The organism is Mycobacterium sp. 852002-51971_SCH5477799-a, assembly GCF_001667145.1.
GTDB lineage: Bacteria > Actinomycetota > Actinomycetes > Mycobacteriales > Mycobacteriaceae > Mycobacterium.
On record NZ_LZIF01000086.1, the window covers coordinates 115344 to 172261 of the forward strand.

The 56918-nt window shown below is 66.1% G+C and carries 54 protein-coding genes and 1 tRNA gene (2 of these 55 cut by a window edge); 31 read left to right on the forward strand and 24 right to left on the reverse strand.

Translation table 11 applies throughout. The features are described 5' to 3' along the window. A protein-coding gene (gene glgP, locus A5753_RS12165) for an alpha-glucan family phosphorylase (RefSeq protein WP_067127723.1) crosses the window boundary here: on the forward strand, positions 1–928 show its 3' end. Its footprint begins 1721 nt before the window's first position; the window shows 928 of its 2649 coding nt (coding positions 1722–2649); its start codon lies beyond the left edge, outside the window; its stop codon occupies positions 926–928. A gap of 9 nt (positions 929–937) precedes the next feature. Here the strand turns inward: glgP and A5753_RS12170 are convergent, their stop codons facing one another. Both A5753_RS12170 and A5753_RS12175 read right to left on the reverse strand, forming a co-directional pair. Beyond that, a complete protein-coding gene (locus A5753_RS12170; RefSeq protein ID WP_156656074.1) occupies positions 938–2971 on the reverse strand; it encodes an ATP-dependent DNA helicase in 2034 nt (677 codons plus the stop codon). A 33-nt stretch (positions 2972–3004) separates the two neighbouring features. After that, the gene (locus A5753_RS12175; RefSeq protein ID WP_067127729.1) at positions 3005–4321 is read right to left on the reverse strand and encodes a nicotinate phosphoribosyltransferase; all 1317 of its coding nucleotides are present in this window, start codon (positions 4319–4321) and stop codon (positions 3005–3007) included. 66 nt (positions 4322–4387) lie between these two features. Here A5753_RS12175 and clpS point away from each other — a divergent pair, with 66 nt between their 5' ends. From clpS to rdgB, 8 genes are all read left to right on the forward strand, one after another. Then, positions 4388–4693: an ATP-dependent Clp protease adapter ClpS gene (clpS, locus tag A5753_RS12180; protein WP_067127731.1), complete on the forward strand. Its 306-nt coding sequence runs from the start codon at positions 4388–4390 to the stop codon at positions 4691–4693. A 24-nt stretch (positions 4694–4717) separates the two neighbouring features. Then, a complete protein-coding gene (locus A5753_RS12185) occupies positions 4718–5305 on the forward strand; it encodes a DUF2017 domain-containing protein (protein WP_067127735.1) in 588 nt (195 codons plus the stop codon). Further along, on the forward strand, positions 5302–6351 hold the full coding sequence (locus A5753_RS12190; RefSeq protein WP_067127738.1) for a P1 family peptidase: 1050 nt from the start codon (positions 5302–5304) through the stop codon (positions 6349–6351). Before A5753_RS12185 ends, A5753_RS12190 begins: the two co-directional genes overlap by 4 nt. A gap of 90 nt (positions 6352–6441) precedes the next feature. Then, positions 6442–7149 carry a rhomboid family intramembrane serine protease gene (locus tag A5753_RS12195; RefSeq protein ID WP_156656075.1) on the forward strand — a complete coding sequence of 236 codons (708 nt, stop codon included), beginning with the start codon at positions 6442–6444 and terminating at the stop codon, positions 7147–7149. Then, on the forward strand, positions 7146–7961 hold the full coding sequence (gene murI / locus A5753_RS12200) for a glutamate racemase (protein ID WP_067127744.1): 816 nt from the start codon (positions 7146–7148) through the stop codon (positions 7959–7961). The genes A5753_RS12195 and murI overlap by 4 nt, the downstream gene beginning before the upstream one ends. A 72-nt stretch (positions 7962–8033) precedes the next feature. Further along, positions 8034–8816 carry a cyclic nucleotide-degrading phosphodiesterase gene (locus A5753_RS12205; protein WP_067127747.1) on the forward strand — a complete coding sequence of 261 codons (783 nt, stop codon included), beginning with the start codon at positions 8034–8036 and terminating at the stop codon, positions 8814–8816. Between the two features lie 42 nt (positions 8817–8858). Then, positions 8859–9638 (forward strand): ribonuclease PH, encoded by a 780-nt coding sequence (gene rph, locus A5753_RS12210; RefSeq protein WP_067127750.1) that lies wholly within the window; start codon positions 8859–8861, stop codon positions 9636–9638. Beyond that, positions 9635–10267, forward strand: coding sequence for an RdgB/HAM1 family non-canonical purine NTP pyrophosphatase (gene rdgB, locus A5753_RS12215; RefSeq protein WP_067128043.1), 633 nt, complete (start codon positions 9635–9637; stop codon positions 10265–10267). Before rph ends, rdgB begins: the two co-directional genes overlap by 4 nt. Before the next feature lie 107 nt (positions 10268–10374). Here rdgB and A5753_RS12220 read toward each other — a convergent pair whose 3' ends face one another. Beyond that, entirely contained in the window at positions 10375–10725 is a 351-nt protein-coding gene (locus A5753_RS12220; RefSeq protein ID WP_067127753.1) for a DUF3817 domain-containing protein, read from the reverse strand. Then, positions 10722–11102, reverse strand: coding sequence for a hypothetical protein (locus A5753_RS12225; RefSeq protein ID WP_067127756.1), 381 nt, complete (start codon positions 11100–11102; stop codon positions 10722–10724). The genes A5753_RS12220 and A5753_RS12225 overlap by 4 nt, the downstream gene beginning before the upstream one ends. 196 nt (positions 11103–11298) lie before the next feature. On the opposite strand from A5753_RS12225, the gene A5753_RS12230 reads away from it, so the two are divergent. Beyond that, a tRNA-Leu gene (locus tag A5753_RS12230) sits at positions 11299–11383 on the forward strand. A gap of 14 nt (positions 11384–11397) precedes the next feature. On the opposite strand, the gene A5753_RS24845 is transcribed toward A5753_RS12230, so the two are convergent. Both A5753_RS24845 and A5753_RS12240 read right to left on the reverse strand, forming a co-directional pair. Next, entirely contained in the window at positions 11398–11658 is a 261-nt protein-coding gene (locus A5753_RS24845) for a hypothetical protein (RefSeq protein ID WP_067127759.1), read from the reverse strand. 347 nt (positions 11659–12005) lie between these two features. Then, on the reverse strand, positions 12006–12728 hold the full coding sequence (locus tag A5753_RS12240; RefSeq protein WP_067127762.1) for a ubiquinone/menaquinone biosynthesis methyltransferase: 723 nt from the start codon (positions 12726–12728) through the stop codon (positions 12006–12008). Between the two features lie 357 nt (positions 12729–13085). Here A5753_RS12240 and A5753_RS25065 point away from each other — a divergent pair, with 357 nt between their 5' ends. Next, a complete protein-coding gene (locus A5753_RS25065) occupies positions 13086–13220 on the forward strand; it encodes a hypothetical protein (RefSeq protein ID WP_255361362.1) in 135 nt (44 codons plus the stop codon). Between the two features lie 496 nt (positions 13221–13716). Then, positions 13717–14076, forward strand: coding sequence for a hypothetical protein (locus tag A5753_RS12245; RefSeq protein WP_197694677.1), 360 nt, complete (start codon positions 13717–13719; stop codon positions 14074–14076). Between the two features lie 7 nt (positions 14077–14083). On the opposite strand, the gene A5753_RS12250 is transcribed toward A5753_RS12245, so the two are convergent. Then, on the reverse strand, positions 14084–14509 hold the full coding sequence (locus tag A5753_RS12250; protein WP_067127767.1) for a thiol-disulfide oxidoreductase DCC family protein: 426 nt from the start codon (positions 14507–14509) through the stop codon (positions 14084–14086). A 193-nt stretch (positions 14510–14702) separates the two neighbouring features. Here A5753_RS12250 and A5753_RS12255 point away from each other — a divergent pair, with 193 nt between their 5' ends. The 3 genes from A5753_RS12255 (at position 14703) to A5753_RS12265 (ending at position 20206) form a co-directional block, all read left to right on the forward strand. Next, positions 14703–17312, forward strand: coding sequence for an ABC transporter ATP-binding protein/permease (locus A5753_RS12255; protein ID WP_067127770.1), 2610 nt, complete (start codon positions 14703–14705; stop codon positions 17310–17312). After that, the gene (locus A5753_RS12260) at positions 17309–19045 is read left to right on the forward strand and encodes an ABC transporter ATP-binding protein (protein ID WP_067127773.1); all 1737 of its coding nucleotides are present in this window, start codon (positions 17309–17311) and stop codon (positions 19043–19045) included. Before A5753_RS12255 ends, A5753_RS12260 begins: the two co-directional genes overlap by 4 nt. A gap of 81 nt (positions 19046–19126) precedes the next feature. Beyond that, positions 19127–20206, forward strand: coding sequence for a phosphotransferase family protein (locus A5753_RS12265; protein WP_067127776.1), 1080 nt, complete (start codon positions 19127–19129; stop codon positions 20204–20206). Here the strand turns inward: A5753_RS12265 and A5753_RS12270 are convergent. The 4 genes from A5753_RS12270 to A5753_RS12285 all read right to left on the reverse strand — a co-directional run bounded on the left by A5753_RS12270 (position 20192) and on the right by A5753_RS12285 (position 26081). Continuing rightward, positions 20192–23518 carry a LuxR C-terminal-related transcriptional regulator gene (locus A5753_RS12270; RefSeq protein ID WP_231990065.1) on the reverse strand — a complete coding sequence of 1109 codons (3327 nt, stop codon included), beginning with the start codon at positions 23516–23518 and terminating at the stop codon, positions 20192–20194. The genes A5753_RS12265 and A5753_RS12270 overlap by 15 nt on opposite strands. Positions 23519–23581: 63 nt before the next feature. Beyond that, positions 23582–24010: a pyridoxamine 5'-phosphate oxidase family protein gene (locus A5753_RS12275; protein WP_067127779.1), complete on the reverse strand. Its 429-nt coding sequence runs from the start codon at positions 24008–24010 to the stop codon at positions 23582–23584. 48 nt (positions 24011–24058) lie between these two features. Then, positions 24059–24880: a mycofactocin-coupled SDR family oxidoreductase gene (locus A5753_RS12280; RefSeq protein WP_067127782.1), complete on the reverse strand. Its 822-nt coding sequence runs from the start codon at positions 24878–24880 to the stop codon at positions 24059–24061. Between the two features lie 28 nt (positions 24881–24908). Next, positions 24909–26081 carry an acyl-CoA dehydrogenase family protein gene (locus A5753_RS12285; protein WP_067127785.1) on the reverse strand — a complete coding sequence of 391 codons (1173 nt, stop codon included), beginning with the start codon at positions 26079–26081 and terminating at the stop codon, positions 24909–24911. 128 nt (positions 26082–26209) lie between these two features. Between A5753_RS12285 and fabG the strand changes: the two genes are divergently transcribed. The 5 genes from fabG to A5753_RS12310 are packed head-to-tail and all read left to right on the forward strand — an operon-like array spanning position 26210 to position 31271. Then, positions 26210–26944: a 3-oxoacyl-ACP reductase FabG gene (gene fabG / locus A5753_RS12290; RefSeq protein WP_067128049.1), complete on the forward strand. Its 735-nt coding sequence runs from the start codon at positions 26210–26212 to the stop codon at positions 26942–26944. Continuing rightward, positions 26941–28161 (forward strand): acetyl-CoA C-acetyltransferase, encoded by a 1221-nt coding sequence (locus A5753_RS12295; protein ID WP_067127788.1) that lies wholly within the window; start codon positions 26941–26943, stop codon positions 28159–28161. Before fabG ends, A5753_RS12295 begins: the two co-directional genes overlap by 4 nt. After that, positions 28158–29357, forward strand: coding sequence for a CoA transferase (locus tag A5753_RS12300; RefSeq protein ID WP_067127792.1), 1200 nt, complete (start codon positions 28158–28160; stop codon positions 29355–29357). Before A5753_RS12295 ends, A5753_RS12300 begins: the two co-directional genes overlap by 4 nt. Before the next feature lie 23 nt (positions 29358–29380). Beyond that, complete coding sequence (locus tag A5753_RS12305) at positions 29381–30574, forward strand: acyl-CoA dehydrogenase family protein (RefSeq protein ID WP_067127795.1); 1194 nt, start codon at positions 29381–29383, stop codon at positions 30572–30574. A 4-nt stretch (positions 30575–30578) separates the two neighbouring features. After that, positions 30579–31271 carry a GntR family transcriptional regulator gene (locus A5753_RS12310; RefSeq protein ID WP_067127798.1) on the forward strand — a complete coding sequence of 231 codons (693 nt, stop codon included), beginning with the start codon at positions 30579–30581 and terminating at the stop codon, positions 31269–31271. 95 nt (positions 31272–31366) lie between these two features. Here A5753_RS12310 and A5753_RS12315 read toward each other — a convergent pair whose 3' ends face one another. The 6 genes from A5753_RS12315 to A5753_RS12340 all read right to left on the reverse strand — a co-directional run bounded on the left by A5753_RS12315 (position 31367) and on the right by A5753_RS12340 (position 38472). Next, entirely contained in the window at positions 31367–32908 is a 1542-nt protein-coding gene (locus A5753_RS12315; RefSeq protein WP_067127801.1) for a class I adenylate-forming enzyme family protein, read from the reverse strand. Continuing rightward, positions 32901–34475 carry a class I adenylate-forming enzyme family protein gene (locus A5753_RS12320; protein WP_067127804.1) on the reverse strand — a complete coding sequence of 525 codons (1575 nt, stop codon included), beginning with the start codon at positions 34473–34475 and terminating at the stop codon, positions 32901–32903. Before A5753_RS12320 ends, A5753_RS12315 begins: the two co-directional genes overlap by 8 nt. Further along, on the reverse strand, positions 34465–35934 hold the full coding sequence (locus tag A5753_RS12325) for a class I adenylate-forming enzyme family protein (RefSeq protein WP_067127807.1): 1470 nt from the start codon (positions 35932–35934) through the stop codon (positions 34465–34467). Before A5753_RS12325 ends, A5753_RS12320 begins: the two co-directional genes overlap by 11 nt. Further along, complete coding sequence (locus A5753_RS12330; protein WP_067127810.1) at positions 35934–36728, reverse strand: enoyl-CoA hydratase/isomerase family protein; 795 nt, start codon at positions 36726–36728, stop codon at positions 35934–35936. Before A5753_RS12330 ends, A5753_RS12325 begins: the two co-directional genes overlap by 1 nt. After that, the gene (locus A5753_RS12335; protein WP_067127813.1) at positions 36719–37531 is read right to left on the reverse strand and encodes an enoyl-CoA hydratase/isomerase family protein; all 813 of its coding nucleotides are present in this window, start codon (positions 37529–37531) and stop codon (positions 36719–36721) included. Before A5753_RS12335 ends, A5753_RS12330 begins: the two co-directional genes overlap by 10 nt. 119 nt (positions 37532–37650) lie before the next feature. Continuing rightward, positions 37651–38472: an enoyl-CoA hydratase/isomerase family protein gene (locus A5753_RS12340; protein WP_067127816.1), complete on the reverse strand. Its 822-nt coding sequence runs from the start codon at positions 38470–38472 to the stop codon at positions 37651–37653. A gap of 122 nt (positions 38473–38594) precedes the next feature. On the opposite strand from A5753_RS12340, the gene A5753_RS12345 reads away from it, so the two are divergent. Continuing rightward, complete coding sequence (locus tag A5753_RS12345) at positions 38595–39290, forward strand: hypothetical protein (protein ID WP_067127819.1); 696 nt, start codon at positions 38595–38597, stop codon at positions 39288–39290. Further along, positions 39287–40195 (forward strand): enoyl-CoA hydratase/isomerase family protein, encoded by a 909-nt coding sequence (locus tag A5753_RS12350; protein WP_067127822.1) that lies wholly within the window; start codon positions 39287–39289, stop codon positions 40193–40195. Before A5753_RS12345 ends, A5753_RS12350 begins: the two co-directional genes overlap by 4 nt. A gap of 19 nt (positions 40196–40214) precedes the next feature. On the opposite strand, the gene A5753_RS12355 is transcribed toward A5753_RS12350, so the two are convergent. After that, the gene (locus A5753_RS12355; RefSeq protein WP_067127824.1) at positions 40215–41027 is read right to left on the reverse strand and encodes a TetR/AcrR family transcriptional regulator; all 813 of its coding nucleotides are present in this window, start codon (positions 41025–41027) and stop codon (positions 40215–40217) included. 192 nt (positions 41028–41219) lie between these two features. Here A5753_RS12355 and A5753_RS12360 point away from each other — a divergent pair, with 192 nt between their 5' ends. Continuing rightward, a complete protein-coding gene (locus tag A5753_RS12360; protein WP_067127827.1) occupies positions 41220–42017 on the forward strand; it encodes an SDR family NAD(P)-dependent oxidoreductase in 798 nt (265 codons plus the stop codon). A gap of 42 nt (positions 42018–42059) precedes the next feature. After that, positions 42060–43076 (forward strand): dihydrodipicolinate synthase family protein, encoded by a 1017-nt coding sequence (locus tag A5753_RS12365; RefSeq protein WP_067127829.1) that lies wholly within the window; start codon positions 42060–42062, stop codon positions 43074–43076. A gap of 61 nt (positions 43077–43137) precedes the next feature. On the opposite strand, the gene A5753_RS12370 is transcribed toward A5753_RS12365, so the two are convergent. Further along, the gene (locus A5753_RS12370) at positions 43138–43377 is read right to left on the reverse strand and encodes a CsbD family protein (RefSeq protein WP_064952326.1); all 240 of its coding nucleotides are present in this window, start codon (positions 43375–43377) and stop codon (positions 43138–43140) included. Between the two features lie 357 nt (positions 43378–43734). Here A5753_RS12370 and A5753_RS12375 point away from each other — a divergent pair, with 357 nt between their 5' ends. From A5753_RS12375 to A5753_RS12400, 6 genes are read left to right on the forward strand one after another with little or no spacing between them, the layout of a single operon-like run. Continuing rightward, positions 43735–44580: an enoyl-CoA hydratase gene (locus A5753_RS12375; RefSeq protein ID WP_067127832.1), complete on the forward strand. Its 846-nt coding sequence runs from the start codon at positions 43735–43737 to the stop codon at positions 44578–44580. Between the two features lie 30 nt (positions 44581–44610). After that, positions 44611–45813 (forward strand): amidohydrolase family protein, encoded by a 1203-nt coding sequence (locus tag A5753_RS12380; RefSeq protein ID WP_067128052.1) that lies wholly within the window; start codon positions 44611–44613, stop codon positions 45811–45813. 23 nt (positions 45814–45836) lie between these two features. After that, positions 45837–47462, forward strand: coding sequence for an acyl-CoA synthetase (locus A5753_RS12385; RefSeq protein ID WP_067127836.1), 1626 nt, complete (start codon positions 45837–45839; stop codon positions 47460–47462). Beyond that, positions 47459–48289: an amidohydrolase family protein gene (locus A5753_RS12390; protein ID WP_067127839.1), complete on the forward strand. Its 831-nt coding sequence runs from the start codon at positions 47459–47461 to the stop codon at positions 48287–48289. The genes A5753_RS12385 and A5753_RS12390 overlap by 4 nt, the downstream gene beginning before the upstream one ends. Before the next feature lie 2 nt (positions 48290–48291). Then, entirely contained in the window at positions 48292–49338 is a 1047-nt protein-coding gene (locus A5753_RS12395; RefSeq protein WP_067127842.1) for an acyl-CoA dehydrogenase family protein, read from the forward strand. Continuing rightward, entirely contained in the window at positions 49339–50538 is a 1200-nt protein-coding gene (locus tag A5753_RS12400; protein ID WP_067127844.1) for an acyl-CoA dehydrogenase family protein, read from the forward strand. A gap of 79 nt (positions 50539–50617) precedes the next feature. Here the strand turns inward: A5753_RS12400 and A5753_RS12405 are convergent, their stop codons facing one another. From A5753_RS12405 to A5753_RS12415, 3 genes are read right to left on the reverse strand one after another with little or no spacing between them, the layout of a single operon-like run. Then, the gene (locus A5753_RS12405; protein WP_067127848.1) at positions 50618–51772 is read right to left on the reverse strand and encodes a thiolase family protein; all 1155 of its coding nucleotides are present in this window, start codon (positions 51770–51772) and stop codon (positions 50618–50620) included. Beyond that, positions 51769–52983 carry a CaiB/BaiF CoA-transferase family protein gene (locus tag A5753_RS12410; RefSeq protein WP_067128055.1) on the reverse strand — a complete coding sequence of 405 codons (1215 nt, stop codon included), beginning with the start codon at positions 52981–52983 and terminating at the stop codon, positions 51769–51771. The genes A5753_RS12405 and A5753_RS12410 overlap by 4 nt, the downstream gene beginning before the upstream one ends. A gap of 21 nt (positions 52984–53004) precedes the next feature. Then, a complete protein-coding gene (locus A5753_RS12415) occupies positions 53005–54213 on the reverse strand; it encodes a cytochrome P450 (protein ID WP_067127851.1) in 1209 nt (402 codons plus the stop codon). Between the two features lie 131 nt (positions 54214–54344). Between A5753_RS12415 and A5753_RS12420 the strand changes: the two genes are divergently transcribed. Further along, entirely contained in the window at positions 54345–55853 is a 1509-nt protein-coding gene (locus A5753_RS12420) for a coniferyl aldehyde dehydrogenase (RefSeq protein ID WP_082971292.1), read from the forward strand. On the opposite strand, the gene A5753_RS12425 is transcribed toward A5753_RS12420, so the two are convergent. After that, positions 55822–56646 (reverse strand): SDR family oxidoreductase, encoded by an 825-nt coding sequence (locus tag A5753_RS12425; protein WP_067127854.1) that lies wholly within the window; start codon positions 56644–56646, stop codon positions 55822–55824. The two genes, A5753_RS12420 and A5753_RS12425, sit on opposite strands and share 32 nt — an antisense overlap. A gap of 40 nt (positions 56647–56686) precedes the next feature. Then, on the reverse strand, positions 56687–56918 hold the final stretch of the coding sequence (locus A5753_RS12430) for an acyl-CoA synthetase (protein WP_067127856.1). 1421 nt of this gene lie beyond the right edge of the window; only the last 232 of its 1653 coding nucleotides appear in the window; the start codon falls outside the window, past its right edge; it ends in the stop codon at positions 56687–56689.

A 56918-nucleotide genomic window follows, 5' to 3' on the forward strand; every position in this document is an offset into this window, starting at 1 on the left:
GGTGCGCTTTGCCGATCGGCCCGAGGTGCGCCACCGCATCGCATTTCTGCCCGACTACGACATGTCCATGGCGCGGCTGCTGTATTGGGGCTGTGACGTCTGGTTGAACAATCCGCTGCGACCGTTGGAGGCTTGCGGCACTTCGGGAATGAAGAGCGCGCTCAACGGCGGGCTGAACCTGTCCATCCGCGATGGCTGGTGGGACGAATGGTACGACGGCGAAAACGGTTGGGCCATACCGTCCGCCGACGGCGTGGCCGACGAAAACCGGCGCGACGACCTGGAGTCCAGTGGGCTCTACACACTGCTGGAAGAAGCCGTCGCACCGAAGTTCTACGAGCGTGACGAACACGGCGTGCCGCCGCGCTGGATCGAGATGGTGCGCCACACCGTGCAGACTCTCGGACCAAAAGTGTTGGCGTCCCGCATGGTTCGCGACTATGTCGAGCAGTACTACACGCCGGCAGCCCAGTCGCTGCGCAGGACGGTCGCGCCCGCCGAGGGCGCCGAAGACGCGGCGGGCGGCAGTGAGTTCGGCGCGGCTCGTGAGCTGGCCGCCTACCGCGGGCGCGCCCAGGAGGCCTGGCCCAAGATCGTCATCACCGACGTCGACAGCACCGGCCTGCCGGACAGTCCGGTGCTCGGCTCGAAGCTGACCCTGACCGCCACCGTCCAGCTGGCCGGGCTGGGAGCCGACGAGGTCACGGTCCAGGCGCTGGTGGGCCGCGTCGACGGGAGCGATGCGTTGCTGGAGCCGATCACCATCGAGATGTCCTACACCGGCACCGCCGAGGGCGGCAACCAGGTCTTCTCGACGACGACGCCGCTGCCGCTGGCGGGGTCCGTCGGCTATACCGTGCGTGTGCTGCCCCACAATTCGATGCTGGCGGCCAGCAACGAGCTCGGCCTGGTCACGCTGGCGCGATAGCCGGAGCGGTCAGGCCGACAGGCCCTCTTCCGGCGAGGCCGCGCTGCGCAGTCGCTGCAGCGCTTGGCGCACCTGGTCGCCGTTGGTGGTCTGCCAGAACGGCGGCAACGAGGCCCGCAGGTAGCCGCCGTAGCCGGCGGTGACCATGCGGGAGTCGAGCACAGCAACCACGCCGCGATCGCTGACGCGGCGCAACAGCCGGCCCGATCCCTGAGCCAACAGCAGTGCCGCGTGGTTGGCCGCGACGGCCATAAAGCCGTTGCCGCCGCGCGCGGCGACCGCACGCTGCCGCGCGCCCAGCAGGGGATCGTCGGGCCGGGGAAACGGGATGCGGTCGATCAGCACCAGTGACAGCGACGGCCCGGGCACATCGACGCCCTGCCACAGCGACAGCGTGCCGAACAGCGACGTCTCGGGGTCGGCGCTGAACTGCTCGACGAGCGCCGAGGTGCTGTCATCGCCCTGGCACAGCACCGGCGTCGACAGCCGCCCGCGCATCGCCTCGGCCGCCGCTCGGGCCGCCCGCATCGACGAGAACAACCCCAGGGTGCGCCCGTCGGCAGCGGCGATGAGTTCGGCGATTTCGTTGAGCTGCTCGGCCGAGCCGGTGCCGTCGCGTCCCGGTGGCGGCAGGTGTGCGGCCACGTACAGGATTCCGGCCTTGGCGTGCTGGAAGGGCGAACCCACATCGACGCCCCGCCAGCGTGGGTCATCGTCCTCCTCGGCCGGCAATCCCCAGGCCGTGGCCATGGCGTCGAACGAGCCGCCGATGGTCAGCGTCGCCGACGTGAGCACCACCGTCGAACGCGAGAACACCCGGGACCGCAGCAGCCCGGCGACCGACAGCGGCGCCACCCGCAACACCGGGCGCGATGAACCCCTGATCTCCTCGTGCTCCAGCCACACCACGTCGGTGCGGTCGGGGATGGCCGGGCCGAACGATTCCAGCACGCGCGACGCGGTGTCCGATATTTCGCTCAGTGCCGCAACGGCTTCGGCGCGCGACGCCGCGGCCTTGGGGTCGTTGGTGGTCTCGATCGCCGAGCGCGCCGCGCTCGCCACGTCGCGCAGCGCCGCCAGGTAGGTCGCCAGCTCGTCATCGAGGCGATCGATGCGGCCCGGCGTGCCGTCGTGGATGATCGAGGCGAAGTTTGCCGTCGTCGCCTCCAGCCGCTGGATCAACTCCGGGTCCACCAGGCGGGCGATGCGCCGGGCGGCCACGCCGAGGGAGGCCGACGTCAGCTCCGCGGTGGCCACCGACGTCACCCGATCGACCAGCTCGTGCGCTTCGTCGACGACCAGCAGCTCATGTTCGGGGAGCACCGCCGACTCGGCCACGGCGTCGATGGCCAACAGCGCGTGGTTGGTGACCACGACATCGGCGCGGCCGGCGCGGCTACGCGCCCGCTCGGAAAAGCACTCGGCGCCGAACGGGCAGCGCGCCACGCCGAGGCATTCCCGCGCGGAAACGCTGACCTGCGACCAGGACCAGTCCGGGACGCCGGGTTTCAGGTCGTCGCGGTCACCGGATTCGGTGCTCGACGCCCATTCGGTGAGGCGTTGGACGTCGCGGCCCAGCGCGCTGACCGCCATGGGGTTGAAGAGTTCCTCCTGCGGCCGGTCGTCGCCCTCTTCGCCGTCGGCCGCGCCGCCGTTGTGAATCTTGTTCAGGCACAGGTAGTTTCGTCGGCCCTTGAGCAAGGCGAACTGCGGACGCCGCGGCAGCGCGTCGGCCAGCGCATCGACCAGCCTGGGCAGGTCGCGATCGACGAGCTGGCGCTGCAGAGCGATCGTGGCCGTGGACACGACGACGGGGGACTCGTCGTCGATCGCGTGGACGATCGCGGGCACCAGATACGCGAGCGACTTGCCGGTACCGGTGCCGGCCTGCACCACCAGGTGCTCCTCGGTGTCGAAGGCCCGCGCGACTGCGGCGGCCATCTCCTGCTGGCCGCTGCGTTCACTGCCACCGAGCGCGGCCACCGCGGTGGCCAACAGTTCGGACACGGAAACGTCGGACGTGGCTACCTCTTCGCTGTTCAGGGCGGCGCGCGCCGCGCGATTTTCCGCGTGGTGCTAGCGCCGGCCGGCCGGAATCTGCGTCGTCGTGATCGCGGGATCGCCGTGCGACAAGTTCAATCCCTCCCACGGCAGACTGCGCAGCCCGGAAGTTACCAGCTCGCGCGCCGCGGCGAGGTTCGGTTTGGACACCAGCTCGCCACCACGGACCAGCGGGACGGTCAGCACCCGAGCCGGTTCGGAGACGACGGGCAGATGGCCGGCTGGATACACCACCTCCTCGGTGACGATGCCGGAATCGCGCGACAGCCGTAGCGCTGCCTTGCGCCCGCCGTGGGATCCCTTGTGGCTGCTGCGCTTTTGGACCGGCACCCCATCCACCTCGACGAGTTTGTACACCATGTTCGCCGTTGGGGCGCCCGAGCCCGTCACCAGCGACGTGCCCACGCCGTAGCTGTCGACCGGCTCGGCGGCCAGCGCCGCGATGGAGAACTCGTCGAGGTCGCCCGAGACCACGATGCGGGTCCGCGTCGCGCCCAGCTTGTCGAGCTGTTCACGCACCTGTCGCGCCAGCACGCCCAGCTCGCCGGAGTCGATGCGCACCGCGCCCAACCCGGTGCCGGCGGCGGCCACCGCATTGGCCACACCGGTCGTCACGTCATAGGTGTCCACCAGCAGGGTGGTGTCCACTCCGAGCGCGTCGACCTGTGCCCGAAATGCCGCCAACTCGGTCGATTCCGGGGTGGAGTCGGCCTGGGCATGCAGCATGGTGAACGCGTGCGCCGCGGTGCCCTCGGCCGGGATTCCGTAGCAGCGCTGCGCCTCCAGATTGGACGACGCCGCGAAGCCGGCCAGGTACGCGGCGCGCGCGGCGGCGATGGCGGCCTGCTCGTGGGTTCGTCGGGAGCCCATCTCGATCAGCGGGCGCCCCCGGGCCGCACTCACCATGCGCGCCGCGGCGGACGCGATTGCGGTGTCGTGATTGAAAATCGACAGTGCCAGCGTCTCGAGCACCACGCATTCGGCGAACGTCCCGCTCACCGACAGCACGGGGGATCCCGGGAAATACAGCTCGCCTTCGGCGTAGCCGTCGATGTCGCCGCCGAACCGGAATTCGCGTAAGTAACGCAACGTATCCGGGTCGAGGAACTGCCCCAGCGACTGGCATGCCTGGTCATCGAAGGTGAACTGCGGCAGCGCCTCGAGCAGCCGGCCGGTTCCCGCGACCACGCCGTAGCGGCGGCCTTCGGGAAGCCGACGGGCGAAAAGCTCGAACGTCGTCCGTCGATCCGCGGTGCCGTCCCGCAGCGCGGCGGCCAACATCGTCAACTCGTACTTGTCGGTCAGCAGCCCAGTAACGACCGGGTAGTTCATTCCATAACGGTATCGGCCGCCGTTGGGGCTCGGTAACGTCGTGCATCCCTCGGTATCGTGTAGGCCATGGTTGTTATGTCAGCGCCCACTAAGCCGGGCACTACAGGACAACGAGAGTCCGCCCCGGTAGAGGCCACGGCGAGTCCGTGGGTCACGATCGTCTGGGATGACCCGGTGAATCTGATGACCTATGTGACATATGTGTTCCAGAAGTTGTTCGGCTACAGCGAGCCGCACGCCACCAAGCTGATGTTGCAGGTGCACAACGAGGGAAAGGCCGTGGTGTCCGCCGGCAGCCGTGAATCCATGGAAGCCGATGTGTCCAAGCTGCACGCCGCCGGTCTTTGGGCGACCATGCAGCAGGACCGCTGAAGCTCGAGGCGCTGGCGATTCCCTGTGCGCAAATGGAAGCGGGTCGAGACCGCGAGCGGTCCCCGCTTTCGGTCGTCCCTGGCATCGCACGAGGCCGCCCTGCTCAAGAACTTGGCCACGGCGATGATCGGCCTGCTCGACGAGCGCGAATCTTCCTCGCCCGCAGACGAACTCGAGGAGATCACCGGGATCAAGACGGGCAACGCCGATCCCCCGAAAGATCCCACGTTGCGCCGGCTACTGCCCGACTTCTACCGGTACCGCGACGAGGACACCGCGCCGCCCGATGCCGCGGACAGTTTGAATGCCGCTTTGCGCAGCCTGCACGAGCCCGACATCGTCAACGCCAAACGTGTTGCCGCACAGCGGTTACTGGACACCGTTCCCCACGAAGGCGGCCGCTTCGAGCTGACCGAGGACGACGCGAACTCCTGGGTCGCGGCGGTCAACGACATTCGGTTGACCCTGGGCGTCATGCTCGAGGTCGGGCCGGATGGCCCGGAGCGCCTGCCGGACGACCATCCGCTGGCCGTGCACTTCGACGTGTACCAGTGGCTGACGGTGTTGCAGGAGTACCTGGTGCTGGTGCTGATGGGGCCCCGCGACCGATGAACGCCATCACCGATGTCGCGGGCATCCGCGTCGGCCATTACCAACGCGTGGATCCCGACGCGTCCCTGGGCGCCGGCTGGGCCTGCGGCGTCACCGTCGTGCTCGCCCCGCCGGGCACCGTCGGCGCGGTGGATTGCCGCGGCGGCGCGCCGGGCACCCGCGAGACCGATCTGTTGGACCCCGCCAACACCGTGCGGTTCGTGGACGCGGTGTTGCTCGCAGGCGGCAGCGCCTATGGGCTCGCCGCCGCGGACGGTGTCATGCGCTTCCTGGAAGAACGCGAACGCGGGGTCGCGATGGACGGCGGCGTGGTGCCCATCGTGCCGGGAGCGGTGATCTTCGATCTGCCGGTCGGCGGCTGGGAGTGCCGTCCGACGCCCGAGTTCGGTTATGCGGCCTGTGCCGCCGCTGAAAACGGCACGGCGATGGATGTCGGGACCGTCGGCGCCGGGGTGGGCGCGCGCGCCGGCGCGATCAAGGGCGGCGTCGGGACCGCGTCGAGGGCACTGCCGTCTGGTGTGACCGTCGGAGCGGTGGCCGTCGTGAACTCTGCCGGCGAGGTCGTCGCCCGGGAGACCGGCCTGCCGTGGATGGCCGACCTGTCCCGGGAGTTCGCTCTGCAGCCGCCCCCGGCCGAGCAGATCGACTCCTTCGCCCGGTTGCCGTCCCCGTCGAATCCGGTGGAGAGCCCCCTCAACACCGTCATCGCGGTGGTGGCCACCGACGCCGCCCTGAGCCCGGCGGCATGTCGAAGGGTGGCGATCTCCGCCCACGACGGCCTGGCCCGCAGCATCCGGCCGGCGCACACGCCGGTCGACGGCGACACGGTGTTCGTGCTGGCCACCGGGGCGGTCGAGGTAGGCGCGGCCGCCAGTTCGAAACCAGTGCCCGCCGCCTTCTCCCCGGAGACCCCGCTGGCCACCGAGGTCGGCATCGCCGCCGCCGATTGCCTGGCGCAAGCGGTGCTGGGCGGTGTGCTGGCGGCGAAATCGATCGCCGGCATACCTAGCTACCGCGACGTGTTGCCCGGGGCATTTGGTCGATGAGATCGACCGGCCCAAGCGCCGGTAGCCTTGACGATGCTGGAAACACGCTGGAAGGGCAGCCATGGGTAAGACCACCACCGCGCCGCGACGATGCAGAGCGGAGCGATGAGGAGGAGCGGCGCTCGTGGCTTGACGGGACGGCCCGGCGCCCCCGCCGGCCAGGCGAAGAAACGGTCCGCCGCGTCCGTGGGGGCCGTCACGATCCTCACCTTCGTGGCGTTGCTCTACGTCGTCGAACTGATCGACCAGCTGACCCGGCACTCGCTGGACGCCAACGGCATCAGGCCACTGGAGGCCGACGGCCTATGGGGCGTCATCTTCGCCCCGGTGTTGCATGAGAGCTGGCAGCACCTGATGGCCAACACCGTGCCGCTGCTGATCCTGGGATTCCTGATGACGCTGGCCGGCCTGTCCCGGTTCGTCTGGGCCACCGCCATCGTGTGGATCCTGGGCGGCCTCGGCACCTGGCTCATCGGCAACGTCGGTAGCAGCTGCGGGCCCACCGACCACATCGGCGCGTCCGGCCTGATCTTCGGCTGGCTGGCCTTCTTGCTCGTGTTCGGCATCTTCGTGCGCCGGATGCGCGACATCGTCATCGGCCTGATCGTGATGTTCGCCTACGGCGGCGTTCTGCTCGGAGCCATGCCGGTGCTCGGCAGATGCGGAGGCGTCTCATGGCAGGGCCATCTGTGCGGAGCGATCGCCGGCGTCGTGGCCGCTTACATGTTGTCCGCGCCGGAGCGTAAGGGTCGGACGTCGAGACAGGCCGGCGCCGCCGTGCCGCGGCCCAAGACATGAGCTCGGCGCTGGCGCCCATCGGCGTCTTCGACTCCGGTGTCGGGGGACTCACGGTCGCCCGGGCGATCATCGACCAGCTGCCCGACGAGGACATCATCTACGTCGGCGACACCGGCCATGGTCCATACGGCCCGTTGACCATCTCCGAGGTCCGCGCGCACGCGCTGGCCATCGGTGACGACCTCGTCGGCCGCGGCGTCAAGGGGTTGGTCATCGCCTGCAACACGGCATCGGCGGCGTGCCTGCGGGACGCTCGCGAACGCTACGACGTGCCCGTCGTCGAGGTGATCCTGCCCGCGGTGCGCCGCGCGGTGGCGACCACCCGCAACGGGCGTATCGGCGTCATCGGCACTCAGGCGACCATCAACTCGCACGCCTATCAGGACGCGTTCGCCGCCGCCCGCGATACCGAGATCACCGCGGTGGCGTGCCCGCGCTTCGTCGACTTCGTGGAGCGCGGCGTGACCAGCGGCCGTCAAGTGCTCGGATTGGCCGAGGGCTATCTGGAGCCGCTGCAGCGCGCGCAGGTCGACACGCTGGTGCTCGGTTGCACGCACTACCCGTTACTGTCCGGGCTCATCCAGTTGGCGATGGGTGACAACGTGACACTGGTGTCCAGCGCCGAGGAAACGGCCAAGGAAGTGCTTCGGGTGTTGACCGAACGCGATTTGCTTCGCCCGCACGACGCACCGCCTGCGACTCGGGTTTTCGAAGCCACCGGTGACCCCGAGGCATTCACGGCACTGGCGGCGCGATTCCTTGGTCCCGCGGTCACCGGTGTCCAGCCCGTTCATCAGGTGCGCATTGATTAACGACCGGACGAGATTCTCGTCACACCAATGCGGCGATGTTTTCGTCACGGTCCCATCGGGCATGGCACAGTAGTGTCCGTGCGAATAACCGTGCTCGGCTGCTCGGGCAGCGTGGTCGGTCCGGATTCGCCCGCGTCGGGTTATCTGCTCCGGGCACCGGACACTCCGCCGTTGGTCATCGACTTCGGCGGGGGCGTCCTCGGCGCGCTGCAGCGGTATGCCGATCCCGGTTCCGTGCATGTGTTGTTGTCCCATCTGCACGCCGATCACTGTCTGGATTTGCCCGGACTCTTCGTGTGGCGGCGCTACCACCCGACACGTCCGCTGGGCAAGGCGTTGCTCTACGGCCCGGGGGACACCTGGTCGCGCTTGGGCGCCGCATCGTCGCCCTACGGCGGTGAGATCGACGACTGCTCGGACATTTTCGACGTGCGGCATTGGGTTGACGGCGAGCCGGTGACGATCGGCGCGCTGACGGTGACACCGCGCGTGGTGGCTCATCCGACCGAGTCCTACGGCCTGAAGATCACCGATCCCTCCGGCGCATCGTTCGTCTACAGCGGCGACACCGGTACCTGCGACCAGCTCGTCGAGCTGGCTCGCGGCGCCGACGTCTTCCTCTGCGAGGCCTCCTGGACCCACTCGCCGGAGCGCCCGCCCGCGCTGCATCTGTCGGGTACCGAGGCCGGCCGGGCCGCGGCCGCGGCCGGCGTTCACGAACTGTTGCTGACGCACATCCCGCCGTGGACCTCGCGGGAGGACGTGATCAGCGAGGCCAAGGCCGAGTTCGACGGTCCCGTGCATGCGGTGGTGTGCGGGGAGACGTTCGATATCCGCCGCTCCGAGCGGGTCTGAGCCTTCCGCGGCGGTGCTGAATTGCCCGCTAGTGTTGGCGGCGTGACGAGACGAGAAGACGGCCGCCTCGACGACGAGCTTCGGCCCGTTGTCATCACCCGCGGTTTCACCGACCATCCCGCCGGTTCGGTATTGATCGAATTCGGCCACACCAAGGTCATGTGTACGGCCAGCGTGACCGAGGGGGTGCCGCGCTGGCGCAAGGGATCGGGCCTGGGGTGGCTGACCGCTGAGTACGCGATGTTGCCGTCGGCTACCCACACCCGCTCGGACCGCGAATCGGTAAAGGGCCGCCTGTCCGGGCGCACCCAGGAGATCAGCCGCCTGATCGGGAGGTCGCTGCGTGCCTGCATCGACCTCGCGGCACTGGGGGAGAACACCATTGCTGTTGACTGCGACGTCTTGCAGGCCGACGGCGGCACCCGCACCGCGGCCATCACGGGTGCCTTCGTAGCGTTGTCCGACGCGGTGACTTTTCTCGCGGCTTTGGGCAAGCTGTCGGATCCCCGGCCGTTGTCTTGTGCGATCGCGGCGGTCAGCGTCGGCGTGGTCGACGGGCGGATCCGAGTCGACCTGCCCTATGAGGAGGACGCGCGCGCCGAGGTCGACATGAACGTCGTCGCCACCGACACCGGGACCCTCGTCGAGGTGCAGGGGACCGGTGAGGGGGCGACCTTCCCGCGCTCGACGCTGGACAAATTGCTCGACGTGGCGCTGGCCGCGTGCGACAAGTTGTTCGCCGCGCAGCGCGAGGCGCTCGCGCTCCCATATCCCGGCGTCCTCCCCGAGGGGGCCCCGGCGCCGAAGGCGTTCGGCAGCTGACCCGGCTGCTGGTCGCCAGCCGCAACCCGAAGAAGCTGGCCGAATTGCGCCGGGTGCTCGATGGGGCCGGTCTGACGGGGTTGAGCTTGGTGTCGCTCGACGATGTGGCGCCGTTCGAGGAAGCGCCGGAGACGGGCGCGCTCTTTGAGGACAACGCCTTGGCCAAGGCCCGCGATGCGTTCACCGCGAGCGGGCTGGCGAGCGTGGCCGACGACTCCGGGCTGGAGGTGGCCGCGCTGAACGGCATGCCCGGCGTCCTGTCGGCGCGCTGGTCGGGCACGCACGGCGACGACGCGGGCAACACCGCATTGCTGTTGGCGCAATTGCGCGAGGTACCCGACGGACGTCGCGGTGCGGCATTCGTGTCCGCGTGTGCGCTCGTCTCGGCCGCAGGGGAGGTCGTCGTGCGTGGCGAATGGCCGGGAAGCATTGCGCACGAACCGCGCGGCGACGGCGGCTTCGGGTACGACCCGGTCTTCGTTCCCCAAGGGCACGACCGCACGGCAGCAGAGCTGAGTCCGGCTGAGAAGGACGCGGTCTCGCATCGCGGTCGCGCGCTGCGGCTGCTGTTGCCGGCGCTGGAAACGCTGGCCCGATCAGGGGGACCAGACGCTGCGCAGGGTGGTTGACCTTTTGCCCGACTTGTTGCGACACCTTGTTTTCTGCGCGACGTTGTCGCTCGGAGCGGGCCACTCGCGGTGTCAGTCCCGGGAGCGATCGGTGTGGCGAAGGTGGCTTATAAGCCGAAGCGCGCCTTGACGTCCCGGGTTTGGAAGTGCTCGACGATGATGCCGAGCAGCGGGATGGTCCCGGAAAGCAGCACCCCGACCGTCTTGCCGAGCGGCCAGCGCACCTTGACCGCAAGATTGAACGCGGTCAACACGTAGACGAAGTACACCCAGCCGTGGACGACTTCGATCCACCGGATCTCGTGGTGGAAGGCGAGGTGCGAGACGATCTCGTAGCACAACGCGATGAGCCACAGGCCGGTCGTCCACGCCATGATTCGGTAGCCGAGCAACGCGGTGCGGATCTTGTCGACGGGGACTGCAGGCGCGGATGTTCCGGGCGTCTCCGGTGTCGTCATGCGGTTGTCCTCTTCTGCTCTTCGGCGTCCTGCGCCGCGAGCTCGGCCAGGTAGGCGTTGTACTCCCGCAGCGCTGGATCGTCGGATGCCTGCGCCGCGGCCTTCGGTCGTTCGGGCAGCAACTCGGCGGGTATCTCCGTCATCCCGGCTGTGCTTCGCGGCTGTGGTGGTTCCTCTTCATAGCGAACAAATTTGCGGTAGGCGTACACGCAGAACCCAGCGAACAGCGGCCATTGCAGCGCATAGCCAAGGTTCTGGAATGAGCCGGAGACGGAATTGAACCTGGTCCACTGCCACCAGCCCAGGGCCAGGCACCCGCACGCCGCGATGAAGACCAGCGCGATCAGCGCCGGCCTGCGACGATGCGTAGCGGACACCCCTTGACCGTACCGCTCATGATTTGGGCCCGACGAATTCGTCAAGCTTCGCCAGTGAGGCAAAGTCATGAAGGCTGCCGCAGACCGATGCACTCGCGGACCGTGATCGGATTTGTGGACCGCATCGCCAATCCTGCACCGTCGGTCCGTCACCGACAACTTGTCGAGTCGTCAAGGCTGTACGATCGCTACGCGCGCGGGCGTGGTGAAATTCGGCAAACACGCCGGCTTTAGGTGCCGGTGCTCGTGAGAGCTTGAGGGTTCGAGTCCCTCCGCCCGCACTGCACAGACGCTGTTATCTCATGCCTTCGGCCTGGCTTACGCACAACCTGAACAGGTGCCAGGAGATGTCGGCTTGCACACCGGCCTGGTCCAAATACCTTCGCCAGTCGCTACGACGGAAGCTCCGCGCAATCGAGATGACCCCATCCTCTCGCAGGATGCGATGCCAGCCCATCAGGCGTGCCAGTGCCGGGAAACTGTAGTACCGCAGCGCATGGCGCTGCAGGTCGACGATGTGGCAACCGTACCCAGAGTTTTCGTTGAACCAAGCCAAATACTTGACGACATCCTCGTCGCGGAGGTGGTGGGTGAAGTCTGAACTGATGATGAAGTCAGGCCGCTCGGCGAGCGAGTACAGAAATACATCTGCCCTCTGGTAGTCGATCCATCCATCGAGGCGTCGCCTCGCGTGCGATCGCTGTGCTGCGCGGGTTGACGTCGATGCCCGACAGTCGCACGTTCAGCCCGCGCCGGTGCGCCCACCTGGCGATGGCGCGCAGCAGGTCGCCATGCCCGCAGGCAACGTCCAATTACGCTGCAAGTCAACAGTTTTGGCTACACGCTGCAGCGAAGCGCGGTCCGTATAGGTGATCAAGCCCCGGCCGTACTGAACGCCTTGTCTCATGCTGCGGGACGCAAACCGAAATGGACCGTTCCGAATCCGGTGCTGAGCGTGACGTAGCGGACGTCCTCGAAGCCCGCTTCCAGCATCGCCTTGCTCAGCTCGTCTGGCGACAGCCAGCTGCGGATGGAATCGGATGTGTATTGGTGAGCGTCGCGATGCCAGGAGAACGCCCAACCCGCGGCCGGCATCACGCGGAAGTACAGCAGGTGGTGAAGGACTTTGAGCGCCATCGAGTTCGGCCTGCTGAAGTCCAGCACCATCAAGCGGCCGCCCGGCCGCAGGACACGCCTGAACTCACGTAGCGCCTGCCCGCGAACCGCCACGTTGCGCAGCCCGAAGCCGATGGTGACTACGTCGAACCGTGCGTCCGGGAACCGCAGATCCGTGGCATCCCCTTCCTGGAAGTCGATGGCCCCGCGCTGCCGGCCGCGGGCGACCTCAAGCATCGCCTCGCAGGAGTCGACGGCCACGACCTCGCCGGCCGGCCCGACTGCGGCCTCCTCCACCAAAGCCAGATCGCCCGTCCCGGTAGCGACATCCAGCACCCGTTCGCCTGGGCGGAGGTCGCAAAGTTCGATGGCCTGTCGCTTCCACACGCGATGAAGCCCCAGTGTCCACACATCGGTCATTGCGTCGTAGCGAGGCGCCAGCGTCGAGAACAGCTCCTTGACGTACTTACTCTTAGCTTCGTCCGACTGGTCCCACCGCCGTGTAATCATCGGGAGCCTCCGCACATCGCGACGTTGCCCCCCGATCGTCGATGGGAGCATAGGCGCTTCCACGCCTATTCACAGCGGTAATTCCGAAAACACCGCGGGTGCTCGTAGCCCAACTCGGCTAGCTCACGAGGCGCGCACCGAGCACTGGTTCGCGCCTGTCGGCAGCCGACAAACACTTTGGACATCGACGTGAATCGATCTGTTCGGACGACCAGACGCGCGGCGATATAAACGACTGCGTGAAATTTTCCGTGTCTGTTAAAAAGTATTGCACACGCGCCCAATTGCAGATATAACATCAAATAACCGTTAGCGCTTAGATGCCACGGTGATTCATCTAGTAGAAAGGCCCCACCGATGAGGACGAAGAGCACCAAGAAGATGCTGAAAGCTGTCGCACTGGCCGCAGTGCTGACCGGTGTGATGCTGGGATCGTCGGGTTGCATAATGATCGACCTTGGTGCGCCGGGCAGGGTCGCAGCAGCGGAATAGCACCGCTGGGCGCGATGCTGGGGATAACGCTCGGTCCCATCTTTGGCATCGGCAACTAACTCTTTAATGCTGCCGCAATCATTCATCCCAGCGGGCTAAGCCAAGCAGGGCAACCTAATTGGCCAATCGTTCCTGTCGCGATGGCGGCTGCGATGAAAGTCGGATGGGACCGCATTTACGCTCCGATTGACGACGTGCCTATTCGGTGATATTGAATTCGATACGTCGACGGAAGCGTAAACGGTCCCATCCTGAGCGTGCCGAGCAGCGCCGAAGAATTGTCGCGAGATGCATCTGGAATCAATGGTGCCGATGTCACGCTTCTTGGCGCCGCCCTTTGACAAAGGCGCCGGAGTCGCGGACAGCATTATTTCGCTTTGTGGGCAGTACACCAGCGCTCACAAAGAAAGCGTTGCCGCGCTAAGGAGCGCGCGCCTGGTGCGCACTCGGGACGAAATATGGACCGACGTGGCGTCAAATCCATCCTGGCGGGTATCTGGAACTCACGGGATACAAGGGAGACGCCATGCCCACTGGAAACGAGCCATCACCACCGAGCGAAGAAGCTTTCACCGCAGAGGAGGTGAAGTTCGCCGAACATAAGGCCGCCGCGGCGCGCGAACGCGCCGCGCGCGCCGGACTTTCCGCAGCTCATAGCCTCGAGGAATCCGCGAATCGGCACGAGCGATTCGCGAAGATCCAGGATCAAACCGTCCAACAAGGCGTCTCGCACACGGAAGAGCACCGCAGTTCTGCGCGAAAGCATCGCCAAGCGGCCGAAGACGACCGCAGGCTGGCCGAGCTGAAACGCAAGGAATCCGAGGCAGACCTCGCATCGGCGCCGGTCACCGACTGACGCCCGGTCAGTCCTCTACGAAGCGGGCGCGGACCTCCGGCGCCGGCAGCGGGCAGCTGTCGTACTTGCCGCCGACGCGGTATCGAATCGAGGCGAACCGGTCGTAGAGCCAGTCGCGTAGCGGTGTAGGAATTACGCGCGCGACCGTGCACACCCGCCAGGCGCCGCCCAGATAGTTCGCCACGCGCAGCACTGCCTCGGATCGGACAGCTACCCGTTCGGAGGGCTCGCCCGGGTCATCCACGAACACCACCGAGTCGACGCCGCCAATCTCCGGGTGCCGCTCGATGATCGCTTTGGCGAAGACACTGTCCAGCGCCGCGAAGCGCAGGGGGCCGGTGGGATCAAATCGCAGGATCGTACGGACCGACCGGTTGCACACTCCGCAAACCCCGTCATAGAGCAGCACGGGCGCCGCCGACTCACGATTCATGTTTTCCAGCTTACTGGCCGGGGCGCATCGCGGGCGTGCGCGCGGTTGACCTATGGTAAGGCAACCCTTAGTTTGTGGGGTAACGCGGCCCATGCCGGCCGCATCGATCCGTGGCCCCGGGGCGGTGAATCCGCCGGGTCGTCCAGATCGCCAAGGCCGTCGCTACGCGGGGCGCCGTGAGAAAGGACCGCTAATGGCACGCGGATTCCAGGGTGTGATGCTGCGCAGCTTCGGCGCGCGCGACCACAGCGCGACGGTCATCGAAACTGTCCGGATCGCCCCGCATTTCGTCCGGGTCCGCATGTCGTCGCCGACGCTTTTCGAAGACGTCGATGCCGAACCGGCTGCGTGGCTGCGGTTTTGGTTCCCGGACCCAGACGGATCGAAAACGGAATTTCAGCGCGCCTACACGATCTCGGAGGCCGACGCTCCCGCCGGTCGATTCGCGGTCGACATCGTGCTGCATGATCCCGCCGGCCCGGCGTCGCAATGGGCGCGGAAAGTGCAGCCCGGGGCCACCATCGCGGTCATGGCCCTGATGGGCTCGTCGCGGTTCGACGTGCCCGACGAACAGCCGGCCGGTTATCTGCTGATCGGTGACTCGGCATCCATCCCGGGGATGAACGGGATCATCGGCGTCGTCCCCGACGACGTCCCGATCGAGGTGTACCTCGAACAGCACGATGACAACGACACGCTGATCCCCGTCGCGCCTCATCCTCGACTGCGGTTGCACTGGGTTGCCCGCCATGACGAGAAGTCGCTCGCCGCCGCAATCGAGAGCCGGGATTGGTCCGACTGGTACGCATGGGCCACGCCCGAAGCCACGACGCTCAAGCAGGTGCGGGCGCGGCTTCGCGACGAATTCGGCTTTCCCAAATCAGAAGTTCACGCCCAGGCCTATTGGAGCGCCGGGCGCGCGATGGGCACCCGGCGCAACGAGCCGGAGGGATCCGATGGCGTTGCACCTAGCCTGTCCACGGAAGACATTGCGGCGCAAGTTGAATCGATTCAGCAGGGGTCCGACGCGACGCCTGCCGCGGCCCGCGGGAACTGGCGTGCGCAGGGCGCCGGCCGGCTCCTCGCGCCGCTGCGGTCGGCGCTGATCGTCTCGGGCGTGCTGCAGGCGGTGATCACGCTGGTGCAACTGGCGCCCTTTGTGTTACTGGTCGAGTTGGCCCGGCTCCTGGTTTCCGGGGCGTCCGCGTCCCGACTGGCCGACATCGGCGTCGTCGCGGTGTCGCTGCTGGGTCTGGGGGCGTTGCTCGGTGCCGCCCTCACCCTCTGGCTCCACGTCGTCGATGCGCGGTTCGCCCGAGATTTGCGATCGCGACTGTTGCGCAAGATGTCTCGGTTACCCCTGGGCTGGTTCACCGCACGGGGGTCGGGGTCGATCAAGCAACTGCTGCAGGACGACACGCTGTCCCTGCACTACCTGGTCACCCATGCCATTCCGGACGCGGTCGCCGCGGCGGTCGCGCCGGTCGCGGTGTTGGTCTACCTGTTCGCTGTCGACTGGCGGGTGGCGTTGGTGTTGTTCGTGCCCGTCCTCGTTTACCTGGTGCTGACGTCATCGCTCACTATCCAGTCGGGCCCGCGCATCCCGCAATCGCAGCGTTGGGCGGAGACGATGAGTGGCGAGGCCGGCGCATACCTGGAAGGCCAGCCGGTCATCCGCGTCTTCGGCGGGGCGGCCGCATCCAGCTTCCGGCGCCGCCTAGACGAATACGTCGGCTTTTTGGTCGCCTGGCAGCGCCCGCTGGCCGGCAAGAAAACCTTCATGGATCTAGTCACCCGTCCCTCCACGTTCCTCTGGCTCATCGCGGTCACGGGCACAGTGCTGGTGGTCACGGGCCGGATGAACCCGGTGGATCTGCTGCCGTTCTTGTTGCTGGGCACCACATTCGGCGCACGGCTGCTCGGCATCGCCTACGGCCTGGGCGGCATCCGCGCCGGCATGTTGGCCGCCCGACGCCTGCAGAACACGCTCGACGAGGCCGACCTCGCCGTGCGAGACATCGACGAGTCTCAGCCGGATGCAGCGGCCACGGTGGTGTTCGACAACGTCGGCTTCGGTTACCGCCCCGACGTCCCTGTCATCCATGGTGTCTCCCTGACCTTGCGACCCGGCACGGTCACCGCGCTGGTTGGCCCCTCCGGCTCGGGCAAGTCGACGCTGGCCGCCTTGCTGGCCCGGTTCCACGATGTCGGGCAAGGTTCGATACGTGTTGGGGGACAGGATATTCGGTCGATGACCGCCGACCAGCTCTATACCCAGGTTGGATTCGTGTTGCAGGAAACGCAATTGGTGCACGGCACCGTGGCGGAAAACATCGCCCTGGCCGCCCCCGATGCCACCGCGGCACAAATCGAGCAAGCGGCGCGCGAGGCCCAGATCCACGACCGCATCACGCGACTGCCGGACGGCTACGACACCATACTGGGCGCCGGAAGCGGGCTCTCTGGCGGGGAACGCCAACGGCTCACCATCGCCCGCGCGATCCTGGCCGACACCCCGGTGCTGATCCTCGACGAGGCTACCGCCTTTGCCGACCCGGAATCGGAATACCTTGTGCAGCAAGCACTCAACCGGCTGACGCGGGACCGCACCGTGCTGGTGATCGCCCATCGATTGCACACCGTCACCCGGGCCCACCAAATCGTCGTGCTTGACCACGGCCGGGTCGTCGAACGTGGCACGCACGACGAGTTGCTGACGGCCGACGGCCGATACCGACGGTTATGGGAGGGCGGCAGGCGCGACCAGCTGACCGCCGGCACGACCGGCGAGGGGGCACGATGATCCGCACGTGGTTGAGTCTGGTCCCGGCTGATCGGCGCAACCGGGTCATCACCTATACGGTGCTGGCATTGATCTCCGTGGTGGTGCGCGCTGTGGCCGCCGTGCTGCTGGTCCCTCTGGTCGGCGCGCTGTTCAGCGACGACCCGCAGCGCGCGCTGGTCTGGTTGGGCTGGCTGACCGCGGCCACCGTGACCGGATGGGCGATCGACACCGCAACGGCGCGTATCGGTTTCAATTTGGGTTTTGCCGTGCTGGATCACAGCCAGCACGACGTGGCGGATCGGCTGCCCGGTGTGCGGCTGGATTGGTTCACCGCCGAGCACACGGCGACGGCACGGCAGGCGATTGCGGCCACCGGTCCCGAACTCGTCGGTCTGGTCGTCAACCTGCTCACGCCGCTGATCTCCGCCGTCCTGCTGCCCGCGGCCATCGCGGTGGTCTTGTTACCGGTCTCCTGGCAGCTGGGGGTCGCGGCGCTCGGCGGCCTGCCGCTGCTGTTGGGCGCGCTGTGGGCATCGGCCCGCCTGGCGCGGCGCGCCGATGCTGCGGCCGCCGACGCCAATAGCACGCTCACCGAACGGATCATCGAGTTCGCCCGAACCCAGCAGGCGCTGCGAGCCGCGCGACGTGTCGAGCCCGCGAGGAGCCTGGTCGGCGACGCATTGGCCGCACAACACGGTGCCACCATGCGGCTGCTGTCCATGCAGGTTCCCGGGCAGCTGTTGTTCAGCCTCGCCAGCCAGCTTGCGCTGATCCTGCTGGCCGGCGCCACCACCGCGCTCACCGTGAAGGGAACGCTCACGGTGGCCGAGGCCATAGCGCTGATCGTCGTCATCGTGCGCTACCTCGAACCGTTCACCACTATCAGCGAGCTGGCGCCGGCGCTGGAAAGCACCCGCGCCACGCTCGACAACATTCGCTCGGTGCTGACCGCGCCGCTGGTGAGCGTCGGCGCCGCCACGCTGGCGAGCGCCGCCGCGCCGCGCATCGAATTCGACGACGTCACTTTCCGATATGACGGCGCCGGTGCGCCGGTGCTTGACGGGGTGAGCTTCACCTTGGAGGCGGGCCACACCACGGCGATCGTCGGACCGTCCGGCTCGGGCAAGAGCACCATCTTGGCGCTGGTCGCCGGGCTGCATGAGCCCACCGGCGGCCGGGTGTTGATCGGCGGAGTGGACGCGGCGACGCTGGACGGTGAAGCGCGGCGCGCGGCCAGCAGCGTGGTGTTCCAGCATCCCTACCTGTTCCACGGATCGATCCGCGACAACGTGTTCGCCGGAGATCCCGGCGCCACCGACGAGCAGTTCGCGCGGGCGGTGGCGCTCGCGCGCGTCGACGAGCTCCTCGGGAGGCTTCCCGATGGAGCCGACACCGTCGTCGGAGAGGCCGGCTCGGCACTGTCCGGAGGTGAGCGGCAACGGGTCAGCATCGCCCGCGCGTTGCTCAAGCCCGCGCCGATATTGCTGGTAGACGAGGCGACCAGCGCTCTGGACACCGAGAACGAGGCCGCGGTGGTCGATGCCCTCACCGCCGACCCGCAATCGCGCACCCAGGTGATCGTTGCGCATCGGCTGGCCAGCATCAGTCACGCCGACCGTGTCCTGTTCATCGACAACGGTCGGGTGGTCGAAGATGGAACGGTTGACGAATTGCTCGCTGCGGGCGGCCGTTTCGACGAATTCTGGCGCCAGCAGCACGAGGCCGCCGAATGGCGGATTCTGGCGGACTAGCGCACCGCGGTTGACCGCAACTCTTGCGGTATGCCTTACAGTTTGTCAGTCGGACCGAGCTGTACAGGAGGCGTGCTGCTTATGAGTGCTGTGCTGTCGATACCGCGTTACCCCGCCGACGTGACCCCGCAGTGGTTGTCGGCCGCGCTGTCTGGCAGCGGCACACCGGTCGAGGTTGCCGCCGTGGAGGTGGTCGCGATCGGCACCGGGCAGACGGGCGCTACCTATCGGGTGACCGCTCGCTACGCGAGCGATCCCGGTGATCTGCCGCGGACCTTTGTGATCAAGCTGCCCGCCCAGGACGACACGGTGCGCGACCGGGTGGTCATCGGCTATCGCAGCGAATGCGCGTTCTACTCCTCGGTGGTGGATCGGGTCCAAGTGCCGACACCGCGATGCTTTTATTCCGAGATCACCGATGACGCAATGAACTTCGCCCTGCTGCTCGCCGATCAGGCGCCGGCCGTGCAGGGCGATCAGCTCATCGGATGCGGCGAAACCGAAGCACGCCTTGCGGTTACGGCGCTGGCAGGCCTGCACGCACCCAGTTGGTGCGATCCCGTCTGGCTCGATTTTCCGGGCATCGCGTTCGGCCGGCCGGATGAAGCCGGCGCCAACGGCATGGGTGAGGTGGCGAAGATGAGCGCCGACATCACGCTGGAGAAGCTGGGCGATCGGATGAGCCCGGCAGACCGCAATACCTTCGGCGCGGCAATGGGTTCGATCACACCGTGGCTGCTGTCCGAGTACGACCGGTTCGCCTTGCTACACGGCGACTATCGGCTCGACAACCTGCTGTTCGATCCCGACCGAACGAGGGTCAGCGTGGTCGACTGGCAGACCCTGGGCGTGGGCTTGCCGGCTCGAGATCTCGCCTACTTCACCGCGACCAGTCTCAATTCGCAGTTGCGGGCCGACATCGAAGAAGATCTCGTCACCGACTACCACCGAGCGTTGACGGCCGGCGGCGTGAGCGGCTACGACCGCGAAACATGTTGGCGTGACTACCGGCTCGGGGTATTGCAGGCACCACTAATCTCGGCGCTGGGATTTGCGTTCGCCGCGGCCACCGAGCGTGGCGACGACATGGTGCTCACCATGCTCAGCCGCGGCTGCCAGGCGATCCGCGAGCTGGGGACGCTCGAACTAATCGGCCACTGATCGGCGAGACGCTTCTTGCGCTAACTGAATCCGCGTCGTGAGCCCGAGTTTGGCGTACACGTGGGTGAGATGGGTTTGCACGGTCCGCGGCGAGATGAACAGCCGGTCGCCGATGTCCTTGTTGCCCAGTCCTTCGCTGACGAGGCGGACTACGTCACGCTCGGTCGGGGTCAGCGAGTCCCAGCCGCTGGGCGGTCGCTTGCGTTCACCTCGCCCGCGGCGCGCATACGCGATTGCCTCGTCGGTGGACAGGCCCGTGCCCGCGTGCCATGCGGCGTCGAATTCCTTCTCCGTCAATGCATTACGGGTGGCATCGACCGATGCCTCGTAGTCAGCGTCGTATACCCGAAAGCGGACGATACCTGTTCGCTCACGCACCGCGTACGCCGCGCCGAATAGCCGTGCGGCTTCCAGGTGGCTGCCGGCGAGGTGGCCCAGGCGGGCAAGGCACTCGAGTAGGTCTGGAACGAAGAGGTGTGCTCGCAGTTCGGCGGCACGGGTCAGCGCGTCGTGGACGTCGCGTTCGGCCTGCCCGGGTTCGTTTTCTGCCAACGCGACGCGGGCGCGGGTCAACAGCGCCTGCACTGTGAACCAGCCGGCGCCCGCCGCAACGTCTTCCTCAGCGAAGCGGCGCGCGGACGCAAGGTCGCCACAGGCTAGCGCGACTTGGGCCGCTGGCTTCGCAGTGGTGGATGCGAGTGGCCAAGCGCCGAACCGCTCGCGCGCCGCATCGCTGGCTTCGCTGGCCGCCTCGATATCGCCGGCGGCCAAACTCGCGAAAGCCAGTGACGAGTAGACCACACCTTCCATGTACCGACCGATCTCAGCGGCGCCGTCGAGCGCCTCAAGGCCGACGGCACGTCCTTCGTCCGGTCGTCCGGTGTGCGCCGAAACGTGGCACAGACGCTCGCGGGCGGACACCTGCCAGATCAGACTGTGCGCCTCGTCGGCTTCGGTAATCAATTCGCGAAGTTGTGTCGCGGCGACGGTCGCGTCTCCGAACACCCATTGCGCCCCGATCAGACACCACCGGCATCCGCGCGAATAGCCTTGGTCGCCGATCGCGTCGGCAAGGTCCCGTCCCTCGGCCGCTGCCGCCACGACGGCGTCGGGATCACCGGTGCCGACTGTCGCCGTCAAGGCCTTGCTGTACAGGATTTGGGCCAGCCTCCAACGGTCACCCGTAGCGCGCGCCAAGTTATCCGCTTCCGACAGGTAAGGCTGGGCCAGTCGGGCGTCCCAGGCCGCGAGGCGTCCGCAAGCGGTAAGGGTGCGGGCAAGTAGTAGAGGGTCGTCCAGCTCACGCGCGATGGCCAACGAACGCTGGGCCCGCGCAAGGCTTCCCGCATCGCGCATGTTGTCCAGGAACGCCTTGTCGGCCAGCCCCCGAGCCATCGCCTGGGGCGTCACATCGGCGCCTCCGGTCTCAGCGTCGGCCAGGCCCGCATCGAGCCAGTCCGATCCCTCCCGGAGCCCACCCCGGGTGAGCCACAGCGGCTGCAGCGACGTGGCCAAGCGCAGTGCGCTGTCAGTGTCGGAGTTCTCCCGGCTCCACCCGAAGGCGGCACGCAGATTATCGATTTCGGCCTGCGCTCGGTCGAGCAGCAGCTCCAGGCTGATGTCACCTGGAGCGTCGAGTGTCGCCGCCATCGCGATGTAGTGGTCGCGATGTTGGTCCCGGACAGCGATGGCCTCAGCGGACTCGCTCAGTCTTTCCTGCGCATACTGGCGGATTGTTTCCAGCAATCGGTATCGCGTTGCGCCGCCGACGGATTCGGCGATTACCAACGATTTGTCAATCAGCAGAGCCAGCACATCGAGCACCTGGTGCGGCCCCAGATCCTTATCGCACACCACTTCCCGGCACGCGTCGAGGTCGAAGCCGCCCATGAAAACCCCGAGCCGACGGAACAAGATCCGCTCCGGTTCGGTCAACAGCGCGTGGGACCAGTCAACCGAGGCCTGCAACGTCTGCTGGCGGCGCACGGCCGTCCGCGACCCGCCGGTCAACAACCGGAATCGGTCTTGCAGCCCGGCGAGAATCTCGTCGGCAGACAACGCGCGCACGCGCGCCGCCGCCAGCTCTATGGCGAGGGGCATGCCGTCGAGCCGACGGCAGATCTCGTTGACTGCGGCGGCGTTGACGTCGTCGACACTGAACCCGGGACGCGCGTGCCGGGCGCGGTCTTCGAAGAGTCGCGCGGCGTCGCCCTCGAAGGACAGCGACGGCACCCGCCATATCACCTCGCCGCTCATGCCGATCGGCTCGCGACTCGTCGCCAAGGCCGTCAGTCGCGGGCAGGCCGCCAGCAGCGCGGCGGCGAGCCCCGCGCTGGCGTCCAGCAGATGCTCGCAATTGTCGAGCACCATCAGCATGTGCTTGTCGCCGATGAACTGGAGCAGGCTTTTCTCGGGAGAACGCCCCGGCTGATCCGGCAAACCCAACGTTCGGGCCGCGATTATCGGCACCAGGTCGGGGTCGGTGATCGGAGCCAGGTCGACATAGCAGATTCCGTCGGCGTAGTCGTCCGCGACGGAGGCGGCTACCTGCACCGCTAAGCGGGTCTTGCCCACGCCCCCGGCGCCGGTCAACGTCACCAACCTATTGTGCGCGAGAATGCTTCGCACATCGCCCATCTCGGCGTCGCGGCCCACGAAGCTGGTCAGCTGAGCGGGAAGATGTTGAGCGACAGAGTTTTCGGGGGCTTCACGCTTTCGAAGTGGCGGAAATTCGTTGCAGAGGTCGGGATGGCACAGCTGCACAACCCGCTCGGGACGGGGCAGATCCCGCAACGGATGGGTGCCCAGGTCGGTCAACCAGGCGTCGTCGGAAAGTGTGTCGGCAACGAGATCGCTGGTGGTGCCCGACAACACCGTCTGGCCGCCATGCGCGAGCTCGCGAAGTCGGGCGGTCCGGTTGATGGCCGGACCGACGTAGTTGTTCTCGTCACGCAATTGCACCTCGCCGGTGTGCACCCCGATTCGTAGCCGCAACGGCGCGAGGGGAGCGCGCTGCAACGCAAGCGCGCACGTCACCGCATCGGACGCTCGGCTGAAAGCGATGACGAAGCTGTCACCCTCACCCTGCTCGACCGGACGTACTCCGTGATGGGCGCTGACCAACTCGGCGAGTGTCTGGTCCAGCTTCGCGATCGCCGCGGTCATCTCCTGCGGTTGGGAGTCCCACAGCTGCGTCGAACCCTGGACGTCGGCCAGCAGCAACGTCACCGTGCCGGTCGGCAAGGGCTCGTTCATGCCTAGTTCGCTCCAGTCCAACGGCGGCACGTCCGGCCGTGGATCGATTTCGCTCATGGTAGCCAGCATGAGCTGAGCGCATGCCGTAAAACATCGGCGGATGCGCGTATATGTCGCGGCTCAGAGGTCGCCGGTGAAGTCGGCGCTCAGCCAGCGGTCGGGCCGGATGGTGAAGAGCACCTCCTCGACGCCTTCCATGCTTTGCACGAACGCGCGACCGCCTTCCTCGCCGAGGTATCGGATGGCGATCGATTCCTGTAGGTCGGCCGGGGCCGGCTTGGTGGTCTCGACGATGGTGCCTTCCACCACGACGTACTGATATGGCGGCTCCTCGCGCTGGACCACCAGCGTTACCGCCCCCGCCTGGGTGATGAGGCGGGCCTTGCGGCTCGATGCCCCGGTCATGATCCGGACGTCTCCGCCGGGGGTGTAGTCGTACCAGATCGGGACACTGGCCGGCGGCCGGCCTTCGGTGGCGGCGACGGACAGCACGGCCACATGCTTGTCGGCGAGGAACTCCTGGCGCTCGGTTTCGCTGAAGGCTTTCATGACGAGTGCAAACGCCGCGACGGAGAAGCTATTCCCGAGCGACGATGATCAGTACTGCGTCGAGCCCTGATCGACCGGGATCTGTGCGGCGGTGACCTTGCGCGACTCGTCGCTGGCCAGCCAGCACACGGTATCGGCGATCTCCTCCGGCTCGGCGACCCAGTCCGGCAAGAACGGCGTGAGGACGTGCGATAGCTGCGGGTTGGTCTCCATGGTCTTGCCCACCGCGTTGACCATGTCGCCGGAGCCCATCGCCGTGTTCACCGGACCCGGGTGGACGCTGTTGACCCGGATCGAGTGCTTGCCCAATTCCGCTGCGAAGGCCCGCGCCAGCCCGGTGACGGCGTGCTTGCTGGCGGTGTAGTGGATCATGAAGGGCTGCATCTTCATCCCGGCCGCAGAACTGATCAGGATGATCGAGCCGCCGCGGCCCCCCTCGATGATCTTGTCCGCGCCGGCCATCACGGTGTTCCAGGTGCCGGTCACGTTGATGTCCATGACATCGCGGAAGTTCTCCGGCGTGATGTCGTCCCATGCCTGCGGAGCCGCGACCCCGGCGTTGGCGACGATGATGTCCAGCCGGCCCAGCTCGGCGACGCCATCCGCGACCACCTTTCGCAGAGCGTCGAAGTCGCGGGTGTCGACTACCGTCGAGATGATCCGTCGGTTTGCTGCTTCGACCAGTCGCACGGTTTCGCTCAGGTCGTCGGGACTGGCCGGATCGTAGGGCACGCACGACGGCAGCTTGCCGGCGATATCGACGGCGATGATGTCGGCGCCCTCCTGGGCCATGCGCACCGCGTGCGCCCGGCCCTGGCCGCGGGCCGCGCCGGTAATGAATGCCACTCTTCCGGCAAGCCTGCCGCTCATAGTTCTCCTTTGTTGGGTCCGGCCACTCTCATCGCTGCGCCGCCTTGACGAGGTTCGATCCGATGATCAACCGCTGAATTTCACTGGTGCCCTCGTACAGCCGCAGCAGGCGGACATCGCGGTAGATTCGCTCGACGGCAACGCCCCGCATGTAACCCGTGCCGCCATGGATCTGCACCGCGAGATCCGCGACATTGCCGGCCATTTCGGTGCAGAAGACTTTGGCGGCTGACGGTGCGATCCTGCGATCCTCGTCGGCGACCCACAGCCGAGCGGCTTCGCGCACCAGCGCACGGCCGGCCATCACGCCGGTCTGCTGGTCGGCGAGCATGCCCTGCACCAGCTGGAAGCTCCCGATCGGGTTCCCGCCCTGCGTCGCGGTGGCGGCGTAGGACACCGATTCGTCGAGCGCGCGTTGAGCGGCGCCCACCGCGAGGCCGGCGATGTGCACCCGGCCGCGGGCCAACGAGGTCAGGGCCGCCCGGTATCCGTGGTCTTCACTGCCGCCGACGAGCGCATCGGAGCCGACGCGCACGTCGGTGAAATTGACGTCGGCCGTCCAGGCGCCTTCCTGGCCCATCTTGGCGTCCTTGGCGCCCACCTCGACACCGGCGGCGTCTGCGGGCACCAGGAAGACCGCGATTCCCGGACCCGCCTCGTCGGCGGGTCGAGTGCGCGCGAACACCACGAAGAGATTGGCGACGGGCGCGTTGGTGATGAAGCGCTTCTGCCCGGAGATCACCCAATCGTCGCCGTCACGAACGGCTTTGGTGCGCAAGCCGGCCGGGTTCGACCCGGCGCCGGGTTCGGTCAGTGCGAAGGACGCGACGACGTCGCCGGACGCGATCGACTCCAGCCAGCGGGACTTCTGTTCGTCAGTGCCGAACCCGACCAACACCTGTCCGGCGATGCCGTTGTTGGTTCCGAACATCGAACGCAGCGCCAGCGACGTGTAGCCCAACTCCATCGCCATCTCGACGTCCTGCATCAGGTTGAGGCCAAGGCCGCCCCACTCCTGGGGAATCGCGTAGCCGAACAGCCCCATCTTCTTGGCCTCGCCGCGCAGGTCGTCGGGGACGCGATCGGTGTCGAGGATCTCCTGCTCGCGGGGGACAACGGCGCTGCGGACGAATTGCCTTGTCTGAGCGAGGATTTCGCGGAAGTCCTCCCCGGAGACTTCAGCGGTTTCGTCGGTGGCCATGGGCTCCACACTCCTCTCTCGATCCGGGACACCCCGGTTCAGAGCAGGATCCTATATCAAATATGATATTTGCCTTACGGGTGCCCGGTGGAGGCGACAACAGTGAAGGATGTGTGATCCAGGTGGCGATGTTGGCAGGTCAGACCGCGGTAATCACGGGCGGAGCGCAAGGGCTGGGTCTGGCCATCGCGGAGCGCTTCGTGGCCGAGGGTGCGCGAGTCGTGCTCGGCGACGTCAACCTCGAGGAAACCCAAGTTGTGGCCAAGCAGTTGGGCGGCGATGATGTCGCGGTCGCGGTTCGCTGCGATGTCACCCAGTCGTCCGACGTCGAAACGTTGATCCAGACTGCGGTCGAGCGCTTCGGCGGCCTGGACATCATGGTCAACAACGCCGGGATCACCCGGGACGCGACGATGCGAAAGATGACCGAGGAGCAATTCGATCAGGTGATCAACGTTCACCTGAAGGGGACCTGGAACGGGACCCGGCTGGCCGCCGCCGTCATGCGCGAAAACAAGCGCGGCGCCATCATCAACATGTCCTCGGTGTCCGGCAAGGTCGGCATGATCGGCCAGACCAACTACTCGGCGGCCAAGGCCGGCATCGTCGGCATGACGAAGGCGGCGGCCAAAGAGCTTGCCTACCTGGGTGTCCGGGTGAACGCGATCGCTCCCGGATTGATCCGCTCCGCCATGACGGAGGCCATGCCGCAGCGCATTTGGGATTCCAAGGTTGCTGAGGTGCCGCTGGGCCGCGCCGGTGAGCCCAGTGAGGTCGCCAGCGTGGCGCTGTTCCTGGCGTCCGACCTGTCGTCGTACATGACCGGCACCGTCATGGAAATCACCGGCGGCCGCCACCTATGAGTGTTGACGCCGTCATCTGCGAACCCGTTCGGACGCCGATCGGCCGCTACGGCGGAATGTTCAAGGCGTGCAGCGCCGTCGACCTCGCCGTCACTGCGCTCAAAGGGCTGCTCGAGAGGACCGGGCTGGCGCCCGATGCCGTCCAGGACGTGATCCTCGGTCACTGCTATCCCAACAGTGATGCGCCGGCAATCGGGCGCGTGGTTGCGCTGGATTCCGGCCTGCCGGTGACGGTTCCGGGTATGCAGGTCGACCGGCGTTGCGGCTCTGGCCTGCAGGCGGTCATCCAAGCGTGCCTGCAGGTGGGCGCCGGGGACAATGACCTTGTCGTCGCCGGGGGTTGCGAGAGCATGAGCAACGTCGCCTTCTACTCCACCGACATGCGTTGGGGCGGCGCCCGCAACGGTGTACAGGTGCACGACGGGCTGGCCCGGGGACGCACGACCGCGGGCGGCCGCAACTACCCGGTGCCCGGCGGGATGCTGGAAACGGCCGAGAACCTGCGTCGCCAGTACAGCATCTCACGCCAGGAGCAGGACGAACTCGCCATGCGAAGCCACCAGCGCGCCGTCGCCGCGCAGAAAGACGGCATCTTGGCCGAGGAGATCATTCCGGTCGCGGTCCGCACCCGCAGCGGCGAGGAAGTCATCGACACCGACGAACACCCCCGCGCCGACACATCTGTCGAATCGCTGAGCAAGCTCAAACCCGTTCTGCTGAAGCATGATCCGGAGGCGACGGTGACCGCCGGCAACGCCAGCGGGCAGAACGACGCGGCATCGATGTGCGTGGTCACCACCCCGGAAAAGGCCGATGAATATGGCCTGAGGCCGTTGGTGCGCCTGGTGTCGTGGGGCGTGGCGGGGGTCGCGCCCAACGTCATGGGCATCGGCCCGGTGCCCGCGACAGAGGTCGCCCTGGCCAAGGCCGGCTTGCAGCTATCCGACATCGACCTCATCGAGCTCAACGAAGCCTTTGCCGCGCAAGCGCTTGCCGTGATGCGGGAATGGAACTTCGGCGCCGCCGACCACGAGCGGACCAATGTGCACGGCTCGGGAATCTCGCTGGGTCACCCGGTGGGCGCGACGGGCGGACGGATGCTGGCGACCCTGGCGCGCGAGCTTCATCGCCGCGGGGCGCGCTACGGCCTGGAGACCATGTGCATCGGCGGAGGCCAGGGCCTGGCCGCCGTCTTCGAGCGGGTCGTATCGCAATGACCGATTCCGCGTTGCCGTTGGACGGCCTGACTGTCGTGGAGGTCTCGAGTTTCGTCGCCGCGCCGCTGTGCGGCATGACGCTGAGTCAGCTTGGTGCAGAGGTCATCCGGGTCGACCCCCTGGGCGGCGCCTCTGATGTGCAACGCTGGCCCCTGGCGGCGGACGGCACCTCGATCTACTGGACCGGCCTGAACAAGGGAAAGCGTTCGGCCACCATCGATCTGCGCGCCCCGGACGGCCAAGAACTGGTCCAGCGGCTGATCGTCGAGGGGGACGGCATCATCGTGACCAACGCCGCGGGCTTGAGCTGGCTCAGCCACGAAGCCCTGGCGGCCAACCGCCCCGACGTGATTCACGTTCAGTTACTCGGGCGCGGTGACGGTTCCACCGGCGTGGACTACACGGTCAACGCGGGTCTCGGCTATCCGCTCGTCACCGGTCCGGCCGATCATGCCGGTGCGATCAATCACGTGCTACCCGCTTGGGACGTGTGCTGCGGGCTGTATGCCGCTCTCGCCGTCGTCACGGCCGTCCGCCACCGCGAGCGGTCCGGGGCGGGGGCCCGGATCAGCCTGGCGTTGGAGGACGTCGCCCTGGCCACCGCGGCCAACCTGGGGCTGCTGACGGAGCCGCAAGTCACTGGGACACAACGCGAACGGTTGGGTAACGCGATCTACGGCCAGTACGGGCAGGACTTCGTCAGCAGTGACGGGGCCAGGTTCATGGTGGTTACCTTGACCGGTCGGCATTTTCGCGACCTGCTTGCGGTGACGGGCACCGACGGCGCCGTGTCGGTGCTGGCCGAGGCGCTGGGCGCCGATTTCGGGTCCGAAGGCGATCGTTACCGCTACCGTGACGTGCTCTCCAGTTTGTTCGCCACCTGGTTCAGCGATCACACCGCCGACGAGATCACCATCGCGCTGTCCGGCACCACCGTGTTGTTCGAGCGGTACCGCACCTTCGCCGAGGTCGCCGCGGGGCCGAAAGTCACTGATAATCCGATGTTCTCGCGATTGCGGCAACCGGGTCTCGGCGAATACTTCGCCCCAGGGCTGCCGGCCGCATTCGACGGCACACACCCGGCCAGCGCGCCCGCGCCCGCCCTGGGACAGGACACCGCCGGTGTGCTCGCGCGGTTGGGGTTGGACGCCGCCGACATCGAGCGGCTAACGACCGCCAAGACCATCGCCTGCTGAGCAGCCGGAAGGAAACGCAGCGCATGACCAAACTCGCCCAGACCCTCGGATTGACCGACGTGCAGACCGAGATCATCGCCACCGTGAAAAAGTTCGTCGAGAAGGAAGTCATTCCCCACGCGGCCGAGCTGGAACGGACTGACACCTACCCACAGGCGATCGTCGACCAGATGCGGGAGATGGGCCTGTTCGGCCTGATGATTCCCCAGGACTACGGCGGGCTGGGCGAGTCGCTGTTGACCTACGCCTTGTGTGTCGAGGAACTGGCGCGCGGCTGGATGAGTGTGTCCGGCGTGCTCAATACGCACTTCATCGTGGCGTACATGCTGCGCCAGCACGGCACCGACGAGCAGAGGCAGCGGTTCCTGCCGCGGATGGCGGCCGGTGAAACTCGGGGCGCCTTCTCGATGTCGGAGCCGGAGCTGGGTTCCGACGTGGCCGCGATCCGCACCCGGGCCCGGCGCAACGACGACGGCACCTACACCATCGACGGCCAGAAGATGTGGCTGACCAACGGCGCCACTTCGACACTGGTGGCGGTGTTGGTGCGCACGGACGAAGGCTCGGACAAACCTCACCGCAACCTCACCGCGTTCCTCGTGGAGAAGCCGGTCGGCTTCGGCGAAGTCGTTCCCGGACTGCGCATTCCCGGCAAGATCGAGAAACTGGGCTACAAGGGCATCGAAACCACGGAGATGATCTTCGACGGCTACCGGGCCGGGGCAGACGACGTGCTCGGCGGCAGCACCGGTCAGGGCTTCTTCCAGATGATGGACGGCATCGAAGTCGGCCGGGTCAACGTGTCTGCCCGCGCGTGCGGTCTCGGGATTCGCGCCTTCGAGCTCGCGGTGCGCTACGCGCAGCAACGCGAGACCTTCGGCAAGCCGATCGCCGAGCATCAGGCCATCGCGTTCCAATTGGCCGAGATGGCGACCAAAGTCGAAGCCGCACATCTGATGATGGTCAACGCGGCGCGCTTGAAGGATTCGGGGGAGCGCAATGATGTCGCCGCCGGGATGGCCAAATACCTGTGCAGCGAGTATTGCACCGAAGTCACCCAGCAGAGTTTCCGGATCCACGGCGGCTACGGCTATTCCAAGGAATACGAAATCGAGCGGTTGATGCGTGACGCGCCGTTCCTGCTCATCGGTGAAGGCACCAGCGAGATCCAGAAGAACATCATCAGCAAGCGACTGCTCGCCGAGTATCAGGTGTAAGCAGATGAGCGTTCCGGATTTCGCTGCGCGGCCTCAACTTTCCGAGGACGTCGCGCGCCTCATCCGCCGTCGGATATTCGACGGGGCGTATGTCGCAGGATCGTATGTCCGGTTGGATCAATTGGCCGCGGAGCTGGGTATCAGCGTCACACCGGTGCGTGAGGCGCTGTTCGCGCTGTGCGCCGAAGGCCTGATAAACCAGCAGCCGCGCCGTGGCTTTGTGGTGCTGCCGGTCACCGGACGCGACGTCACCGATGTGGCGAATGTGCAGGCGCACGTCGGTGGTGAGTTGGCCGCGCGGGCGGCGCTCAACATCACCGACGAGCAGCTGCACGAGCTCAAGGAGATTCAGGCGCAACTGGAGGATGCTTACGCCGGCGCCGAACACGAACGAACCGTGCGGCTGAATCACGAATTTCACCGCGCCATCAATGTCGCGGCGGACTCGCCCAAGCTCGCTCAGCTGATGTCACAGATCACCCGGTACGCTCCCGAATCCGTGTTTCCCGCCATCGAGGGCTGGCCCGAGCAATCGATGCACGACCATCGGCGGATCCTGTCCGCGCTGAAAAAGCACGACGACAAGCTCGCCCGCGCGGCGATGTCGGAACATCTTGCCGCCGGCGCGGTGCCGCTGATCGACCACCTCGTTGCGCGCGGGGTGGTTGCCGACGTCGGCGGTCCAACGCCTTCCTGACGCCGCGTCGACCATGTACTCCAGACGAACACGTCAATCGGCCCGATGTTCGCGAACCTCAACTCATTGGACAAGGCCTTCGAGTCGCAAAACTGTCAACCGTGGACGCGGGTCCGCTGAGCCTGGTCTACCAGCATCTCGCGCAGTCGACGGATGTCGACCTTGCCGGTGCCACCGCGCGGAACGCCGTCATCGGATTCCAGCAGTAGCCACACCGTCGGGACCTTGAAGGCGCTCAACAGAGTTCGCGCGGGGCCGCGCAGCCGCTCGGCGGTCAGGGCACGGCACACCACCACCGCGCCCACCCGATTGCCCGCAGCGCCGGGAACATTGGTGACGAAGGCGTTGTCGACGCCGTCGATTGCGCGCAGCGCGCTCTCGACCTCACTGGGGTAGACGGTCGCGCCGCTAACTTTGAACATGTCGTCGGATCGCCCGTGGTAGAACAGGAATCCATCCTGGTCGAGGTGGCCGAGGTCACCGGTGGGGTAGAAGCCGTCGACGGTGAAGAGGTCCTCGCGGGAGCGACCGCAGATCCCGCGCAGCGTGTGCGGTCCGCGAATTTGGATCATGCCGGTCGCACCGGCCGTCATCGGCGCGCCGCTGTCGGCGTCGACGATGCGGACTTCCATGCCGGGGAAGGGTTTTCCGCAGCTGCCCCAGGCCGAAGGGGGCATGTCGGTATCGGCGGGATAACCGCAGTACGGCCCGAAGGCCTCGGTCATGCCAAATAACGTGGCCCGCGCGCCGGGCAGGGCGCGCCGCTCGGGCGGTAACAGGGCCTGCAGGCTTCCCGCTCCTAGAGCCGACAGGTCGGCACCCACCTCGCCGGCGTGCCGTGCCAATGTCTCGGCCTGGTCCGGCCAGCCCCGAAACAGCGTGACCCGTTCGTCTTCCAGCAGTTTAAGGGTGGTTTCCGGTCGAGGTATCTCTTCGGTCACCAGGGTGGCGCCGGCCAGCAGGACGGAGAGTATGCCGCTGCCGAAACCGCCCACCCAGAAGAAGGGCATCGGCAGATACAGGCGGGTCTCAGAGGTGATGCGGCGAGCCGAAAGGCCCGACCGCACGGCGCCCAGCGCATTGCCGTGCGAGTGGATGACGCCCTTGGGAGAGCCGCTGCTGCCCGAGGTGAACATGATCACCAGCGGGTCGGCGGGCGTTACCGTTGCTGTCATGGGGTCGATGATGTCGCGGACGTGCCTACTCGCACAGCCGTTTTCGAGCCGGTTGACCGGCCAGAGCTGCCGTAACGCGGGCAGTTCGGTTCGTGGCAGAGTCGCGAGGTCATCGAGGTAACGGTGGCCGCGGAATTCCTCGACGCTGACCAAAAACTGCACCGAAGCCGTCCGTAGCTGCGCGGCCAGCTCTGCGGCCGTCAGCAGGGTGCTAAGTGGAACCAGCACCGCGCCGATACGAGTCAAGGCGATGGCGATCTGCACCCAGCGGGCGCCGTTGGGCATGATGAGTCCTACCCGGGTGCCCTTGCCCACGCCGGCCTCGATGAAGGTAGCGGCCAAATCACGTGTGGTCGAATCGAGTTCGCGGTAGCTGATGCGGGAGGTAGGATCGATCACCATCGGCGTGTCACCATCTTGGTCGGCCCGCAACCGCACCAGTTCGTCGATGGTGCTAGACATCGAAGAGCCTTCTGAGTCGGCGCATGTCGACCTTGCCACTGGACAGCAGCGGAACCTCGGCACTGCGGAGAGCGACGAACCGCTTGGGAATCTTGTACGCCGACAGCTCCTGCTTGAGACGCGCCACCAGTGCGCCTTCGTCGAACTGCGCGGCGCCGTCTGCCGTGACGACCACCGCGGCGACGACCTGCCCGCGCCGGGCGTCGGGAATGCCGATCACATACGCCGGCGCTTCGTCGGTGACCCTGCTGATGGCCTTCTCCACCTCGGCCGCCGAGACATTGGCGCCTCCCGTTTTGATCATCGCGCTGAGCCGGCCGACGAAATAGACGAATCCGTCGGCATCGACGCGCACCAAGTCGCCGGTGTGGAACCAACCGTCGGCATCGAAACACTCTTCGCGGCTGCGCTTGTAATAGCGCTGCATCAGGCACGGTCCGCGAATGCACAGCTCGCCGACCTCGCCGACCGGCTTGACGGCCGCGGTGTCGGGGTCGGGGTCGACGACCTTGGTCTCAATCCCCGGTGCCGGCTTGCCGAATGAGCCGCGCCGGTGCTCGGGTTGATCGAATTCGTCATCGCCGATCAGCACGACGCTGCCGGCCTCGGTCATGCCCAGCATGTTGTGCCGCAGTTCCGGGTCCGCCGGGCGGGCGTCGGGAGCCATGATCGGGTACAGGTTGCCGCGCCGCATCGAGGTCAGATCGCGCTGGGGAAAGCTAGGGTGGTCGGCCAGGTGGGCGATCCCGGCCGCGAACCCGTTGGTGGTGGTTGGCCTTTCGGCTTCCAGCAGGTCGAGGGTCGCGCCCGCGTCGGTGGCGTTGGAACACACCAGCGTCGATCCGGCCGTCAAAGTCGCGAGCAGGCCGTACGCGAATCCACCGATCCAGAAGAACGGCGAATTGCAGAACAGCCTGTCGTCGGCGGACAAGCCCCGGATCACGTTGAGGTTTTGTTGATGCGCGAGCAGGCCGCCGTGGGTGTGCACCGCGCCCTTCGGGGAGCTGGTAGATCCCGACGTGTACACGATCGTCAGCGGATCACCTTCTGCGACAGCATCTTCCAGCGCCAGCAGGAGGGCGGGGTCGACGGTGTCGGCCCGCCCGTATACGGTCTCGTGGGTGACCGCGACGTAGCGCAATTGAGGCGCTGCGGCGCAAAACAATCGGGAACCGAGATCGGCATCCGGGAGAACTTCGGACAGCCGTTGCACGTAATCGTGAGAACGAAAAGACTTGGCGATCAATAGGATCTGCACGTCACTATCGACAAGTTGCTCGCGCAGCTCACGGGCGGTGACAAAGGTGGAGAACGGTATAACCACGGCACCGATCCGCGCCGCGGCCAGCATCCCGACCACGAACTCGGGTCCGTTCGGATAGAGCAGCCCCACATGGGTGCCCTTGCCGGCGCCGAGGGCAATCAGCCCGCGCGCAAGCGCCGCCGAACGGAAGACGGCCTCGGCGTAGCTGATCCGGTCATCGTCGCAGACCAGAAGAGGGTGATCGCCGCGCGACCGAGATTGCCGCCGCAATATCGCGGCGACCGTCAATGAATCAACGGGCATGGTCGCGCTGAATCGCGGGCTCGCGAAAGGAGTCCCGTATCGCACCGAGATCCGGCTTCCCCGACGGTGTGCGGGGGATGGTGTCGACGATTGCGATCTCGGTGGGTATCTCGTAACGCGCCAGCCGCTCTCGCAGGTACTCCACCAGCGCCTCGGCATCGGCGTGGGCCCGCTCGCGAAGCTCAACCATGGCGACCGGTGTCTCGCCCAGCCGCTCGTCGGGCCGGGCGATCACCGCCGCGCCCGCCACCGCGGGGTGGCTTTCCAGTGCGGCACGGACGTCGTCGGGCATCACCTTGAAACCGCCGCGGATGATCGCCTGGTCGGCGCGCCCGACGATCCAGAGAAACCCGTCGTCGTCGATTCGCGCCATATCCGTGGTCCGCATCCACTGCGCGGCAGGCCCCAGCTGGCCCGGCTTGACCTCCAGCAGGCCGACCGCATTTGCGCCCAAGGGAGTTCCGTCCTCGGCGACCACCCTGAGCTGAGCGCCGGGATTGGCCCGACCGACGCTGCCCCGTTTGGTCTTCCAGTACCGCTGATGGTCGGGAAGGGTCCAGCCCGCCACGCCGCCGCCGAATTCGGTTGCCGCATAGGAGGTCAACACGGGAACGCCGTACTTCTCGGTGAAGGCGTCGGCATCCTCGGCCGACAGCGGTGCCGTCCCGCAGGTGACGGCCTTCAGGCTTGCCAGGTCGGCGCGCGGAACATCGGAGTGCAGTACGGTGCGCAGGGCGGCCGGTACCAGCGACGCCGCGCGGGGACGATGCTTGCGCACCGCCTCGGCCCACGCGTTGAGCTCGAATCGTTCCAGCAGCACGAACGGCCGTGCCTCGGCCACGCATTGCAGCACGCGGAATACCCCGCCGATATGCACCAGCGGTGAGTTCACGATCGCGACGCCGCGGCGCAGCCCTTGAGGCGACGCCGCGTGTTCGGGCTCCGGACCCATCACGCTGCGCGCCAGCATGTCGTAACTCAGATCGATCCGCTTGGGCGGCCCCGTAGTACCGCTGGTCAACATGCGCACCGCGACATCCGACGGCGGACCGGCTTCGCGGGCGGACGGCGTGACTGCGTCGGCGTCGTCTAACAGACCCGTAATCGCGACCGTCGGCGTGCCCGCGGGCACCAGCGCCGTCAGATCGTCTCGCTCGCCTACGATCACCGGAAGCCGCAACCTTACGATGTCGTTCTTGGTGCGCTCGTCACCGCGCGACGGGTTGATGACCACGACCGTTCCACCGCTCAGTAGCACGCCCAAAAAGGCGGCCACGTGTCCCGGCCGGTTGCGTAACAGCATCCCGACTTCGGCCCCGAGAGTAATGGCCGCGATGCGTTGTGCCGATGCGGCGACTCGAGCCCAGGAGATCCACTGCCCGCCATACTCAATGGCGTGCGATTCCGGCTCTAGGTCAAGCACTTCGGCGATGCGTTGGACCAGCGGGTGGCGCGACATCAACGAATCTCCGGTTTGCCCAACCGGGTTTGGGGATCGTTCTGGGCGGCCCGCTCGGCGGCGCCCAGGGGGTTGCCCAGCCGGGTGTAGATCAGGCCCTGCTCCAGTGCGGCGCGGTAGGGCTTGTCCAGCGATTCCCAAATCGCTTTCACCGTGCCCGCGGTCGCCGTCGGCGGCTTGGCCGCGATGGTCGCGGCGATCTCGTGGGCGCGGCGCCAGAGCTGGTCGGCGGCGACGACCTCGGAGACCAATCCGATCCGGAGGGCGGTGTCGGCGCTGACCCGTTCGTCGTTGCCCATCAGTGCTATGCGCAGAGTCTCGCCCAGGCCGATGCGTCGCATCAGGCCGATCGGTTCCAATGCGCACACCAGGCCCGCCGACACGTGAGAGTCGAAGAACGTGGCGGTCTCTGAGCAGATGACCACGTCGGATTCGTTGACGAAGTAGAACGCGCCCGCGGTGCACATGCCCTGGACCGCACAGACCACGGGTTTCCACATCTTCTGCCACTTGGGACTCAGCGCTTCGCCGGGATCCTCGTGGTTCCAGATGTTTTCGGGCTGCCCGTACGGCGTCTTGATGTCCAGGCCGGCGCTGAACGCCCGATCGCCGGCGGCGCGCAACACCACCGCATGTACCGAGTCGTCGAGCTTGACCGTGCGCCACGCGCGGGTCATCTCCTCGCACATGGTGCGGTTGAACGCGTTGAGCTGATCAGGGCGATTCAGCGTGATGGTGGCGACATGGTCGTGCGCGTCGACCTCGAGCAGAATGGTTTCGAAGGTCATCGGCATTGCCAGTTCGGTTTGCGTTTCTCGACGAACGCCCTCGGGCCCTCCTGCGCGTCCTCGGTGCGCAGCACACGCTCGCGGAACGTCTCGGCGAGTATCTCCGCTTCGTGCAGCGGCACGTTCAGGCCCTTGAGAATCGCCAACCGGGTGCCCCGGACGGCCAGCGGCGCATTGGAATTGACGATATCGGCGATCTCGTGGGCCCGTTCCAGCAGGCGGTCGTGATCGACGATTTCGCTGATCAACCCGAGGTCATACGCGCGTTGCGCGCCCATCCGCTCGTGCTTGCCCATCAAGGCCATTCGCAGCGCGATGGAGCGGGGCAACACCCGAGACACCCGCACCAATTCCCGGCCGGCCACCAGCCCGATGCTGACGTGCGGATCGAAGAATGTCGCCTGCTCCGAAGCGATCACGATGTCGGTCGTAGTGACCCAGTCCATGCCGGCACCACAGCAGATTCCGTTCACGGCGGTCAGCACCGGCTTCGCCATCGTGCGAAACGGTGGCGTGCCCTCCTGCGGCGCCTCCCATTGGTCGTACGTCGACAGGTATGGCCGCTCGTAGATCACCTTGCCGTCTTCCGGAATCTCTTTGACGTCGGCGCCGGTGCAAAACGCGCGGCCGGTCCCGGTGACGATGGTGAGCCAGACATTGTCATCGCTTTCGGCCTCGTCGTAGGCGGCGCGAAGCTCGGTGATCATGTGCGGGCTGAGCGCATTGAGAGCGTCCGGCCGGTTCAGGGTGATGGTCGCGGTGTGCCGGTCGACTTCGTACTTGATGGTGTCGAACGAATCAGCGGGCATCGGTCATCCCTTCGTCTGGCGCTTGGTCCGACCCGCGAGCGTGGGGTCGAAGGACGGATTCCCGGCGATTGCCGTGCGCAGGACCCGCGCCTAGCGCGTTGCTGTTGTCGCTTCTCTGGTCAGCGTCCACGAAAATCCGGATCCCGTCGCTGCGCGAAGGCCGCCAGGCCCTCCTTGAAATCGCTTGTCCTGCAGGACAATTCCAGGTTGAACAGCTCCTGGGTCAACGATTGGCTCAGCGTCGAATGCTGGCCGAAGTTCAGCGCCTGTTTGGCCAGGCCGATCGCGGCCGTCGGCCCGGCCGCCAGTCGGGCCAGCAACTGCTCGGCGACATGGTCGAGGTCCGAGCCGCTTACCGCCTGGTGGATCAGCCCCCAGTCGGTCGCATCCCGCGCGCTCACCTTCTCACCAAGCAGCAGCATGCGCCTGGCCCGCGCCAGGCCGACCAGGCGCGGCAGCAGCCAGGTGGAACCCGAGTCCGGGCTGAATCCACGGTCGATGAAAGGCTCCCAGAAGACCGCGTCCTCGGCGGCCACGGTGAAGTCGGCGGCCAGGGCGAGATTGCAGCCGAACCCTACGGCCCAGCCCCGCACGCTGCACACCACCGGCAATTGGATGCTTGCGACGAGCTCGATCACCCGGTGAGCGGCATGGGGGATCCGCCGCACCAGATCCCCGGTGCGGGGGCGCTGGGCGCCGGGATTGTTGGCGGCCACCCAGTCGGCGCCCGCGCAGAAGTCGTCGCCCGCGCCGCGGATGTGGACGGCGCGTAGCGAGTCGTCGGCGGCGGCATCGGTGAGCGCATCGACCAGTGTCCCGATCATCAGCTGTGTCAACGAATTACGCCGCGATGGGCGGTCGATCGTCACCAGTAACACCGCACCGTCGCGGCGCACTGTTACCGAACCCTCGGCACCGGCCGTGTCGGCCCCCTGACTCACCGTCGAATCCGGCCTTTCTCCGCCGATACGGTTACCCATACAGTAGGCAATACGATTGATACGCTGTATAAGTTAGCAAGGATACGCTGCCTGCGGAACAACCCGGGGTGAAAGAGAGAACCATGGCCTTGTCGGAGGGGCACGCCGCGCCGACGTCGACCGGCGACGGTGACGCGCGATTCGGCGAGACGCCGCTTGCCCAGACCGTGGCCGCGTCCGCCGCCATGCGGCGCCTGAGCTCGTTGCTGATATCCCTCGAACGTCCGCACCGCGCGGTGGACGACATGCTGCAGAAGTTCGCCGAGTGGGAAGGTGAACTGGCGGCCGCGGCGCCGACGGACAACGCGCCGCGCATCGGCGAAGTGCCCGACGACCCCCGGCGCGTCTACCTCAACCACGCCACCGATATCGGCGCGTACAACCCGTGCTTTCCCGAATACCGGTTCGATCAACTCGACGCCGAGAATGCAACGGGCACTGTCGAGTTCCCGCTGGTGTACGAGGGTCCGCCGGGCCTGGTGCACGGCGGGTTCCTGGGCGTCTTCTTCGACTGTGTCATCCAGCACCACAACTGCGTCACCGGCCTGTCCGGCAAAACGCGATCCTTGGCCGTCACCTTCCGCCGACCGACGCCGGTGTTGACCGAGCTGCGTTTCGACATCGCCCGATCCGAGGGCGAACGCGGCATCACGTCGACCGGGCGGCTGTTGCTCGACGACGAAGTCCTGTCTACCGGAGAGGTCAACACCTTGGCGTCACGGCCGGAAAACCTTGCCGGAACGCGATTCGGCAGGCGCCGAAAGGAGTCCGACACATGACCGCCTCGAGCACCTCAGACAATCGCGTGCTCTTCGACGTCGATCCCGATGGGCGCATCGCGACGATCACGCTGAACAATCCCAAGCAACGCAACTCCTATGACGCGGTTATGCGGGATGCCGTCGCCCGCTGCCTGGACCGGGTGGCCGAAGACGACGACCTCACGGTGGTGCTACTGCGTGGTGCCGAGGGGGTGTTTTCCACTGGAGCCGACATGAACAATGCCTACGACTGGTATGGCTCGTCCGCGCCACCCGACCAGGCTGCGGCCGACGACCGGGCCGCCAAACGCCGCCCCAGCCAGCGTCGACGACTTACCGTGGACCGCAAGTCTTTTGGCTTCTACCACAATTTCATGGGCTTTCCGAAGGTTACGGTGGGGGAGATCGCCGGTTACGCGCTCGGCGGCGGATTCGAGATGGCGTTGATGACCGACATCTCGGTCATCGCGCGCGACACCAAGATCGGCATGCCCGCAACCCGTTTCCTCGGCCCCGCGCTCGGCAGCCTGCACATGTTCTTTCACCGGCTCGGGCCGGTGCTGGCCCGGCGCCTGCTGCTGACCGGCGACATCATCGAGGCGGCCGAGATCGAACACCTCGGGATCTTCACCGACACCTGCGCGCCCGGCGCGGTGACGGCCCGGGCACGATACTGGGCCGAGAAGGCGGCGAAGATGCCCGCCGACGGAGTCGTCATCGCCAAGGAGGCATTCCGGCTGGTCGAGCAGAGCCAGGCGTACCAGGGCGAAGAGGTCGCCAGCTACCTGTTCCACGCCTTCGGCACCAACCTGCAATTCGGGCCGGACGAGTTCAACTTCGTCAAAATCCGTGCGCAGCACGGTGCCCGGGAGGCGTTCCGGTTACGCGACGAGCACTTCCACGTGCCTGAACCCGAAGGCTGACAGAGCGTTTCGGGCGCAATCAACGAGCGGCTGCCGCCTTGGTTCGGCCACGGTTGGTGGCAGACTTGGCCGGCTTGCGCTGTCGTGATGGCGCCGCCTTGCTGCCCTTTAACTCGTTGCTCTCGTCGATCAGCCGGCCGGCGTGATCGAGAATGCAGGTGAGACCGTACTCGAAATTGGTTTCATCGGGCGCGCCGATGCGGTGACCTATCCGGGTCACCTGAGAGAGGAGTGGGGTCTTTTCCGGGTCGATCGAAACGGCGTCCTCGATGGCGCGGGGACCGATATCCGACGATTGGTTCTTTTCGTAGAGCCGTTGCAGCACCACCGATCCCCGCACGTGAACCGAAACCGCCGAATAGGTGTCGAACGCATCCTCCGGTGACAGGCCGGCCTCCACCAGATTGGCCACCGCTTTCTCCATCTCCTGGGCACCCATCCGCGCCGCCTTCGGGGAAAGGGCCGCCCGAATCAAAATCAGGTCGCACAGAATTGGGTTGCCCATGAAGGTCTTACGCATCAAGCGCGCGTGGTTGGCCAACGTCTCGCGCCAGTCGCTGGCTTCGACATAAGGAGTGGCGAACACGTACTTGCTCAGGGCTCGGTCGGTCATCGCGTTGAGCAGGTCGTCCTTCTTGCGGAAGTACCAGTAGATGCTCGTCACGCCGACACCGAGATGTTTGCCGAGCAACGGCATGCTCAGGTTGTCGATCGACACCTGCTCCGCGAGTTCGAATGCGCCGCTGATGATGTCATCGGGATTGATGGACCCGCGTTCGCGTCGCTGGCGCTTGTCGGCGGTTGCCTGTTTTGCCACTACGGGCACCTCCATCAAATTCTGTTTCGTGCATGCGGTCCGGCGACCGTGCCGCCGGTAGTATCGAATTTACCGGCACTTCTCATCTGACCTGCGTATACGCCTGCGTGTCGCATTATTCCTCTGCTACTGTAATACCTATCGTAGGCTTTTTGGTAAATCGGCTGGACAGGCGAAAATGACCAGACTAGAGCTGCGGATTACGCGATGGATCTAGGGCTGGCGAATGCCACTGCGGTGGTAGTCGGCGGCAGCCGCGGTATGGGATTGGCGACGGCACGCTGCTTCGCGGACGAAGGTGCCCGGGTGGCGGTGGTCGGCCGTAGCCGCGACGCCCTCGATGCGGCGGTGACCGATCTCGCGAAACGTGGCAGTCCGGACGCGGTTGGACTGACCGCCGACATCGGAGACGACGAAGCGGTCGGCACGGTGTTTGGTGAGCTCGCCGAGCGATGGAACGGCGAACTCAACGCGCTGGTCGTCACGGTGGGGCCGGGCGCCGCAGGCACGTTCGAAGATCTGACCGACGACCAGTGGCGCCAGTCCGTCGAAGACGGCGTGCTGGGGATGGTGCGCTGCGTACGTGCGGCACTTCCGCTGCTGCGCAAGGCGCGATGGGCCCGAATCGTCAACTTCTCGGCGCACTCGACTCAGCGGCAAAGTGTCATGCTGCCCGCCTACACGGCGGCGAAGTCGATGCTGGCCAGCGTTTCGAAAAACCTGTCCCTGCTGCTGGCCAAGGACGAGATCCTGGTCAACGTGGTGTCGCCTGGCAGCATCGCGTCGGAATCCCTGGTCGGCTGGGCGAAGTCGGTGGGGGTCGACGGCAACGACCCGTACGCGCTGATGGAGGCCATTGCCAAGCATTTCGGTCATCCCGCGCACCTGCCGCGGGCGGGCCTGCCGGACGAAATCGGCCCAGTCGCCGCGTTTCTGGCCTCGCGGCGCAATTCCTACATGACTGGAGCCAACATCAACGTCGATGGCGGTTCGGACTTCACCTGAGGACGGTCGAAGAAAGCGATTGGCAGACAAAAGGAGTCGATTGTGGCTACGGCAGCAGAGGCGCGCGCGTGGGCGCCCGGCGCGCTGCGGGGGATCGGTGACTCCCTCTACACCCCGTTTTGCGGCACCGAGGGCGATGATATCGACTGGGACGCCTACCGGACATTGGTGCGTTACTGCGTCGGCGATCTCGGGCATCCAATGTTGTGGTGCACCAGCGGAATCGCCGAATTCTGGTCGCTGACCCTCGAGGAGCGTAAAAGACTTCTGGAAGTGGCAGTCGAGGAAGCGCGCAGCATCAATCCTGACGTGGTGGTGCAGGCGTGCACGGCGGCCATGTCGGCGAAGGACTGTGTGGACTTGACGCTGCACGCCCAGGAGGCGGGCGCCGACATCGTCTACATTCAAACGCCGATGATGGAGGCCCACGGCGGCGAGGGCGTGTTGCGCTTTTTCAAATACGTGGCGGCGCGCACGAATATCGCGCTGGGCATGTTCAATTCGCCGTCCTCGGGTTACGTGCTGACGCCGGCCGAAAGTGCCCGGATCTACAACGAGGTTCCCGCCGTGTGCGCCACCAAAGAGGGCGCCTTCCGGCCGGCGAGCAGCCGGATGCTGCATGAACTGGCGCCCGGCCTCGCGGTGTGGGAGTGCGACAAGACGGTGTACCGCGCTGGCTGGCTGCGCGACGGGATCGTCTGTCCGGCGCAACTGGGTACCGCGGGTTACCTTTTCGAAACGCCCACGCGGCGATTGTTCTCCGAATACTGGGACCTGGTACAGAGCGACAAACTCGTCGAGGCGATGGACTACGGCCGCGAGTCGGGCCTGGACCAGTTCGACCTCGACATCGGGTCCTGGTGGACCTGTTACCCGGGTCGAGCGGATTACTTCACCCACTGGGGCGGCGCATTCAAGTACGCCGCGTCGCTGCTTGGCCTGCCCATCGGCGCGTACCCGCATTCCCGGCCCCCGCAAGCCAAATTACCTGTCGAGGCGCAGGCCCAGATCGAAGACGCCTATCGGCGCCTGGGCCTGCTCGAAACTGTGTTGCGGTAGAACGGTTTACGCAGCGAAGCGGGCCCGGTCGATGACCGGGCCCGCCCTACTAGCTGACCGTTTAATTCTGCTCGGCCCGCTCACGCTGCTCGTAGGCCTTGGCCTTGCCGCGGGCTTTCTCAGCGGCGGCTTCCTTCTTCCCAGCGTTGCGCTGGGCTTCCGCCTTGTCCTGCTGAGCCTTGCCCTCGTCGATCAGGCCATCGTTGCCGATGATGATCCCGATGACCTGCTTGGTCTTACCCAGGGCATCTTCGACGATGCCTCGAACGAGTTCGATCGGGCCACTCTTGACGTCAACCACTGCAACTACCTCCCATTGATTGGCTGGCTCCCCGTGGGTTTCCCGATCGCGGGGCCGATGCAAACGTCGTGACAACGTGTGACACACCACAGAAATTAAGTCTTGCCACGTCGCGGGCAATTTGTGCGCCGAAAAAAGGGTGCGAGCCCTCCGCCCCTTCGCGAGTTGCGACTGCGCCGAAATCCGTCTTCGCCGGCCTGTCGATCTGCGGGCGGTTTGAACCGACCCTTCGGCACCTGAAATCGCAGTTTAGTCGGGGTTTCACACCCGACTTACGGCGGTTGTGGAATGCGGTACCGATAGGTATACAGTATGGGTACAAACTCGCCTGTTGATCAGCTATGAGGGGACGGTCTGATGAGCGCCGCCGACCGTGTGGTCACTGGTGAGGCGGTGCTGTATGAGACCACTGAAACCGGTGTTGCAATTCTGACGTTCAACCGTCCGGATCGCCTCAACGCCTGGGGCCCCGACATCGCAGCCGGGTTCTACGCGGCGATCGATCGCGCCGAGCAGGACCCGGCCATCCGCGCCATCGTGTTGACCGGCCGGGGCCGGGGGTTTTGCGCGGGCGCGTATTTGGGCGCGCCGAGTTCGGCTCCCAGTTACGGCGAGACGCTGGAGAAGGCAGGTCAGACGAACTTGGCTGACTTGGTCGGGGAGCGGCCGCCCCATTTTGTGACGACGCTGCGCAAACCCGTCATCGCAGCCATCAACGGTGCTTGCGTCGGCATCGGGTTGACTCAGGCGCTGATGTGCGATGTTCGGTTCGCGGCCGCCGGCGCGAAGTTCGGCGCCGTGTTCGCGCGCCGCGGCCTGATCGCGGAGTTCGGGATTTCGTGGATACTGCCGCGGCTGACCAACTGGGGCGTCGCTCTCGATCTGTTGCTCAGCGGGCGGACCTTTTTCGCAGAAGAGGCGGCCGAGTTGGGTCTGGTGAAAGAGGTTGTCGCTTCGGAAAGTTTGATGAAGCGTGCCCTGGACTACGCCGAGGACATCGCCGCGAATTGCTCTCCGGCGTCGATGGCCGTGATCAAGAGCCAGGTTTACGGTGACGCGACTCGCGACGTCGTACAGGCCAACGGCCTCTCCGAGGTTTTGTTGCACGAGGCCATACCACGGCCCGACGTCATCGAGGGCATCACGAGTTTTCTCGAGAAGCGGCCCCCGCAATTCCCAGCGCTCGGTGCGACCGACGCTTAGTGTTCGCCGGTAATGGCGGAAAGGATGATCATGGCTGACTTGGGTTACCAGGCGATCGACGTTGACAACCACTACTACGAGCCGCTGGACTCGTTCACCCGCCACCTGGACAAAAAGTTCAAACGGCGCGGCGTCCAGATGGTCACTGAGGGCAAGCGGACCTGGGCGGTCATCGGCGACCGCGTCAATCACTTCATTCCCAACCCCACGTTCGATCCGATCATCGTGCCGGGTTGCCTCGACCTGTTATTCCGCGGCGAGATTCCCGAAGGCGTCGACCCGGCCTCGCTGATGAAAGTCGAACGGCTGGCGGACCATCCCGAGTATCAGAACCGCGATGCCCGGATCGCGGTGATGGATACCCAGGACATCGAGACTGCGTTCATGCTGCCGACTTTCGGATGCGGGGTCGAGGAGGCGCTCAAGCACGACATCGAGGCGACCATGGCGTCGGTGCATGCGTTCAATCTGTGGCTCGACGAGGATTGGGGCTTCGACCGGCCGGATCGCCGGATCATTGCGGCGCCGATCATTTCGCTGGCTGACCCCGCCAGGGCCGTCGAAGAGGTCGAGTTCGTGCTGGCGCGCGGCGCCAAGCTGGTGCTGGTGCGTCCGGCGCCGGTGCCCGGTCTGGTCAAGCCACGGTCGCTGGGCGATCCCAGCCACGACCCGGTGTGGGCGCGGCTGGCCGAGGCGGAGGTGCCGGTGGGATTTCACCTGTCCGACAGCGGTTATCTGCACATCGCGGCGGCCTGGGGCGGCAAGGCGACGTTCGAGGGCTTCGGCGCCAAAGATCCGCTGGATCAGGTGCTCCTCGACGACCGCGCCATCCACGACACGATGGCCTCGATGATCGTGCACGGCGTGTTCACCCGTCATCCCAAACTCAAGGCGGTCAGCATCGAGAACGGGTCATACTTTGTGCACAGGCTGATCAAGCGTTTGAAGAAGGCGGCGAACACCCAACCCCAGTGGTTCCCCGAAGACCCGGTGGAGCAGCTGCGCAACAACGTGTGGATCGCCCCCTATTACGAGGACGATCTGGCGGAGCTGGCCGAGGCCATCGGTGTCGACAAGATCCTGTTCGGCTCCGACTGGCCGCACGGAGAAGGCCTGGAATCGCCGGTGTCGTTCGCCGAGGAGCTGAAAGCCTTCAGTGAGTCCGACGTGCGAAAGATCATGCGGGACAATGCCCTAGACCTTCTCGGTGTCCAAGTCGGCTCGGCCGCCTGATCGGACCGAGGCCGGCTACGCCCGTGAGCGAATGGACCATTGGGGCGGTTCTCGACGAAATCGCCAACGTTATCCCCGACCGGACGATGACGGTCTGCGGCAACCACCGCAGCACCTTTCGCCAGTCGGCGGAACGCACCCGCAAATTGGCGAACTTCCTGGCAAGGAACGGATTAGGAGCGCATCGCGAACGCGCCAGCCTGCACAATTGGGAATGCGGGCAGGACCGCGTGGCGCTGGTCATGCACAACGATCTGTACCCGGACGTGCTCGTCGGCTGTCTCAAGGCCCGGACCGTCCCGGTGAACATCAACTACTACTACACGCCACGCGAGGTCGGCGAGCTGCTCGACTACGTGCGGCCCAGGGCGGTCATCTACCACCGCGCACTGGGCGCGAAGTTCGCCGACGTGCTCGTCCACGACGGCGTCGAGCTGTTGGTGTCGATCGACGACGGCAGCACGGCCCCGGGCCTGCCCGGGGCGGTGTCATTGGATGACGCACTGGCGCAGGGGGATACCGACCAGAGCATGATGGCGTCCCCGGACGATCTATTGATGATCTGCACCGGCGGCACGACCGGCCGACCCAAGGGTGTGCTCTGGCGACAGTCCGACATCTACGTGACATCGATGGTGGGCGCCGACCATGCCTGTGCCCAGGAGATTCACGACAAGGTGCGCGGTGACGCCGGTGCCCCATGGTTCGCTGTCTCGCCGCTGATGCACGCGGCCGGCATGTGGACAGCATTCGCGGCCATCATGGCGGGCACGCCCGTGGTGCTCTACGACACCTCGAAAAGACTTGACCCGCACGTGGTCTGGGAGACGGCCGAACGCGAGAAGGTCGGCATGATGACCATGGTCGGGGACGCCTATGCCGCACCGCTGGTGGAACAGCTGCGGGGTGGTTCCTACGACTTGTCGTCGCTGTATGCGATCGGCACCGGCGGTGCCGCGACGAATCCGAAGTATCAGCAAGCCCTGCTGGACTTGCTACCCCAGATCACTCTCATCAACGGGTATGGCTCGTCGGAGACCGGAAACATGGGGTTCGGCCACAGCCGGCTCGGCACGCAAGCCGACACCTTCACGCTGCGCGAGGGCGGACTTGTGCTATCCGAGGACTACAGTCACTTCCTTGCTCCCGGTGAGACGGAGGTGGGCTGGGCCGCCAGGCAAGGGCGAATACCGTTGGGATACTTCAACGATCCCGACGCCACCCATAAGACTTTTCCCGAGATCGATGGCAAGCGGGTGGTGATATCCGGTGACCGGGCCGGATTGGAACCCGACGGAACGTTGCGGCTCTTCGGCCGTGATTCCCTGGTGGTCAACACCGGCGGCGAGAAGGTTTTCGTCGAGGAAGTCGAAGAGGTGCTGCGCGCCCACCCGGCGATCGCCGACGCCCTGGTCGTCGGTCGCCCCAGCGAACGCTGGGGCGAGGAACTCGTGGCCCTCGTCGAACTCCGCGATGGAGCCGCCGCGGCCGCCGAGGAACTGCACACGCTCTGCACGTCGCGACTGGCGCGATTCAAGGCGCCCAAAGAATTCGTCGTCGTCGAGCAGGTGCAGCGCCTGGGCAACGGCAAGGCCGATTACCGTTGGGCGAAACGTCACGCAACAGCAAAGGCGCCGATGTCGACATGAAAGCTATCGATTGCCTGGTGAATGTGCACTTCGGCGAGACCGAGCAGCAGCCCACCTGGATGCTCAAGGTACGTGACGACTACTTCAAGGGACCGGAGTCGATGTTCGAGCCGGTCGAATTGTCGAAGTTGCTCGAGGAGATGGACACCCAGGGTGTGCGCAAGGCGATCCTGATGGACAATCTGGCCAAGCCGTCGGTGACCGCGCGCAAATTCGTCGAGGAGAAGCCCGACCGATTTGCGCTGGCGATGGGCGGGGTCAACCTGCTGCGGCCGATGCCGTCCCTGCGGGAACTTTCCTCCATCGTCAACGACCTGCCCGTTGCCTATGCCGCTGTGGGACCGAGCTTTTGGGGTGACGGTCAATACCCGCCGAGTGACGCCGTGTACTACCCGCTGTACACCAAGTGCGCCGAGCTCGAGCTGCCGCTGTGTATCAACACCGGGATTCCCGGGCCTCCCATCCCGGGGGAGGTGCAGAACCCGATGCACCTGGACCGAGTCTGCGTGCGATTCCCCGAATTGAAGCTGTGCATGATTCACGGCGCCGACCCGTGGTGGGACATCGCGATCAGGCTGTTGATCAAATACGCCAACCTGCGGTTGATGACGTCTGCATGGTCGCCAAAGCGGTTGCCGGACAGCCTGTTGCATTACATGCGGACTCGAGGACCGAACAAGGTGATCTTCGCTTCTGACTGGCCGGTGCTGAAAATGCACCGCGTCGTCCCCGAAGCGGCCGGGTTGGACCTGCCCGCCGACGTTCTCGACAACTATCTCTACAACAACGCCCAAGAATTCTTCTTCGGTGGCCAGAAGGAAGGCTGAGGATGGACCGCTATGAACTACGTAGGCTGGACTACAGCCTGACGTCGGATCACGAGGCGTTGCAGGCCGCCTACCGCGATTTCTTCAAAACACATTGCCCGATCGAAACCGTGCGCGCCGCCGAGGAGACCGGCTTCGACAAAAATCTATGGGAGCGGCTGTGCGCCATGGGCGCAACGACCATGGCGGTTCCGGAATCCGCGGGCGGAGACGGCGCGACGCTCGTCGATCTGACCTTGGTGGCCGAGGAGATCGGCCGGTCGCTCGCGCCGGTTCCGTGGATCGACCAGGTCTGCACCGCACGGCTGCTCGCACGCCTGGGCGCGGTCGAACCCGACGTCGTGCACGGCAAGCGGCTCGCCGCACTCGATCCGCAGCAGGAAAGCGCATCCGGCGCTCGGCTCCTGCCCACCGGATCGATCGCCGACCAGATCATCATGCGCGATGGCGACGACGTCGTCGCGCTGACGTTCGGGACGCGCCCGACCAAGGTGGACAACATCGGCCGGTTGCCGATGGCCTGGGTGGATCCAGCGACCGCTGACACCCGCACCGTGCTGGCCAGCGGATCCGAGGCGTTCGCGGAATATCAACGAGCACTGGATGAATGGCGGGTGCTGAGTGCGGCGGCGTTGGTTGGGCTGGTGGAGAAGACCATGACCATCGCCGCCGAGTTCGCCAAGACGCGTTACACGCTGGGGGTGCCCATCTCGACGCTGCAGGGCATCTCTCATCCGCTGGCCAACATCGCGATCACCGTGCAGGGTGGCCGCAACCTGGCGCGGCGTGCGGCGTGGTTTCTGGACAACGAGCCGCACGAGCGACCGGAGTTGGCACCCTCGGCGTTCGTGTTCATGGCCGAGGAGGCGGCGAAGGCCGCGACCATGGCGGTGCATATCCAAGGGGGCCTTGGTGTTTCGGCCGAGGCCGCCGCCACGGCATACCTGGTACGAGCCCGTGGCTGGGCATTGGCCGGCGGGGATCCCGGCGCCAGCGCCAAGTACATCGGCGAGCTGGTCGCCGCCCGCGAAAGTGGAAAGGGCGCCTAAGTGGATTTCTCACGAGTCACGCTGTCCGAGGACGATCAGCGCTTTCTCGAAGAGGCGCGCGATTTCCTGCGCACGCATGTGACAGAAGACGTCAAGCGCCGGGACCGGGAAACGGGCGACAACTTCGACGAGGGAGTGCACCTGGCGTTGGGCGCCGCCGGCTACCTCGAACGCGAATGGAAGCCGGAGGCCGACGGCGGCTTCAGCCGGCTACGTCGCCGCATCTGGGAGTTGGAGAAGCGGCGCGCGCACGTGCCCTGGGTGACCTGGGGCACCACCGCCATGGTGGCCCGCTCGGTCGCGAGGTTCGGCTCGGCCGAGTTGCGGGACGAAGTGCTACCGGGCGTCTTCAGCGGACACGTCCGGCTGTGCCTGGGCTACACCGAACCCGAGGGCGGGTCCGACATCGCCACCTGCAAGACCCGTGCGGTGCGGGAGGCGGATGGATCAACCTGGATTATCAATGGCTCCAAGATGTTCACCACCGGCGCGCACAACTGCCAGTACGTCTTCCTCATCACCAACACCGATCCGGACGCTCAGAAACACAAGAGCCTGACCATGTTTCTGGTTCCACTGAGCTCTCCGGGCATCGAGATCCAGGGCATCCGCACCGTCGACGGTGACCGCACCAACATCGTCTACTACAGCGACGTGCGCGTCGACGACAAGTACCGCCTGGGCGACGTGAACGCGGGCTGGACGGTGTTGCGTGAACCCCTTAACACCGAGCACGGGGCGGTGGCGGCCGCCCCGGACGGGCTGCAGGACGTGTCGATCATGATGCACCAGGCCGGTTTCATGGCCGATGCCCTGGACAAGGCCGCGGCCAAAGTGGGCGAGCGGGACCCGAACGGGCGCAGGCTCATCGATGATTCGGCGGTGGCATATCGCTTGGGGCGCAGCGCGGCGCGGATAGAAGCGTCATTGAGCGCCCCCAGCATCTTCGGGCGCGTCGCCCTGGCGCAGACGATGCGTGACATCTCGCCGGACCTGATGGACATCCTGGGTACCGCGTCGACGCTGCCCCTCGGCACCGACGGCGCGGCCGACAATGGGGCCGCGGAGTACGTATACCGCTTCGCCCCGCTGGTCGGGATTTACGGCGGGACCCTCGAGGTGTTCCGCAACATGATCGCGCAATACGTGCTGGGCCTGGGAAAGCCGGCGTACGCGCCGGTCGCGAAGAAAGCCTCCTAGTTTCGCCGAGCGTGAACTGACGGCGCCCGCCTTCGGCTTGTCGTCGCCGCCAGTTCACGCTCGGCGCTGGGGCGCGCCGTCAGGTCGTGAGGATTGTCGCCGCGGCGGTGCCCGGCGCGCCGTACAACTGGGTGAATCCCACCTTCGGGTTGCCGGGCACCTGACGATCGCCGGCCTCGCCGCGGAGTTGGCGTACGATCTCGTGGATCTGTCGCAGACCGGAAGCGCCGATGGGCTCACCGTTGGCGATCAGCCCGCCGTCGGTGTTGACCGGCATCGAGCCGTTGATCTCGGTGGCACCGTCGGCCAGGAGCTTCTCCTGATCGCCGTGCTCGCAGAACCCGCACTCGGCCATGTGGATGATTTCGGCTCCGGCGTCGGTGTCCTGCAACTGGATGACGTCGACGTCGTCGGGCGAGATGCCCGCCTTCTCGAATGCGCCGCGAGCGGCGTAAACCGTTGGCGCCACGTCTTCTTCGACGGGTGCGCAGGTGGTGTTGACCTCATAGGCCCCGTAGCGGCGGGTGCGGACCTCCACCGCCCGCAGGTAGACGGGCTTGGAGCTATAACGGTGCGCGATGTCCGCCCGGCACATGACCACGGCGGCGGCCCCCTCGTCGGGCGCGCAGAACATGTATTGCGTCAGAGGGTAATTGAGCATCGCCGAGTTCAAGATGTCTTCTTCGGAGAGCGGCTTCCGGCGAAATGCATTGGGGTTCATGGCCCCGTTGCGGAAGTTCTTGGCGGCGACCTTGGCCAGCGTCTGCTGAGAGATGGCGTGGTCGTGCAGGTAGCGGTTGGCTTTCATGCCGAAGAACTGGGTGGTCAGGTACTGTCCGTTCTCCGCGTACCAGCGCGGCATGCCGACCAGTGCGGGGTCCTCGGTGAACGCGCCGCGTGGGTGTTTATCCAGGCCGACGGCGATACCGATGTCGTAGTCGCCCAGCCGGATGCCGTCGGCGCACGCCTTGGCGGCGCTGGCGGCGGTCGCGCATGCGTTGAACACGTTGGTGAACGGGATGCCGGTGAGGCCGACCATGCCGACGATCGCGTCCGGGTTGGCCACCGTCCAGCTCCCACCGGTGGCGAATTGCACGTCATGCCAGGCGATACCGGCGTCGGCGACCGCGGCGAGAATGGCGTCGACGCCCATCTGCATCGCCGACTTGCCCTCGAAGCGCCCGAAGGGGTGTAAACCCACGCCGATGATGGCGACATCGTCATTGGAGGTCACGCAATGGCTCCTGCATTCTTGAGTTCCTCGATCCGGTCCCAGTCCATGCCGAGCTCCATTAGAACCAACTCGGTGTGCTCACTGGCCTGGGGCGCCCGGGTCGTCGTCAACGGCTCGTGGTTGAACTGAACGGGGCCGCGAACCACGCGGAACGGCTTGCCGCCGCCGGCGAGCTCGACTTCGGCGATCATGTCGTTGGCGATCGCCTGCTCATCGTCGACCAGGTCGATGAGGCTCTGGAACGGTGCCCACTGGCCCTTCATCGTCTTGAGGTGCTGCCGCCAATAGTCAAAGGGCTTGCCCGCGAAGGCCGTTGCGATCAGCTCGGCGGCGGCATCGGCGTTCTGAATCAAGGGAAGCACGTCGGCGAAGCGCGGATCGTCGGCCGCCTCGGGAATGCCTAGATGTTCGAACGTGTCGCGGATCAGCCCGGTCGGGCTGATGATGCACAGGTTGATCGTGCCGCCGTCGGAGGTTTCGTAGTTGCCCATGAAGGGATTCACCGAGGGGGCGCCGGAACCCGGCATGGGAGTGCGCATGACCTCGCCGGTCTCCATGCCCTGCGTCACGCTGGCGCCGGCCGCCCACCACGCCGTGCTCAGCAGCGACACGTCGAGTTCGACGGCTTCACCGGTGCGCTCGCGATGCAGCAGGGCGGCCGAGATGCCCCCGGCGATGAACATGCCGCCGATCGAATCGCCGAATGCGGGAATGCCTTGTCCCAGTGCGCCGCCCAGCTCCTCGGGCGTCAGCGCGTACCCGATGCCGCTTCGGGTCCAGAACGCCGTGCCGTCGTACCCGCCGGTGTCACGTTCGGCCCCTTTGTCCCCGTAGGCCGACCCGCGGGCGTACACGATGTTTGGATTCACCGCGCGAATGTGCTCGACGTCGAAGTTGTGCTTCTGGCGTTGCGCGGGCTTGTAGTTGGTGAGGAACACGTCCGCGGTCTTGGCCAGCTCGTAGATCACTTCCTGACCGCCCGGCGTGGAGACGTCGATTCCGACGCTGCGTTTGCCCCGGTTGGGATGTTCCATCAGCGGGTGTCGCTCCGGATCGATTTGAATGCCACCCATATTCAGAAAGCCACGCTGGGTATCGCCGCGCGCCGGGTGTTCGACTTTGATGACGTCCGCTCCCCAGTCGGCCAGGATGGCTCCCGCTGCCGGAACGAACGTGAACTGCGCAAGCTCGAGGACCCGAAAGCCCGTCATGACTTTGACCATTGTCGGACACTACTTCGCGTCGAACGTCACCGGAAGCGCATTCGGTGACCGGAACGGCTGGCCGTGGATGTGCGGGTCATCGTCGGTCAGCAAGGTGAGGTTGGTGAGCCGGTCCAGCAGGCATTCCATCGCGACGCGCGTTTCCAGCCGCGCGAGATGCAAACCGAGGCAGGTGTGCTCACCTGCGGCGAACGAGATGTGCGGCATGTGCTTGCGGAAGATGTCGAACTCTTCGGAGCGTTCCCAGCGTTGCTCGTCGCGGTTCGCCGAACCGATGCACACCCCGATCACCGAACGCGCCGGAATCTTCACGCCTTCCACTTCGGTGTCCTCGGTCGTGAAACGTTGCACCACGGTCAGCGGTGTTTCGTACCGCAGCCCTTCCTCGATGGCCGGTGCCAACAGCTCGCGGTCGGCTTGCAGCGCGGCGAATTGCTCCGGGTGCGTCAGCAGCAGATACAACAGGTTTCCCGACGAGCGGTAGGTGGTTTCCAAGCCGGCCGGTAGTAGCAGACGAAGGAACGAGTAAATGGCTTCGTCGGTGAGCTTTTCGCCGTCGATCTCCGCGGTGACCAGGTCACCGATGATGTCCTCGGTGGGCTTGGATTTGCGCTGTTCGATCTGCTCGATGAAATACTCCTTGAGCGCGGCCGAGGCCTCGAAGGCGCCTTCGTAGTTGACGTGGTAGCTGATCAGTTGCACGGCGCGCTTGCGGAACATCGGCAGGTCGTCGGCCGGCAGTCCCAGCAGCTTGGCGATCACGCGGGTGGGGAACTCGAAGGTGAAGTTCCGGACCAGGTCGGCTCGACCTGTTTCGATGAACTCGTCGATCAGGGCATTGCAGATCGGCCGCACGATGGTGGGCTCCCAGCGGGCCAGCGCCTTGGACTTGAACGCCGCGGAGACCAGGTTGCGGTGTTCGCGGTGTTTCATTCCCCCCATCGCCAGAATCGTCGGCCCCATGAACAGGCCGATGGTCTTGTCGTACGGCTTGGAACTGAACACCCGGCCGTCCCGAAACACCGTGTTGACCGCGTCGAACGACATCGCGGAGTATTCCTGCTTGGGCATCAGGGACTCCGGCGTCTTGGAGTAGTCCATCACCGTGCCGGCGAACACGCCGGCCTCCCGCCGCTTGCGGGCAAAGAACGGGTAGGGGTCACGCAGGCTGACGGTCTCGTCGCCGGCACCGGCGGCGGTGTGCACGTTGGTCGTCACCTGATCTCCAGCATCTTGATCTCAGCACGATCGAACACTTACTTCGTAAGATCATACTGTAATTATTACAGTAGGCAATATGGGCATGACCATGCGAGGCCGCTCGCCGGTCCGGACACCGAAGGTGAGTCATGAGCACACTTGACGAACGCGCTCACGGCACTGCCGAACAGCGGGCCGCTGAGCTGGACGCGGTCCTGCAGCGGCAGCGGCGTGCCTTCAAGGCTGAGGGGCCGCCCAGCCTGGCGGCGCGGCGCAACCGCATCGACCGGCTGATGGCACTGGTTCTCGACAACACCGGCGCGTTCGTGGACGCCATGGCCGCCGACTTCGGCACGCGCTCCAAGGCGGCAACCCTGTTTACCGAGGTCATCGGGATGTTCTCCGTCATCGAGCACACCAGATCCCATGCCGCTCAGTGGATGCGGCCAACCAAGCTGATGCGCACGGCGCGGCTGTTCGGTCTGCGGGCCGAGGTCCAGCCCTCGCCACTCGGAGTGATCGGGATCATCGGTCCGTGGAACTTTCCGCTCAATCTCGTTGTCCTGCCCGCCGCCACCGCGTTCGCGGCCGGCAACCGGGTGATGATCAAAATGTCGGAGGTCACCTCGCACACCGCGGACCTGATGGCATCGCTCGGGCCTAAATACTTCGAATCGGACGAACTGCACGTCGTCACCGGCGGTCCCGACGTGGCGGCCGCCTTCGCCGCCTTGCCGTTCGACCACCTCTTCTTCACCGGCTCACCGTCGGTCGGGGCCCTGGTCCAGCGGTCGGCGGCGCAAAATCTGGTTCCGGTGACGTTGGAGCTCGGCGGCAAGAATCCCGTCGTCGTCGCGCCGGGCGCCGACATCCGCCGGGCGGCGACACGGATCGCGCAGGCCCGCATGGTCAACGGGGGCCAAGTCTGCGTGTGCCCCGACTATGTGTTCGTGCCCGAAGGACGGCTGGATGCCTTCGTGGACGTCGCCCGGAATGCCCTGCGCGAGATGTTCGGCAGCATCGTGTCGAACAAGGACTACTGCTCAAGTGTCAACGATGCGAATTTCGACCGGGTCATCGGGCTGATCGAGGACGCCCGCGACAAGGGCGCGAGCGTGGAAACCGTTGCGCCGGTGGGAGAGTCGCTGCCGGACCGTGCCTCGCGCAAGATCGCGCCCACCATAGTTCGTGACGTCGACGAGCGCATGAAGATTGCACGGGAGGAGATCTTCGGCCCGGTCCTCGTGGTGAAGGCGTACTCGGGCCTGACGGAGGCCATCGACTACATCAACGACCGACCGACGCCATTGGTGGCGTACTGGTATGGACCCGACGACGCCGACTTCCGCGCCTTCGTCCGCAGCACCCGCAGCGGCGGTGTCGCCCGTAACGACTTTGCGGCACAGATGATCCCGTCGGCGGCGCCGTTCGGGGGAGTGGGCCGCAGCGGGATGGGCGCCTACCATGGCAAGGCCGGTTTCGACTCGTTCAGTCATTACCGCACCGTGGTGGGCAACGATCTGCCTTTCAGCATCACCGGGAACGCGGCGCCGCCGTTCGGCCGCTCGTTGCGGCTGGGGGCCGGCGTGATGATGCGAATAACGAAGGCCCGCAACCGCCGCCGGCTCAGCGCGAGTCGGTCAGTTTCCCGGCCCTAGCCAAAAGGCCCGCGTATCCCGCGCCGAGTAGGCGCGGCATCGCCGCCATCACGCGGCCGTCGGCTCCGATGAGGATGCGGGCGCGGTTCTTGTCGGCCCCGCGCAGGATCAGCCGGGCGGCCTTGGTGGCGGACGTCAGGGCCGCGCGATCGAACATCTTGGTCGCCATCTCGGGATCCTCGTTGTCCGCCGTGCGCATGTTCGCCCCGAAGTTGGTGCGCACCACGCCCGGGTGCACGCAGTGCACGGTGACCGGACGGCTCTCCATGATCATCTCCTGACGCAGTGCCTCGGTGAGGCCGCGCACCGCGAACTTGGACATGCTGTAGGCGCCTTGGTACGGAACCGCGATCAGCCCGAAGGCGCTGGACAGATTGATCAACCGGGCGGGGCGTCGCGCCGTACCCGCCTCGATGAGTTGTGGCAGAAAGGCTTTGGTCCCGTTGACGACGCCGCCGACGTTGATTTCCATCAGCCAGTCGAAGTCCTTCCAGGACATCTCCGCCACGCCGGCGAACAGGTCGACCCCGGCGTTGTTGAACACCAGCGAGGCGGGCCCGTGCTGCTCGCGCACCTCGTCAGCGAAACTCAGCACCGCATCGCGGTCGGCGACATCGACCCGGTACGGCGTCACCTGCCCGAGCGGACACGCGGCCTGGGTTTCGGCCAGGCCGTCCGGGTCGATGTCGGATGCGGCGACGTGTGCCCCATCCCGTGCAAGCGCCTGGGTCAGGGCGCGGCCGATGCCGGAGCCGGCACCCGTGACCACAGCGACACGACCTTGGTACTTCATTGGTCTACGCCTTTCCGCGTCGGGCTGCCGGGATCACCGGTCAGCCATTCACCGCCTGCTCGCGCGCCCACCGGTAGTCGGCCTTTCCCGACGGGCTGCGCTCGATGATCGGACGGAACACAATCGCTTTGGGAAGCTTGTAGCGCGCCAGCGTCTGCGCGGCGTGCGCCACCAGTTCCCGTGACTCGACGCCGGCGCCCGGTGCGAGCGCCACCACGGCGACGACCTCCTGGCCCCACCGCTCGCTCGGCCGACCGGCGACCACCACGTCG

Excerpts from the sequence above, each read along its gene's own strand:
- A5753_RS12175 (WP_067127729.1), bottom strand. The coding sequence starts at position 4,321 with ATGAACTACCCGGTCGTTACTGGGCTGCTGACCGACAAGTACGAGTTG.
- clpS (WP_067127731.1), top strand. The coding sequence starts at position 4,388 with ATGGTTGTTATGTCAGCGCCCACTAAGCCGGGCACTACAGGACAACGA.
- A5753_RS12190 (WP_067127738.1), top strand. The coding sequence starts at position 5,302 with ATGAACGCCATCACCGATGTCGCGGGCATCCGCGTCGGCCATTACCAA.
- A5753_RS12195 (WP_156656075.1), top strand. The coding sequence starts at position 6,442 with ATGCAGAGCGGAGCGATGAGGAGGAGCGGCGCTCGTGGCTTGACGGGA.
- murI (WP_067127744.1), top strand. The coding sequence starts at position 7,146 with ATGAGCTCGGCGCTGGCGCCCATCGGCGTCTTCGACTCCGGTGTCGGG.
- A5753_RS12220 (WP_067127753.1), bottom strand. The coding sequence starts at position 10,725 with ATGACGACACCGGAGACGCCCGGAACATCCGCGCCTGCAGTCCCCGTC.
- A5753_RS12240 (WP_067127762.1), bottom strand. The coding sequence starts at position 12,728 with ATGATTACACGGCGGTGGGACCAGTCGGACGAAGCTAAGAGTAAGTAC.
- A5753_RS25065 (WP_255361362.1), top strand. The coding sequence starts at position 13,086 with ATGAGGACGAAGAGCACCAAGAAGATGCTGAAAGCTGTCGCACTGGCC.
- A5753_RS12250 (WP_067127767.1), bottom strand. The coding sequence starts at position 14,509 with ATGAATCGTGAGTCGGCGGCGCCCGTGCTGCTCTATGACGGGGTTTGC.
- A5753_RS12255 (WP_067127770.1), top strand. The coding sequence starts at position 14,703 with ATGGCACGCGGATTCCAGGGTGTGATGCTGCGCAGCTTCGGCGCGCGC.
- A5753_RS12260 (WP_067127773.1), top strand. The coding sequence starts at position 17,309 with ATGATCCGCACGTGGTTGAGTCTGGTCCCGGCTGATCGGCGCAACCGG.
- A5753_RS12265 (WP_067127776.1), top strand. The coding sequence starts at position 19,127 with ATGAGTGCTGTGCTGTCGATACCGCGTTACCCCGCCGACGTGACCCCG.
- A5753_RS12270 (WP_231990065.1), bottom strand. The coding sequence starts at position 23,518 with ATGAGCGAAATCGATCCACGGCCGGACGTGCCGCCGTTGGACTGGAGC.
- A5753_RS12275 (WP_067127779.1), bottom strand. The coding sequence starts at position 24,010 with ATGAAAGCCTTCAGCGAAACCGAGCGCCAGGAGTTCCTCGCCGACAAG.
- A5753_RS12280 (WP_067127782.1), bottom strand. The coding sequence starts at position 24,880 with ATGAGCGGCAGGCTTGCCGGAAGAGTGGCATTCATTACCGGCGCGGCC.
- A5753_RS12285 (WP_067127785.1), bottom strand. The coding sequence starts at position 26,081 with ATGGCCACCGACGAAACCGCTGAAGTCTCCGGGGAGGACTTCCGCGAA.
- fabG (WP_067128049.1), top strand. The coding sequence starts at position 26,210 with ATGTTGGCAGGTCAGACCGCGGTAATCACGGGCGGAGCGCAAGGGCTG.
- A5753_RS12295 (WP_067127788.1), top strand. The coding sequence starts at position 26,941 with ATGAGTGTTGACGCCGTCATCTGCGAACCCGTTCGGACGCCGATCGGC.
- A5753_RS12300 (WP_067127792.1), top strand. The coding sequence starts at position 28,158 with ATGACCGATTCCGCGTTGCCGTTGGACGGCCTGACTGTCGTGGAGGTC.
- A5753_RS12305 (WP_067127795.1), top strand. The coding sequence starts at position 29,381 with ATGACCAAACTCGCCCAGACCCTCGGATTGACCGACGTGCAGACCGAG.
- A5753_RS12310 (WP_067127798.1), top strand. The coding sequence starts at position 30,579 with ATGAGCGTTCCGGATTTCGCTGCGCGGCCTCAACTTTCCGAGGACGTC.
- A5753_RS12315 (WP_067127801.1), bottom strand. The coding sequence starts at position 32,908 with ATGTCTAGCACCATCGACGAACTGGTGCGGTTGCGGGCCGACCAAGAT.
- A5753_RS12320 (WP_067127804.1), bottom strand. The coding sequence starts at position 34,475 with ATGCCCGTTGATTCATTGACGGTCGCCGCGATATTGCGGCGGCAATCT.
- A5753_RS12325 (WP_067127807.1), bottom strand. The coding sequence starts at position 35,934 with ATGTCGCGCCACCCGCTGGTCCAACGCATCGCCGAAGTGCTTGACCTA.
- A5753_RS12330 (WP_067127810.1), bottom strand. The coding sequence starts at position 36,728 with ATGCCGATGACCTTCGAAACCATTCTGCTCGAGGTCGACGCGCACGAC.
- A5753_RS12335 (WP_067127813.1), bottom strand. The coding sequence starts at position 37,531 with ATGCCCGCTGATTCGTTCGACACCATCAAGTACGAAGTCGACCGGCAC.
- A5753_RS12345 (WP_067127819.1), top strand. The coding sequence starts at position 38,595 with ATGGCCTTGTCGGAGGGGCACGCCGCGCCGACGTCGACCGGCGACGGT.
- A5753_RS12350 (WP_067127822.1), top strand. The coding sequence starts at position 39,287 with ATGACCGCCTCGAGCACCTCAGACAATCGCGTGCTCTTCGACGTCGAT.
- A5753_RS12355 (WP_067127824.1), bottom strand. The coding sequence starts at position 41,027 with ATGGAGGTGCCCGTAGTGGCAAAACAGGCAACCGCCGACAAGCGCCAG.
- A5753_RS12360 (WP_067127827.1), top strand. The coding sequence starts at position 41,220 with ATGGATCTAGGGCTGGCGAATGCCACTGCGGTGGTAGTCGGCGGCAGC.
- A5753_RS12375 (WP_067127832.1), top strand. The coding sequence starts at position 43,735 with ATGAGCGCCGCCGACCGTGTGGTCACTGGTGAGGCGGTGCTGTATGAG.
- A5753_RS12380 (WP_067128052.1), top strand. The coding sequence starts at position 44,611 with ATGGCTGACTTGGGTTACCAGGCGATCGACGTTGACAACCACTACTAC.
- A5753_RS12390 (WP_067127839.1), top strand. The coding sequence starts at position 47,459 with ATGAAAGCTATCGATTGCCTGGTGAATGTGCACTTCGGCGAGACCGAG.
- A5753_RS12395 (WP_067127842.1), top strand. The coding sequence starts at position 48,292 with ATGGACCGCTATGAACTACGTAGGCTGGACTACAGCCTGACGTCGGAT.
- A5753_RS12410 (WP_067128055.1), bottom strand. The coding sequence starts at position 52,983 with ATGACGGGCTTTCGGGTCCTCGAGCTTGCGCAGTTCACGTTCGTTCCG.
- A5753_RS12420 (WP_082971292.1), top strand. The coding sequence starts at position 54,345 with ATGAGCACACTTGACGAACGCGCTCACGGCACTGCCGAACAGCGGGCC.
- A5753_RS12425 (WP_067127854.1), bottom strand. The coding sequence starts at position 56,646 with ATGAAGTACCAAGGTCGTGTCGCTGTGGTCACGGGTGCCGGCTCCGGC.